48 protein-coding genes and 1 riboswitch (2 of these 49 only partly in view) are annotated in these 57,671 nt (G+C 55.5%); of the genes, 26 read left to right on the forward strand and 22 right to left on the reverse strand.

Features of this window, described 5'->3' with window-relative positions; translation table 11 throughout:
* Both carB and ACOTYN_RS00565 read left to right on the forward strand, forming a co-directional pair.
* Positions 1-1,012: the final stretch of a carbamoyl-phosphate synthase large subunit gene (gene carB, locus ACOTYN_RS00560; protein ID WP_014882499.1), read on the forward strand. 2,213 nt of this gene lie to the left of the window's left edge; only the last 1,012 of its 3,225 coding nucleotides appear in the window; its start codon lies beyond the left edge, outside the window; its stop codon occupies positions 1,010-1,012.
* Between the two features lie 138 nt (positions 1,013-1,150).
* Positions 1,151-1,384, forward strand: a complete 234-nt coding sequence (locus tag ACOTYN_RS00565) for a YgdI/YgdR family lipoprotein (protein WP_014882500.1) — start codon at positions 1,151-1,153, stop codon at positions 1,382-1,384.
* A 47-nt stretch (positions 1,385-1,431) separates the two neighbouring features.
* Here ACOTYN_RS00565 and ACOTYN_RS00570 read toward each other — a convergent pair whose 3' ends face one another.
* A complete protein-coding gene (locus tag ACOTYN_RS00570) occupies positions 1,432-4,353 on the reverse strand; it encodes an autotransporter outer membrane beta-barrel domain-containing protein (protein ID WP_332956144.1) in 2,922 nt (973 codons plus the stop codon).
* A 376-nt stretch (positions 4,354-4,729) separates the two neighbouring features.
* Between ACOTYN_RS00570 and kefF the strand changes: the two genes are divergently transcribed.
* From kefF to folA, 3 genes are all read left to right on the forward strand, one after another.
* Complete coding sequence (kefF, locus tag ACOTYN_RS00575) at positions 4,730-5,260, forward strand: glutathione-regulated potassium-efflux system oxidoreductase KefF (RefSeq protein WP_014882502.1); 531 nt, start codon at positions 4,730-4,732, stop codon at positions 5,258-5,260.
* Entirely contained in the window at positions 5,253-7,118 is a 1,866-nt protein-coding gene (gene kefC, locus ACOTYN_RS00580) for a glutathione-regulated potassium-efflux system protein KefC (protein ID WP_032637522.1), read from the forward strand. The genes kefF and kefC overlap by 8 nt, the downstream gene beginning before the upstream one ends.
* 114 nt (positions 7,119-7,232) lie before the next feature.
* The gene (gene folA / locus ACOTYN_RS00585; RefSeq protein WP_006173915.1) at positions 7,233-7,712 is read left to right on the forward strand and encodes a type 3 dihydrofolate reductase; all 480 of its coding nucleotides are present in this window, start codon (positions 7,233-7,235) and stop codon (positions 7,710-7,712) included.
* Between the two features lie 34 nt (positions 7,713-7,746).
* Here folA and apaH read toward each other — a convergent pair whose 3' ends face one another.
* The 6 genes from apaH to lptD are packed head-to-tail and all read right to left on the reverse strand — an operon-like array spanning position 7,747 to position 14,476.
* Entirely contained in the window at positions 7,747-8,595 is an 849-nt protein-coding gene (gene apaH, locus ACOTYN_RS00590) for a bis(5'-nucleosyl)-tetraphosphatase (symmetrical) ApaH (protein ID WP_014882504.1), read from the reverse strand.
* Positions 8,596-8,599: 4 nt separating this feature from the next.
* Positions 8,600-8,977 carry a Co2+/Mg2+ efflux protein ApaG gene (gene apaG / locus ACOTYN_RS00595; RefSeq protein ID WP_014882505.1) on the reverse strand — a complete coding sequence of 126 codons (378 nt, stop codon included), beginning with the start codon at positions 8,975-8,977 and terminating at the stop codon, positions 8,600-8,602.
* Positions 8,978-8,980: 3 nt separating this feature from the next.
* The gene (rsmA, locus tag ACOTYN_RS00600) at positions 8,981-9,802 is read right to left on the reverse strand and encodes a 16S rRNA (adenine(1518)-N(6)/adenine(1519)-N(6))-dimethyltransferase RsmA (RefSeq protein ID WP_008502020.1); all 822 of its coding nucleotides are present in this window, start codon (positions 9,800-9,802) and stop codon (positions 8,981-8,983) included.
* Positions 9,799-10,785: a 4-hydroxythreonine-4-phosphate dehydrogenase PdxA gene (gene pdxA / locus ACOTYN_RS00605; RefSeq protein ID WP_014882506.1), complete on the reverse strand. Its 987-nt coding sequence runs from the start codon at positions 10,783-10,785 to the stop codon at positions 9,799-9,801. Before pdxA ends, rsmA begins: the two co-directional genes overlap by 4 nt.
* Positions 10,785-12,071, reverse strand: coding sequence for a peptidylprolyl isomerase SurA (gene surA, locus ACOTYN_RS00610; RefSeq protein ID WP_014882507.1), 1,287 nt, complete (start codon positions 12,069-12,071; stop codon positions 10,785-10,787). Before surA ends, pdxA begins: the two co-directional genes overlap by 1 nt.
* A 53-nt stretch (positions 12,072-12,124) precedes the next feature.
* Positions 12,125-14,476: an LPS assembly protein LptD gene (gene lptD, locus ACOTYN_RS00615; RefSeq protein ID WP_332956141.1), complete on the reverse strand. Its 2,352-nt coding sequence runs from the start codon at positions 14,474-14,476 to the stop codon at positions 12,125-12,127.
* A gap of 239 nt (positions 14,477-14,715) precedes the next feature.
* Between lptD and djlA the strand changes: the two genes are divergently transcribed.
* Entirely contained in the window at positions 14,716-15,531 is an 816-nt protein-coding gene (gene djlA / locus ACOTYN_RS00620) for a co-chaperone DjlA (RefSeq protein ID WP_014882509.1), read from the forward strand.
* Positions 15,532-15,561: 30 nt separating this feature from the next.
* On the opposite strand, the gene rluA is transcribed toward djlA, so the two are convergent.
* The 6 genes from rluA to araB all read right to left on the reverse strand — a co-directional run bounded on the left by rluA (position 15,562) and on the right by araB (position 25,709).
* A complete protein-coding gene (rluA, locus tag ACOTYN_RS00625) occupies positions 15,562-16,221 on the reverse strand; it encodes a bifunctional tRNA pseudouridine(32) synthase/23S rRNA pseudouridine(746) synthase RluA (protein ID WP_071922597.1) in 660 nt (219 codons plus the stop codon).
* A 13-nt stretch (positions 16,222-16,234) separates the two neighbouring features.
* Positions 16,235-19,141 (reverse strand): RNA polymerase-associated protein RapA, encoded by a 2,907-nt coding sequence (rapA, locus tag ACOTYN_RS00630; RefSeq protein ID WP_014882511.1) that lies wholly within the window; start codon positions 19,139-19,141, stop codon positions 16,235-16,237.
* Between the two features lie 129 nt (positions 19,142-19,270).
* Complete coding sequence (gene polB / locus ACOTYN_RS00635) at positions 19,271-21,628, reverse strand: DNA polymerase II (protein WP_332956139.1); 2,358 nt, start codon at positions 21,626-21,628, stop codon at positions 19,271-19,273.
* A 115-nt stretch (positions 21,629-21,743) separates the two neighbouring features.
* Positions 21,744-22,439 carry an L-ribulose-5-phosphate 4-epimerase gene (gene araD / locus ACOTYN_RS00640; RefSeq protein WP_047344034.1) on the reverse strand — a complete coding sequence of 232 codons (696 nt, stop codon included), beginning with the start codon at positions 22,437-22,439 and terminating at the stop codon, positions 21,744-21,746.
* Between the two features lie 47 nt (positions 22,440-22,486).
* On the reverse strand, positions 22,487-23,989 hold the full coding sequence (araA, locus tag ACOTYN_RS00645; protein ID WP_014882514.1) for an L-arabinose isomerase: 1,503 nt from the start codon (positions 23,987-23,989) through the stop codon (positions 22,487-22,489).
* A gap of 10 nt (positions 23,990-23,999) precedes the next feature.
* Positions 24,000-25,709, reverse strand: coding sequence for a ribulokinase (gene araB / locus ACOTYN_RS00650; protein ID WP_023332071.1), 1,710 nt, complete (start codon positions 25,707-25,709; stop codon positions 24,000-24,002).
* A 337-nt stretch (positions 25,710-26,046) separates the two neighbouring features.
* On the opposite strand from araB, the gene araC reads away from it, so the two are divergent.
* Together araC and ACOTYN_RS00660 are read left to right on the forward strand one after the other, a co-directional pair.
* Positions 26,047-26,892 carry an arabinose operon transcriptional regulator AraC gene (gene araC, locus ACOTYN_RS00655; protein WP_014882516.1) on the forward strand — a complete coding sequence of 282 codons (846 nt, stop codon included), beginning with the start codon at positions 26,047-26,049 and terminating at the stop codon, positions 26,890-26,892.
* A 128-nt stretch (positions 26,893-27,020) separates the two neighbouring features.
* Complete coding sequence (locus ACOTYN_RS00660; RefSeq protein WP_071922596.1) at positions 27,021-27,788, forward strand: DedA family protein; 768 nt, start codon at positions 27,021-27,023, stop codon at positions 27,786-27,788.
* 42 nt (positions 27,789-27,830) lie between these two features.
* Here the strand turns inward: ACOTYN_RS00660 and thiQ are convergent, their stop codons facing one another.
* From thiQ to sgrR, 4 genes are all read right to left on the reverse strand, one after another.
* Positions 27,831-28,532 carry a thiamine ABC transporter ATP-binding protein ThiQ gene (gene thiQ / locus ACOTYN_RS00665; protein ID WP_048995997.1) on the reverse strand — a complete coding sequence of 234 codons (702 nt, stop codon included), beginning with the start codon at positions 28,530-28,532 and terminating at the stop codon, positions 27,831-27,833.
* Positions 28,516-30,126 carry a thiamine/thiamine pyrophosphate ABC transporter permease ThiP gene (gene thiP, locus ACOTYN_RS00670; RefSeq protein WP_071922595.1) on the reverse strand — a complete coding sequence of 537 codons (1,611 nt, stop codon included), beginning with the start codon at positions 30,124-30,126 and terminating at the stop codon, positions 28,516-28,518. Before thiP ends, thiQ begins: the two co-directional genes overlap by 17 nt.
* Positions 30,102-31,085, reverse strand: a complete 984-nt coding sequence (gene thiB, locus ACOTYN_RS00675) for a thiamine ABC transporter substrate binding subunit (RefSeq protein ID WP_071922594.1) — start codon at positions 31,083-31,085, stop codon at positions 30,102-30,104. The genes thiP and thiB overlap by 25 nt, the downstream gene beginning before the upstream one ends.
* A gap of 31 nt (positions 31,086-31,116) precedes the next feature.
* A riboswitch (TPP riboswitch) is annotated at positions 31,117-31,217 on the reverse strand.
* Between the two features lie 36 nt (positions 31,218-31,253).
* Entirely contained in the window at positions 31,254-32,909 is a 1,656-nt protein-coding gene (sgrR, locus tag ACOTYN_RS00680; RefSeq protein ID WP_045269089.1) for an HTH-type transcriptional regulator SgrR, read from the reverse strand.
* 88 nt (positions 32,910-32,997) lie between these two features.
* On the opposite strand from sgrR, the gene sgrT reads away from it, so the two are divergent.
* From sgrT to ACOTYN_RS00695, 3 genes are all read left to right on the forward strand, one after another.
* Positions 32,998-33,150, forward strand: a complete 153-nt coding sequence (sgrT, locus tag ACOTYN_RS00685) for a glucose uptake inhibitor SgrT (RefSeq protein ID WP_014882529.1) — start codon at positions 32,998-33,000, stop codon at positions 33,148-33,150.
* A 120-nt stretch (positions 33,151-33,270) separates the two neighbouring features.
* Entirely contained in the window at positions 33,271-34,449 is a 1,179-nt protein-coding gene (locus tag ACOTYN_RS00690) for a sugar efflux transporter (RefSeq protein ID WP_045134566.1), read from the forward strand.
* A gap of 217 nt (positions 34,450-34,666) precedes the next feature.
* Positions 34,667-34,819: a Hok/Gef family protein gene (locus ACOTYN_RS00695; protein WP_010427008.1), complete on the forward strand. Its 153-nt coding sequence runs from the start codon at positions 34,667-34,669 to the stop codon at positions 34,817-34,819.
* A 92-nt stretch (positions 34,820-34,911) separates the two neighbouring features.
* Here the strand turns inward: ACOTYN_RS00695 and leuD are convergent, their stop codons facing one another.
* The 5 genes from leuD to leuL all read right to left on the reverse strand — a co-directional run bounded on the left by leuD (position 34,912) and on the right by leuL (position 39,771).
* A complete protein-coding gene (leuD, locus tag ACOTYN_RS00700) occupies positions 34,912-35,517 on the reverse strand; it encodes a 3-isopropylmalate dehydratase small subunit (RefSeq protein ID WP_014882531.1) in 606 nt (201 codons plus the stop codon).
* A gap of 10 nt (positions 35,518-35,527) precedes the next feature.
* On the reverse strand, positions 35,528-36,928 hold the full coding sequence (gene leuC / locus ACOTYN_RS00705; RefSeq protein WP_071922593.1) for a 3-isopropylmalate dehydratase large subunit: 1,401 nt from the start codon (positions 36,926-36,928) through the stop codon (positions 35,528-35,530).
* Between the two features lie 2 nt (positions 36,929-36,930).
* On the reverse strand, positions 36,931-38,022 hold the full coding sequence (gene leuB, locus ACOTYN_RS00710) for a 3-isopropylmalate dehydrogenase (protein WP_014882533.1): 1,092 nt from the start codon (positions 38,020-38,022) through the stop codon (positions 36,931-36,933).
* On the reverse strand, positions 38,022-39,593 hold the full coding sequence (gene leuA, locus ACOTYN_RS00715; RefSeq protein WP_014882534.1) for a 2-isopropylmalate synthase: 1,572 nt from the start codon (positions 39,591-39,593) through the stop codon (positions 38,022-38,024). Before leuA ends, leuB begins: the two co-directional genes overlap by 1 nt.
* A 91-nt stretch (positions 39,594-39,684) precedes the next feature.
* Positions 39,685-39,771, reverse strand: coding sequence for a leu operon leader peptide (leuL, locus tag ACOTYN_RS00720; RefSeq protein ID WP_099458923.1), 87 nt, complete (start codon positions 39,769-39,771; stop codon positions 39,685-39,687).
* Positions 39,772-40,386: 615 nt separating this feature from the next.
* Between leuL and leuO the strand changes: the two genes are divergently transcribed.
* From leuO to murC, 15 genes are all read left to right on the forward strand, one after another.
* Entirely contained in the window at positions 40,387-41,331 is a 945-nt protein-coding gene (gene leuO / locus ACOTYN_RS00725) for a transcriptional regulator LeuO (RefSeq protein ID WP_032629721.1), read from the forward strand.
* Positions 41,332-41,710: 379 nt separating this feature from the next.
* On the forward strand, positions 41,711-43,435 hold the full coding sequence (gene ilvI / locus ACOTYN_RS00730; RefSeq protein WP_045281052.1) for an acetolactate synthase 3 large subunit: 1,725 nt from the start codon (positions 41,711-41,713) through the stop codon (positions 43,433-43,435).
* A gap of 1 nt (position 43,436) precedes the next feature.
* Entirely contained in the window at positions 43,437-43,928 is a 492-nt protein-coding gene (gene ilvN / locus ACOTYN_RS00735) for an acetolactate synthase small subunit (RefSeq protein WP_014882536.1), read from the forward strand.
* 179 nt (positions 43,929-44,107) lie between these two features.
* Entirely contained in the window at positions 44,108-45,115 is a 1,008-nt protein-coding gene (gene cra / locus ACOTYN_RS00740; RefSeq protein ID WP_014168621.1) for a catabolite repressor/activator, read from the forward strand.
* Positions 45,116-45,713: 598 nt separating this feature from the next.
* The gene (mraZ, locus tag ACOTYN_RS00745; RefSeq protein ID WP_014882537.1) at positions 45,714-46,172 is read left to right on the forward strand and encodes a division/cell wall cluster transcriptional repressor MraZ; all 459 of its coding nucleotides are present in this window, start codon (positions 45,714-45,716) and stop codon (positions 46,170-46,172) included.
* A gap of 2 nt (positions 46,173-46,174) precedes the next feature.
* Positions 46,175-47,116: a 16S rRNA (cytosine(1402)-N(4))-methyltransferase RsmH gene (gene rsmH / locus ACOTYN_RS00750; RefSeq protein WP_014882538.1), complete on the forward strand. Its 942-nt coding sequence runs from the start codon at positions 46,175-46,177 to the stop codon at positions 47,114-47,116.
* Complete coding sequence (gene ftsL / locus ACOTYN_RS00755; RefSeq protein ID WP_014068894.1) at positions 47,113-47,478, forward strand: cell division protein FtsL; 366 nt, start codon at positions 47,113-47,115, stop codon at positions 47,476-47,478. Before rsmH ends, ftsL begins: the two co-directional genes overlap by 4 nt.
* Positions 47,479-47,493: 15 nt before the next feature.
* Entirely contained in the window at positions 47,494-49,260 is a 1,767-nt protein-coding gene (locus tag ACOTYN_RS00760) for a peptidoglycan glycosyltransferase FtsI (protein WP_014882539.1), read from the forward strand.
* A complete protein-coding gene (murE, locus tag ACOTYN_RS00765) occupies positions 49,247-50,734 on the forward strand; it encodes a UDP-N-acetylmuramoyl-L-alanyl-D-glutamate--2,6-diaminopimelate ligase (protein ID WP_014882540.1) in 1,488 nt (495 codons plus the stop codon). Before ACOTYN_RS00760 ends, murE begins: the two co-directional genes overlap by 14 nt.
* Positions 50,731-52,089, forward strand: a complete 1,359-nt coding sequence (gene murF, locus ACOTYN_RS00770) for a UDP-N-acetylmuramoyl-tripeptide--D-alanyl-D-alanine ligase (RefSeq protein WP_071922592.1) — start codon at positions 50,731-50,733, stop codon at positions 52,087-52,089. The genes murE and murF overlap by 4 nt, the downstream gene beginning before the upstream one ends.
* Positions 52,083-53,165 carry a phospho-N-acetylmuramoyl-pentapeptide-transferase gene (gene mraY, locus ACOTYN_RS00775; RefSeq protein WP_008501985.1) on the forward strand — a complete coding sequence of 361 codons (1,083 nt, stop codon included), beginning with the start codon at positions 52,083-52,085 and terminating at the stop codon, positions 53,163-53,165. The genes murF and mraY overlap by 7 nt, the downstream gene beginning before the upstream one ends.
* A 2-nt stretch (positions 53,166-53,167) precedes the next feature.
* The gene (gene murD, locus ACOTYN_RS00780) at positions 53,168-54,484 is read left to right on the forward strand and encodes a UDP-N-acetylmuramoyl-L-alanine--D-glutamate ligase (RefSeq protein WP_047344026.1); all 1,317 of its coding nucleotides are present in this window, start codon (positions 53,168-53,170) and stop codon (positions 54,482-54,484) included.
* Entirely contained in the window at positions 54,484-55,728 is a 1,245-nt protein-coding gene (gene ftsW, locus ACOTYN_RS00785) for a cell division protein FtsW (protein ID WP_014882543.1), read from the forward strand. Before murD ends, ftsW begins: the two co-directional genes overlap by 1 nt.
* Positions 55,725-56,789 (forward strand): undecaprenyldiphospho-muramoylpentapeptide beta-N-acetylglucosaminyltransferase, encoded by a 1,065-nt coding sequence (murG, locus tag ACOTYN_RS00790; protein ID WP_014882544.1) that lies wholly within the window; start codon positions 55,725-55,727, stop codon positions 56,787-56,789. Before ftsW ends, murG begins: the two co-directional genes overlap by 4 nt.
* Before the next feature lie 56 nt (positions 56,790-56,845).
* Positions 56,846-57,671: the 5' portion of a UDP-N-acetylmuramate--L-alanine ligase gene (gene murC, locus ACOTYN_RS00795; protein WP_014882545.1), read on the forward strand. Its footprint extends 650 nt past the window's final position; only the first 826 of its 1,476 coding nucleotides appear in the window; its start codon is at positions 56,846-56,848; its stop codon lies beyond the right edge, outside the window.

The following is a 57,671-nucleotide window of genomic DNA, read 5'->3' on the forward strand; positions in this document are numbered from 1 at the left end:
CCAGACGGCGGTGAGCGTTTCTAACGATGCGCCAGTGCTGCTCGACCGCTTCCTCGACGACGCGGTGGAAGTGGACGTTGACGCCATCTGCGACGGCGAAATGGTGCTGATTGGCGGCATCATGGAGCATATCGAGCAGGCGGGCGTGCACTCAGGTGACTCAGCCTGTTCTCTGCCAGCCTACACCCTGAGCCAGGAAATTCAGGATGTGATGCGTCAGCAGGTGCAGAAGCTGGCCTTCGAGCTGCAGGTTCGCGGCCTGATGAACGTCCAGTTCGCGGTGAAAGACAACGAAGTCTACCTGATTGAAGTGAACCCGCGTGCGGCACGTACCGTCCCGTTCGTCTCCAAAGCCACCGGTATTCCGCTGGCGAAAGTGGCGGCGCGCGTGATGGCAGGCCAGACGCTGGCGCAGCAGGGCGTGACCAAAGAGATCATTCCGCCGTACTACTCGGTGAAAGAAGTGGTGCTGCCGTTCAACAAATTCCCGGGCGTTGACCCGCTGTTAGGGCCAGAAATGCGCTCTACCGGGGAAGTGATGGGCGTGGGCCGCACCTTCGCTGAAGCGTTCGCGAAAGCGCAGCTCGGCAGTAGCTCCACCATGAGAAAATCAGGCCGTGCGCTGCTCTCCGTTCGCGAAGGCGATAAAGAGCGTGTGGTTGACCTGGCGGCCAAGCTGCTGAAACAGGGCTTCGAGCTGGATGCAACTCACGGTACGGCGATTGTGCTGGGTGAAGCCGGTATCAACCCGCGCCTGGTGAACAAGGTGCATGAAGGTCGTCCGCACATTCAGGACCGTATCAAGAATGGCGAATACACCTACATCATCAACACCACCGCAGGTCGTCAGGCGATTGAAGACTCCAAGCTGATTCGCCGCAGCGCGCTGCAGTACAAAGTGCACTACGACACTACTCTGAACGGCGGTTTCGCAACAGCTATGGCGCTGAACGCGGATGCCACCGAGAAGGTGATTTCAGTGCAGGAAATGCACGCGCAGATTAACAAGTAAGAAAAATGCCCGGTGCCATTCGGTTGCCGGGCATTCTTCCCCTCTTCAGAACCTTCTGGTTTTCCATCCGCTTTCAGTCAGTTAGCCTAAAATGGTTAGGTCGATAACGAAATTCATCTGAGAGCAGGGGAAAACACCATGCAAAATAAATTACTGATCGCTTCCGTTCTGGCTGCCACTGCACTGTTTACCGTAGCAGGCTGTTCGTCTAACCAGGCAGTCAAAACCACCGATGGCAAAACCATCGTGACTGACGGGAAACCGCAGGTAGATGATGACACCGGACTGGTGTCGTACAAGAACGCCGAAACCGGTCAAACAGAGCAGATTAACCGTGACCAGGTGAAATCCATGGGCGAGCTGGATAACTAAAAAAAAAGCCGTGGCAAATGCCACGGCTTTTCGCTTTTGCTGGACGATTACCAGCGGTGGTTCAGCAGGATATGGCCGCCATAGGCAGCATAGCTGTTCTCACCCCATTCGCCGCTGGCGCGCAGCGAAAGCGTCGTGGTTTCGTTCAGGTTGCCGGTGACGCCCAGTTCTAACTGACCACGATCTTCCGGCGTATCGTTGCTCACGGTTTCATCATTAAACGCCAGATCGTTTTGGCCTGCCCCTTTCAGCCAGTTCACCGCAACGTACGGCTGCCAGGCTTTCACGTCCTTCTGCTCGAAGTAGCTGGACTTAACGCCCAGACGACCAAAGATGCTGTCGTTGTCCAGGGTCGTTACGCGTACGCCGTCGCGATCGGTATGATTTTCCTGATCGAGATAGCTGTAGATCACCTGCGCCTGCGGCTCGATCTTCCAGGTACGCGCGTTTTCTGACGGGATAACCCACGCGTGGCCAACTTCGACAGACGCAGCGAAGCCTTCGCTGTCGTAGTCTTCATCATTGCGGTTGCTGGTCACTTTATTGTTGTACCAGCTATAAGCGGCCCAGGTATCAATGTAGCTGCCCAGACGTAATTTCTGATCTTCCTGCCAGGTGGCATACACCCCAACATTGAAACCATCCACCTTGCCTTGAGCATCACGCACGTTGTGCTTCGCATCCGAATGCGTCTTCGCCTGGCCAGCACCGAACATGCCACCGGCACGCAGGATCCCATTGTCCATTGGCTTGCTCATGAAATCGCTGCCGACTTGCAGAACGGTCGTGGTGGTGTCGTAGCTGACTTTATCGCCACCCGCGTCGTTCTCGTGATAACGCCCCTTAACGTACATCCAGGTGTTCAGATCGTCTTCATTGCGGAAGGTGATTTGATCGCGATCGTCACGCTTGTGCAGGAACATACCCTGGGCAGCAAGGTAGTTGCCTAAGTAAGCGCCAACTTCAGGGGCCATAACTTCAGGGGCTGAGTTGCCACCGTTATCGCTATTACCACCGTTATCGCTATTACCGCCGTTATCCGTGTTGCCATCGGTATCGGTATTGCCACCGTTGTCGGTATTGTCGCCGTTGTCGGTATTGTCGCCGTTATCGGTATTACCACCGTTATCGGTATTGTCACCGTCGGTGTTTCCGCCGTCATCATTATCGTCTGCCGGCTCATCTGATGGCGTCGCCTTCGATTCCAGATACCAGTTGCCGTCGCCGTGCTGATACAGATTGTATTCATACGCCCCGGCAACAACCGGTGCTGCCAGCGTCAGTTGGGCTTCAGAACTGCCACCGACGCTCACAATTTCCATACCGTTTACCGTTTGAGCGCCCAGACCGCCCATATTACTAACATTAACCTGGGACTGACCGAAGCTGCTGCCCGTAATGGTGAGGTGGTCGGTTGGTGCGTTATCTTCGCCGAGGCTGCTGTTCATTACGATCTGGCTACCAGAAGAACCCGTGTAGTCGCCGTTTATTATGAAATTGTTGCCAACACTGTTATTGGCCGCGCCGAGTAGCAGCGTGCCACCGTTGGTAACGTTGCCGTTGACCGTATCGATACCTGAAACGCTCAGGGTCGTGTTACCCTGAATCGCATTCCATGCCGCCAGCGTACCGCCGGTCAGGATATCAATGTTGTTATTCACTTCACCTGCCGTGGCAAACGCTGCACCATTTTCAACGGTGACGGTGGCGTTACTGCCTTTCACGCCGAGCGTTGCACCACTGGCGATCAGCGTCGTACCGTTATGCAGAACGGTATTTCCCGTGTAGCTATTATTGCCGGAGAGCGTCAGGGTGTTTGAATCTGCTTTTTCGACATTACCGCTGCCGGTAATGCCGGTGGTGAATGTGGAGGAACTGCCCTGATTAAAAATAACGGTGCCGTTGTTGGTCAGGCCACCGCTCAGCGTGGCGGTGTTCTTGCCATCACCAAGCTGGAGAGAGGCATCTTTTGCAACGAGGGTATTACCGGCATTCGCGACGGCGCCTGACAGGACTAAATCACCGCTGTTGACCAGAAGGGAATCGCCGGAACCGATAATATCGATATTGCCTGAAAGCGCCCAGCTTTCGCCGTCCATTTCTAAAGAGGCGAAGCCATCGTCTTTAGATAAGCCAACAAAATTGCTATCTTCATTGCCGGTCCCTGCCAGCGTAATCGTATTTCCTGTTGAGATGCCAGAAACCACGTCACCCGTCAGTGAAGAGCCCGTATTAAGCACCAGCGTATTATTTTTGCTGCTGGCAAAGGTGATTGCTGTGCCACCACTCCCAATAGAGCCGCTGTTGGTAATATCGACTTTCGCAGTATCCGTTACATAGATGCCGTTTTGAGCGCCCTGCACGGTTCCGGTGTTGATAATTTTGGTGTTACCGTCGCTCAGGCGTATGCCATCATTTTCCGTGCCGATAAGGGTGCCTTCATTAGCTATGGCAATCCCGACATGGGCACTGATCGCTGTGTTACCTTTAATCGTCCCGGTGGCACCATTTGTAATATTTAAGGCTGAGGAGTCCTGGCTGACGTAAATACCATTTTCAAAACCGGATATAGTTCCGTTATTAACCAGATCCCCTTGCATGGACTGAATGTTAATCCCTGTAGAACCGGTCGAGGAAATTGTTGCACCTTCCTCATTGTTGACGGTGACGCGTTGTGCGGAGGTATTAATATTCAGGCCGTTACCAGAGGAAGCAGCAATATTTCCCTTATTGGTAATCGTTGTGACGTTGTATCCTGAAACAGAAACTGCATTCTCGCTTCCCGAGGACGAGATGGTGATATCTTGGTTAATAGCATATTCGGTATCGGTGGAGAATGTTTGTGGGACAGAAGTGGATTTATCAATCGTTGTAGCGAAGGCCACTACCGGTGTGAATATAAGTAAAGCAGGAAATATATTTCCCAGAGTTTTTGTGGTCTTGTTTAATTTGAATATTTTGTTGCGCATTTACACGTCCATTTGAAAAGAAGTGGCGCTAATTAATGACTTAAAATAGCGCTTCTGGGCTACTTAAAAGAATGATTCAACGATAAAAAGCGTAAAATTATTAATTTTTCAATGTGTTATGTATAGATCATTTTGCTAAAGAATAATTTTATATTTTCTTAATTGATCACTTGCTAATATGCTTTAGTGCTTAATTATTCATTTCAAATATCATCTGATAACAGTCATTTTTGTTGGTTTGAGGTCTGCTATACCCGCCAGGAAGGAGGGTTGCCAATAGTTGCGTTTTACCTTTACGCGGCCTGTTGACCCTTTCACCGGGCGGGTTAACTGTCTACACTCACTGCTACAAGAAGAGAAGAAGACAGGTCATTTGATGATACTCATAATTTACGCGCACCCTTATCCGCAGCACTCGCATGCGAATAAGCGGATGCTTGAGCAGGTAAGGACGCTTGATAACGTAGAGATACGTTCCCTCTATCAACTTTATCCCGATTTTAATATCGATATCGCTGCTGAACAGGATGCGCTCTCCCGTGCCGATCTGATTATCTGGCAGCATCCAATGCAGTGGTACAGCACGCCTCCGCTCCTGAAACTGTGGATTGATAAAGTCTTCTCCCACGGTTGGGCGTATGGCCACAATGGCAATGCGCTAAAAGGGAAAAGCCTGATGTGGGCGGTGACCACTGGCGGAGGAGAAAGCCACTTTGATATTGGTTCTTTCCCGGGGTTTGACGTGCTGGCCCAGCCGCTACAGGCCACTGCACTCTATTGTGGTTTGAACTGGATCCCACCTTTTGCGATGCACTGCACGTTTGTCTGCGACGATGAAACGCTGCAGGCGCAGGCTCGCCATTACAAACAACGCTTACTTGAGTGGCAGGAGACGCACCATGGATAGCCATACGCTGATACAGGCGCTGATTTATCTCGGCGCGGCGGCGCTGATTGTGCCCGTGGCGGTACGCCTGGGGCTGGGCTCGGTTCTCGGCTACCTGATTGCGGGCTGCGTCATTGGGCCGTGGGGTTTTCGTCTGGTTACGGATGCAGAGGCGATTCTCCATTTCGCTGAAATCGGTGTTGTGCTGATGCTGTTTGTGATTGGTCTGGAGCTCGATCCGCAGCGCCTGTGGAAACTTCGCGCCTCGGTATTTGGCGGCGGGGCATTACAGATGGTGGCCTGCGGCTTGCTGCTGGGCGGGTTCTGCATCCTGCTGGGAATGGACTGGAAAGTGGCTGAGCTCATCGGCATGACGCTGGCGCTCTCCTCGACGGCCATTGCCATGCAGGCGATGAACGAGCGAAACCTGACGGTCTCCCAGATGGGGCGCAGTGCGTTCTCGGTGCTGCTGTTCCAGGATATAGCGGCAATTCCGCTGGTGGCGATGATCCCGCTGCTGGCGGCAAGCGGATCCTCCACGACGCTGGGCGCGTTCGCGCTGTCGGCACTGAAAGTTGTAGGGGCGCTGGCACTGGTGGTCCTGCTGGGCCGCTACGTGACCCGTCCGCTGCTGCGTTTCGTCGCCCGCTCGGGTCTGCGCGAAGTGTTCAGCGCCGTGGCACTGTTCCTGGTCTTTGGTTTTGGTTTGCTGCTGGAAGAAGCCGGGCTGTCGATGGCGATGGGGGCATTCCTTGCGGGCGTTCTGCTGGCAAGCTCTGAATACCGGCACGCGCTGGAAAGCGATATTGAGCCGTTCAAAGGGTTGCTGCTGGGACTGTTTTTCATCGGCGTGGGGATGTCCGTCGACTTCGGCACGCTGGTCACACACCCGCTGCGGATTATCATCCTGCTGGTCGGTTTCCTGGTCATTAAAATGGCAATGCTGTGGCTGATTGCGCGGCCTTTAAATGTGCCGGGTAAACAGCGCAGCTGGTTTGCAGTACTGCTGGGGCAGGGGAGTGAATTTGCGTTCGTGGTCTTTGGCGCCGCGCAGATGGCAAACGTGCTGGATCCTGAGTGGGCAAAAGCGCTGACGCTGGCGGTCGCACTCTCGATGGCTGCAACGCCTGTTCTGCTGGTGGTGCTGACTCGCCTCGAAAAATCGGGTAGCGATCAGGAGCGCGAAGCCGATGAAATCGACGAGGAGCAGCCACGCGTGATCATCGCTGGTTTTGGTCGCTACGGACAGATCGTAGGGCGTTTGCTGCTGTCGAGTGGGGTGAAAATGGTCATCCTCGACCACGATCCCGACCATGTCGATACGCTGCGTAAATTTGATATGAAAGTGTTTTACGGTGATGCCACCCGTGTCGATCTGCTGGAATCCGCGGGGGCCGCAAAAGCGGAGGTGTTGATTAACGCCATTGACGATCCGGAGACCAGCATACAGATGGTGGAGCTGGTAAAAGAACATTTCCCGGCGCTGACGATCATTTCCCGCGCGCGCGATGTGGATCATTACATCCGGCTACGTCAGGCAGGCGTTGAGGCACCCGAGCGTGAAACATTCGAAGGTGCGCTGAAATCCGGGCGTATGGCGCTCGAGAATCTGGGGCTCGGGGCGTATGAAGCGCGCGAACGTGCGGATCTGTTCCGCCGCTTTAACACCGGGATGGTGGAAGAGATGGCGGCGATGGCAGGCAGCACGGCCACGGAGCGGGCTGCGGTGTTTAAACGCACCAGTGCGATGCTGACGGAAATCATCAATGAGGACCGCAATCATCTGTCGCTGATCCAGCGTCATGGCTGGCAGGGCACGGAAGAGGGCAAGCATACCGGCGATCCGGCTGACGAGCCCGAGAGTAAACCTTCAGTGTGAAGTGGCGTTGCCAGCAATATTAAAAAATTTCTGTATCTTTACTCTGCCGCCAGTCGACGAAAGATTAAGCTTTCCGTATAGTGGCGGCAATTTTTTGCATCCGGGAAATTTTCAATGATCAGTCTGATTGCAGCGCTGGCGGTAGACCGCGTTATCGGTATGGAAAATGCCATGCCGTGGAACCTGCCTGCCGATCTCGCATGGTTTAAACGTACGACGTTAAACAAGCCGGTAGTGATGGGCCGCCTGACCTGGGAGTCGATTGGTCGTCCATTGCCGGGCCGTAAGAATATCGTTATCAGTAGCCAGCCGGGTACTGACGATCGCGTCGAATGGGTTAAGTCCGTAGATGAAGCGATTGCTGCCTGCGGTGATGCCGAAGAGATCATGGTGATCGGCGGTGGTCGTGTTTATGAGCAGTTCCTGCCTAAAGCGCAGAAGCTGTATCTGACCCACATTGATGCGGAAGTGGAAGGGGATACCCATTTCCCGGATTACGATCCGGACGAGTGGGAATCCGTATTCAGTGAATTCCACGACGCCGATGCGCAGAACTCCCACAGCTACTGCTTCGAGATTCTGGAACGTCGTTAAGTTTTTCCCCCTCACCCTGGGTGAGGGGGATTCATCAGGAGGCGACGGCCTCACTCTCCCCTGAGTCCTGCTGTCGGTTGGATGGCTGCACGAAGTAAGCTTTATCTTCCCAGCGTAAGCAGGTTAACTCGCCTCCCCAGCAGCAGCCGGTATCCAGACCGTAGATACCCTCTGGCATGCCTTTGCCCTCCAGTGCCGCCCAGTGACCAAACGCTATGCTGTATTCGGTTGTTACCGGCCCCGGAATGGCAAACCACGGTTTGAGGGGGGCAGGTGCGCTTTCCGGCGTTTCCTTGGAATACATGTCCAACTGCCCGTTCGGGAAGCAGAATCGCATGCGGGTGAACGCATTGGTGATAAAGCGCAGGCGGGCCAGACCGCTGAGCTCTTCGCTCCAGTGGTTCGGCATATCGCCGTACATGGCATCCAGGAAGAAGGGATACGAGTCGCTCGCCAGTACCGCTTCTACGTCACGCGCACAGGTTTTTGCCGTCTCAAGATCCCATTGCGGGGTGATCCCGGCATGGGCCATGACCAGTTTTTTATCCTCGTCGACCTGCAACAAGGGCTGACGGCGCAGCCAGTTAATCAGATCGTCCGCGTCTGGCGCTTCCAGCAGCGGAGTGAGGCGATCTTTAGGCTTGTTGCGGCTGATCCCGGCAAACACGGCCAGCAGATGGAGATCGTGATTGCCCAGCACCATGCGCACGCTATCGCCCAGCGATTTGACGAAACGTAAAACCTCAAGCGAGCCCGGGCCGCGCGCGACTAAATCGCCCGTCAGCCAGAGGGTGTCCTGCCCTGGCGTAAAGTCGACCTGTTTTAACAATGCGATCAGTTCATCGTAGCAACCGTGAACGTCGCCAATCAGATATGTAGACATTAGATTAATGAATGAGTGTGGTTACGGCGAGACGGAACACAGGAATAGCAACGCGGAACACATTGCCATCGACGTCGACCATTTCGTAATGGCCTTGCATGGTACCCAGCGGTGTTTCAATCACCGCACCGCTGGTGTACTGGTACTCTTCGCCAGGGGCGATGTGGGGCTGTTCGCCCACGACACCTTCACCCTGAACTTCAATTTCGCGGCCATTGCCGTTGGTGATAAGCCAGTAGCGCCCGCGCAGCTGCACGGGCATCCGCCCCAGATTGCGAATGGTCACGGTGTAAGCAAAGACAAAACGCTCTTCATCGGGTGAGGATTGCGATTCAACATAGACGCTTTGTACATGGACACATACGCGGGGCGAATCAATCATGGCTTAACTCTCCTTCGGCGGCGCATTTTCGCTGATGTAATTAGCCAGCTTGCAGTACTGCTCTACGGAAATGTTCTCCGCACGCATTGCCGGGTCGATCCCCAGCTCGGCTAACACCTCAACGGTAAATGAATTGCTCAGGCTGTTACGGATCGTTTTACGGCGCTGGTTAAAGGCTTCTGTGGTAATGCGGCTGAGGACACGCAGATCTTTAACCGGATAGGGTTTCGTTTTATGTGGCACAAGGCGCACAACCGCTGAATCCACTTTCGGTGGTGGTGTGAACGCTGACGGCGGCACTTCGAGTACCGGGATCACGTTACAGTAATATTGTGCCATCACGCTTAAACGACCATACGCTTTACTGTTCGGCCCTGCAACCAGACGGTTAACCACCTCTTTTTGCAACATGAAGTGCATATCGGCAATGGCATCAGTATAGCTAAACAGGTGGAACATGAGCGGCGTGGAGATGTTGTACGGCAGGTTGCCGAAGACGCGCAGCGGCTGACCCATTTTCTCCGACAGTTCGCCAAAGTTCATGGTCATGGCGTCCTGCTGGTAGATGGTCAGCTTCGGTCCGAGGAACGGGTGCGTTTGCAGGCGTGCGGCAAGATCGCGGTCCAGTTCGATGACGGTCAGCTCGTCGAGGCGTTCGCCTACCGGCTCGGTCAGTGCAGCAAGGCCCGGACCGATTTCGACCATAGCCTGACCTTTTTGCGGATTAATAGCCGAAACAATGCTTTCGATCACGAACTGATCGTTGAGGAAGTTTTGCCCGAAGCGTTTTCGGGCTAAGTGGCCCTGATGGACTCGATTAGTCATTGAGTATTAACAATCATTTTGATGGCGAGATTAAGCGCCGTAATAAAACTGCCGACATCCGCTTTCCCCTGTCCTGCCAGATCCAGCGCAGTACCGTGGTCAACGGACGTTCGAATAAAGGGTAAACCGAGGGTGATATTCACCCCGCGGCCAAAGCCCTGGTATTTTAGCACGGGCAGGCCCTGATCGTGGTACATCGCGAGGACGGCGTCGGCATTATCCAGGTATTTCGGCTGAAAAAGCGTGTCCGCAGGGAGCGGCCCGCTAAGATTCATCCCTTTAGCGCGCATTTCTTCAAGCACCGGAATAATGGTGTCGATCTCTTCGGTGCCCATGTGTCCACCTTCTCCCGCATGCGGATTCAGGCCGCAAACCAGAACGTGTGGCTGTTTGATGCCGAATTTGGTTTGCAGGTCATGATGCAGGATCCCGATGATCTCCCGCAGCAGTGCCGGGGTGATGGCATCAGGAATGGCCTTAACAGGCAGATGGGTGGTCACGAGCGCAACGCGCATTGCCTCCGTCGCCAGCATCATCACTACTTTCGGGCTGTGCGAGCGCTCTTCAAAGAATTCCGTGTGCCCGGTAAAGGGGATACCCGCTTCGTTGATGACGCCCTTGTGCACGGGGCCGGTGATCAGGGCAGCAAATTCACCCTTCAGGCAACCGTCGCAGGCGCGCGCGAGGGTTTCCACGACGTAGTGGCCGTTTTCCGTGCTGAGCTGGCCTGGAATGACCGGTGTACGAAGAGGGACAGAAAGAACCGTGAGCGTACCGGCTTGCTGTGGTGCTGGCTGTTGGCCTTCAACGTAAGGAATAAGCGTTAAAGGCAGACCGAGCAGCTTCGCCCGGTCTTGTAACAGTGTTGCATCTGCGCAGACAACCAGTTCCACCGGCCAGCTTCGCTGGGCGAGCTGGACAACGAGGTCTGGCCCAATCCCGGCGGGTTCGCCGGGGGTGATCACAACACGATGCGGTTTCATTAGTTACTCAGAACTTTCACGTAAGCACTGGCGCGTTGTTCCTGCATCCAGGTTGCCGCTTCTTCAGAGAACTTACGGTTAAACAGCATACGGTAAGCGCGGTCTTTCTGCGCCGCATCCGTTTTATCCACGTTACGGGTGTCCATCAGCTCGATCAGATGCCAGCCAAATGAAGAGTGTACCGGAGCACTGATCTGGCCTTTGTTCAGCTTCATCAGCGCATCGCGGAAGGCAGGATCGTAAATATCTGCTGCAGCCCAGCCCAGATCGCCGCCCTGATTAGCAGAGCCTGGATCCTGAGAGAACTCCTTCGCGGCATTGGCAAACGAGGTTTTACCGCTCTTAATGTCTGCCGCAATCTGCTCCAGCTTCGCACGTGCCTGATCGTCAGTCATGATCGGTGACGGTTTGAGCAGAATATGGCGAGCGTGAACTTCAGTCACGGAAATGTTCTGGCTCTGACCACGCAGATCGTTCACTTTCAGAATGTGGAAGCCCACACCGGAACGGATTGGACCCACGATATCGCCTTTCTTCGCCGTACTCAGCGCCTGGGCAAAGATGGATGGCAGCTCCTGAATACGTCCCCAGCCCATCTGGCCGCCTTTCAGCGCCTGTTGGTCAGCGGAGTAGGTAATAGCCAGCTTGCCAAAGTCGCCGCCGTTACGCGCCTGTTCGACAATGGAACGTGCCTGACTTTCTGCTTCCGCAGCCTGATCGGAGGTTGGGTTCTCTGGCAGTGGGATCAGAATGTGGCTCAGGTTCAGCTCTGTGCTCGCATCGTTCTGGTTACCCACCTGTTTTGCCAGCGCGTCCACTTCCTGCGGCAGGATCGTGACGCGACGACGGACTTCATTGTTACGCACTTCCGAAATCAGCATCTCTTTACGGATCTGGTTGCGGTAGGTGGCGTAGCTGATGCCGTCATAGGCCAGACGACTGCGCATCTGATCCAGAGACATGTTGTTTTGCTTTGCGATGTTAGCGATGGCCTGATCGAGTTGCTCGTCAGTCACCTTCACGCCCATTTTCTGACCCATCTGCAGAACGATCTGATCCATGATCAGTCGTTCCAGGATCTGATGGCGCAGCGTGGCGTCATCCGGAAGTTGCTGACCTGCTTCGCCCGAATTGAGCTTCACAGATTTCATCAGCCCGTCAACGTCACTTTCGAGCACGACGCCGTTGTTAACAACAGCGGCGACCTTATCAACAACCTGGGGGGCCGCGAAGCTGGTATTCGCAACCATAGCGACACCGAGCAGCAGCGTTTTCCAGTTCTTCATACTTTTTCCATTTCAATTAACCGCAAAGCGGATTACGTTGTAAATCAAATACATTACAAGGAACTACGGTATGGCAGGATGTTCGAACGCAGCATCTGCTGGGTGCCCAGGCCGTAGTTGGAACTCAGGCCGCGCAGTTCGACATTAAAGCCAATCACGTTATCGTATTTGCTCTGATTGTTTTGAGTATCCCAGCCGTTAAGCTTACGTTCGTAGCCGACACGCAGCGCATAACAACAGGAGTTATATTGCAGACCCACCATCTGGTCAGCAGGTTTATTGGCGTTAGTGTCAAAGTAGTAAGCGCCTACGATTGACCAGCGATCGGCGATAGGCCAGCTTGCTGCGCCACCCACCTGCGAAATCCCATCTTTGTATTGGTCAGCATTGGCGTAGTTCGGCAATGTCGCCTGAATATATTCCGGACTGGCATAGCGGTACGTCAACTGCATCATACGGTCTTCATCACGACGGTATTCAATAGCTGCACTGCTCGTCGCGATATTGTCCAGTCGCGTATCGTACTGCAACCCACCGCGCAGACCCCAGCGATCGGTCATGCGCCAGTAGGTATCACCCGCCCACACCAGTGAACCCGTTTTGTTGTCTTTCTCCCAGTTAATGTCGTCATCACCCGTACGAGACTCGGTGAAATAGTAAATTTGACCAACAGAAACGTTAAAACGTTCAACGGCAGATTCATCATAAACGCGCGTTGTGACACCGGTCGTTAACTGGTTAGCGGAAGCAATTCGGTCGAGACCACCGTAGGTACGGTCGCGGAACAGGCCGCTATAGTCCGATTGCAGGAAAGAGGAGTCGTAGTTCTGAATCTTGCTCTGATCGCGATAAGGCACGTAAAGATACTGCATGCGTGGCTCAAGCGTCTGGGTATAGCCATCCGCCAGGAGTGCCATATCACGTTCGAAAATCAGTTTACCGTCCATCTTAAACTGGGGAAGCGTACGGTTTACTGATTCTTCAAGATCGGTACCATAGCGATTGTTGTACCAGTCCAGATTTTTCTGCTGATAGTGCGTCGCCATGAGCTTGGCTTCGGTATTCAGACTTGCCCAGTCATTTGACCAGGGCAGGTTGATGGTCGGCTCCAGGTGAATACGCGTGGCTTCCGGCATGTCAGAGTTGGTATTCACGAAATGTACCGCCTGGGCGTAGACGCGGGTGTCGAAAGGACCGACATCGTTCTGGTACCAGTTCACATCCAGTTGCGGTTCTGCGCCGTAAGTGCTTCGCGTTTGGGTACTAAAGACCTGGAACTGCTTGGTTGACACCGTGGCGTTAAAGTTTTGAATGGCATAGCCAACGCTGAATTTTTGCGTGGCATAACCATCGGTACTTGAACCGTACTTGGAGTCAAAGTCATTAAAGTAGTAAGGATCGCTGACCTTGGTATAGTCGACGTTAAAACGCCAGACCTGATCCATAACACCCGCATGGCGCCAGTAGTACAACCAGCGGTGCTTGTCGCCTTCGGTCGGGTGCTCATCCTGGAAGACTTTATCTGACGGCAGATAATCCAGCTCCATCAGACCCGCACCGGCCTGAGTCAGGTAGCGGAACTCGTTCTCCCACATGACGTTACCGCGCTTATGGATATAGTGCGGCGTGATCGTGGCGTCCATGTTGGGCGCGATGTTCCAGTAATACGGCAGGTAGAACTCAAAGTAGTTCGAGGTGCTGTATTTGGCATTGGGGATCAGGAAGCCCGAGCGACGCTTGTCACCCACGGGAAGCTGAAGATAAGGGCTGTAGAATACCGGTACCGGACCCAGCTTAAAGCGGGCGTTCCAGATCTCCGCGACCTGCTCTTCACGGTCGTGGATCACTTCGCTCCCGACCACGCTCCAGGTGTTTGACCCTGGCAGACAGGAGGTAAAGGAGCCATTTTCCAGGATCGTATAGCGGTTTTCACCGCGCTGTTTCATCAGGTCCGCTTTACCGCGTCCCTGGCGACCCACCATCTGGTAATCACCTTCCCAGACGTTAGTATCTTTCGTATTCAGGTTTGACCAGGCTTTCGGACCTTTCAGGATGACCTGATTGTCGTCATAGTGCACATTACCCAGCGCATCCACCGTTCGTACCGGCTCGGCCGCGCCTTCCGGCTGCTTCTGGTGCAACTGCACTTCATCTGCCTGCAGGCGGCTATTGCCCTGGTTAATATCCACATTGCCCGTAAACGTGGCGTTGTCAGGATAAGTACCCTTAGAACTGTCTGCAGTAATGGTTACCGGCAAGCTATTTGTATCACCCTGCACCAGTGGGCGATTATAACTTGGAACGCCAAGCATACACTGCGAGGCGAGATCGGCCGCCAGCCCCTGTTGACTGTACAGGGCGGTGCCAATCATTGTGGCCAGAAGGGTGGGGATACGTTTTTTCATACGTTGTATTTTATTGTTCCGTCATCAGTGGCTACGGCTTACAAACGCTCAGAGACTATCTTACTCATCAGCGCAGTACCAGCGTTAATCCTGCCCGTTTGCGTGCCAGAGTGTTAGGCTCGCTATCGAATGACGAGTATGATAAAGCAAATTATAGGCGATGTCCTTCAATTGACCGTGGCTTGAACACTGTGATGATGACGTTGCGTCGGCCAGGAATATGACTATCCGGGGAGTATATGCAGTATTGGGGTAAAATAATCGGCGTTGCGTTCGCCATCATCATGGGTGCCGGGTTCTGGGGAATCGTGCTTGGGCTCATTATCGGTCATATGTTTGATAAGGCGCGCAGCCGCAAAATGGCCTGGTTTGCGAATCAGCGCGAGCGCCAGTCACTCTTTTTCTCCACCACCTTTGAAGTCATGGGGCATTTAACCAAATCCAAAGGCCGCGTGACCGAAGCCGATATTCAAATCGCCAGCATCTTTATGGACCGCATGAATTTGCATGGTGAATCCCGTGTGGCCGCGCAGAATGCGTTTCGCATTGGGAAATCAGATAACTATCCGCTGCGTGAAAAAATGCGTCAGTTCCGCAGCATCTGCTTCGGACGTTTTGATTTAATTCGGATGTTTCTGGAAATTCAAATCCAGGCGGCGTTTGCTGACGGTTCACTGCACCCTAATGAACGTGATGTTCTGTACGTCATTGCAGAAGAGTTGGGCATCTCCCGAATGCAGTTCGACCAGTTCTTACGCATGATGCAGGGCGGCGCGCAGTTTGGCGGGGGGTATCACCAGCAGTCGTCCGGCGGTGCATGGCAGCAGGCGCAGCGTGGACCGACGCTGGACGATGCCTGCAACGTACTTGGCGTGAAACCCACTGACGATCAAACCACCATCAAACGCGCCTATCGCAAGCTGATGAGCGAGCATCACCCTGACAAACTGGTCGCGAAAGGCTTACCGCCGGAAATGATGGAGATGGCGAAGCAGAAAGCGCAGGAGATTCAGAAGGCTTACGAGCTGATTAAAGAGAAGAAAGGTTTCAAATAAAAAAGGGCCCGACACTGTCGGGCCCTTTTTTCAGAAGTCCACCGGGGCGTTAAACGTCATCGTGTTACCGAAGGCCGGATGGGTAATGGTCAGCGTCTGGGCGTGAAGCTGCAGACGCGGCGCTAACGCCAGCGCTTCCGGCGGCGCGTAAAACCGGTCGCCTAAAATCGGATGACCTAGCGCAAGCATATGCACGCGCAGCTGGTGTGAACGTCCGGTAATCGGCTTAAGGAGTATGCGCGCGGTGTTATTCGGTGCGTAATCCAGCACTTCATACTCGGTCTGCGCGGCCTTGCCGGTTTCATAGCAGACCTTCTGCTTAGGCCGGTTCGGCCAGTCGCAGATCAGCGGCAGATCGACCAACCCTTCTGCCTGTGCAGGATGTCCCCAGACGCGCGCCACGTACTGCTTCTTCGGCTCGCGCTCGCGGAACTGGCGCTTCAGCTCGCGCTCCGCCGCTTTATTGAGCGCCACCACAATCACGCCGCTGGTTGCCATATCCAGACGATGCACAGATTCCGCCTGTGGATGATCGCGCTGAATGCGCGTCATCACGCTGTCTTTGTGCTCATCCAGACGCCCCGGTACGGACAACAGGCCGCTCGGCTTGTTAACTACCATAATGTGTTCATCCTGATACAGGATGACCAGCCAGGGATCCATCGGCGGATTGTAGGGCTCCATTACCATTTTTTTGCTCTTCTTACTGATGCGTGACAACAATCAGACGCAATGCGTCCAGCCGCCAGCCCGCCTGATTCAGGCTTTCCATAATTTGCTGACGGTTGCTTTCAATGGCAGCCAGTTCATCGTCACGGATGTTCGGGTTCACCGCCTTCAGCGCTTCCAGACGGGACAGCTCCGCTGAGAGTTTCTCATCGGCCTCGGTGCGTGCAGCATCGATCAGCGCACGGGCCGCTTTCTCGATCTGGCTTTCGCCCAGCTGCAGAATGGCATGCACGTCCTGCTGTACCGCATTCACCAGCTTGCTGCCCGTATGGCGATTCACCGCGCTCAGCTGACGGTTGAAACTCTCGAATTCAACTTGCCCTGCCAGGTTGGTACCGTTTTTATCCAGCAGCAGACGCACAGGCGTTGGCGGCAGGAAGCGGGTCAGCTGGAGCTGTTTCGGTGCCTGGGCTTCCACAACGTAGATCAGTTCTACCAGCAGCGTACCCACCGGCAGTGCCTTGTTCTTGAGGAGTGAAATTGTGCTGCTACCGGTATCGCCGGAAAGGATCAGATCCAGTCCGTTACGGATCAGCGGGTGTTCCCAGGTGATGAACTGAGCATCTTCGCGGGACAGCGCCACATCACGCTCGAAGGTGATAGTACAACCATCTTCCGGCAGGCCCGGGAAATCCGGCACCAGCATGTGATCGGACGGGGTCAGGACAATCAGGTTCTCGCCGCGATCGTCCTGGTTAATACCGACGATGTCGAACAGGTTCATGGAGAAGCTGATCAGACTGGTGTCATCATCTTGTTCTTCAATGCTTTCAGCCAGCGCCTGCGCTTTCTCACCGCCGTTGGAGTGAATTTCCAGCAGGCGGTCGCGACCCTGCTCAAGCTGCGCTTTCAGCGCTTCATGCTTCTCGCGGCAGGATTTGATCAGATCGTCAAATCCGTCACTGTTTTCCGGTGCGGCCAGGTAGCCGATCAGATCGCTATGCACCTGATCGTAAATGGTGCGGCCCGTCGGGCAGGTATGCTCAAACGCATCCAGACCTTCGTGGAACCAGCGCACCAGCACGGACTGGGCAGTTTTTTCCAGATACGGCACGTGGATCTGAATATCATGCGCCTGGCCGATACGATCCAGACGACCGATACGCTGTTCCAGCAGATCCGGATTGAACGGCAGATCGAACATCACCAGATTACTGGCAAACTGGAAGTTACGGCCTTCAGAACCGATTTCCGAGCACAGCAGAACCTGTGCGCCACTGTCCTCTTCACCAAACCACGCCGCGGCGCGGTCACGTTCAACGATGGACATCCCTTCGTGGAACACGGCGGCGCGAATACCTTCACGCTCGCGCAGCACCTGCTCCAGCTGCAGCGCGGTAGCCGCTTTGGCGCAGATCACCAGCACCTTCTGGGAGCGGTGGGCGGTCAGGTAGCCCATCAGCCACTCCACGCGCGGGTCGAAGTTCCACCAGGTGCCGGTATCGCCTTCGAATTCCTGGTAAATTTGTTCCGGATAGAGCATGTCGCGGGCGCGCTCTTCCTGAGTTTTGCGCGCGCCCATAATGCCAGAGACTTTGATCGCCGTCTGATACTGGGTGGGCAGCGGCAGCTTGATGGTATGCAGCTCGCGTTTCGGGAACCCTTTCACGCCGTTACGGGTGTTGCGGAACAGCACGCGGCTGGTGCCGTGGCGGTCCATCAGCATGTCGATGAGCTCTTTACGCGCAGGCTCCGCGTTATCGCTATCGCTGTTCGCGGCCTGCAGAAGCGGTTCAATATCCTGCTCGCCAATCAGCTCGCTCAGGGTGTTGAGTTCCTCATTAGAAAGACGATTGCCTGCCAGCAGCATGGCCACGGCATCCGCGACCGGACGGTAGTTATTCTGTTCTTCCACGAACTGCCCGAAATCGTGGAAACGGTTTGGGTCGAGCAGGCGCAGACGTGCGAAGTGGCTTTCCAGACCCAGCTGTTCCGGCGTTGCGGTCAGCAGCAGGACGCCAGGGACGCGCTCCGCAAGCTGTTCGATAGCCATATACTCGCGGCTTGGCGCGTCTTCGCTCCAGACTAAATGGTGCGCTTCGTCAACGACCATAATGTCCCACTCGGCGTCGCACAGGTGCTCGAGACGCTGCTTGCTGCGGCGCACGAAGTCCAGGGAGCAAATGACCAACTGTTCGGTTTCAAACGGGTTGTCGGCGTCGTGCTGCGCTTCGGCATAGCGTTCGTCGTCAAACAGGGAGAAGCGCAGGTTAAAGCGGCGAAGCATCTCGACCAGCCACTGGTGCTGCAGGGTTTCAGGCACCACGATCAGCACGCGCTCGGCGGCACCGGAAAGCAGCTGTTGATGCAGGATCATACCCGCTTCAATGGTTTTACCCAGGCCCACTTCATCGGCCAGCAGTACGCGAGGGGCATGGCGACGGCCCACGTCGTGGGCGATATTCAGCTGGTGGGGGATCAGGCTGGTGCGCTGACCGCGCAGGCCGCTCCACGGCATACGGTACTGTTCACTCTGGAACTTGCGCGCGCGATAGCGCAGCGAGAAGCGATCCATACGGTCAATTTGCCCGGCAAACAGGCGGTCCTGCGGCTTACTGAAAACCAGTTTGCTGTCGAGCAGCACTTCACGCAGGATGACATTGGCTTCGTCCGTATCAAGACGCGTACCAATGTAAGCGAGCAGTCCATTCTCTTCTTTTACGTCTTCAATCTTGAGCTGCCAGCCGTCATGGCTGGTCACGGTGTCACCCGGATTGAACATCACGCGGGTTACAGGGGAGTCATTGCGAGCGTACAGGCGGTTTTCACCGGTGGCAGGGAAGAGGAGGGTTACCATACGCGCATCGACGGCAACGACGGTTCCTAATCCAAGTTCGCTTTCTGTATCGCTGATCCAGCGTTGACCAAGTGTAAAAGGCATAGTTGTTCGGCTCTAATCTTTAATTGCAGGCAATAGTTCGACCCCCGTCAAAAAAAGACGGTCATCGAAAAATGGGTCCGGGAATGGAAAGGGCGCTATGGTACTGGATGGCAGCCATTTCGTCACGTGTCAAAATAGGCCAAGTTGCCCTGTCACTAGTGTAGCAAAATCGTCGTCGATGAAGGGCAAAATTCCGTCGGCGACCGGCTGAAGCTGACGCGTCAGGTAGTGATCGTAATCGAGCGGTGAGTATTGATAATCCACCGGTTCCGGACCGTTAATTGTCCAGACGTATTTGATCGTCCCCCGGTTCTGATACTGCGGGGCGCGGCCGCGCTTCACGTTCTCTTCATCCGCCAGGCGCGCGGCGCGTACGTGGGGAGGCACATTACGTTGATACTCTGCCAGCGGGCGGCGCAGGCGTTTGCGGTAAACCAGTTGGTTATCCAGCTCACCCGCCATCAGGCTGGCGATGGTTTCGCGCACGTAATCCTGATAGGGCTCGTTGCGGAATACCCGCAGGTAAAGCGTTTGCTGGAACTGCTGCGCCAGCGGGGTCCAGTCGGTGCGAACCGTCTCCAGCCCTTTGAACACCATCCGCTGCGTGTCACCTTCCTGAATCAGCCCGGCGTAGCGCTTCTTGCTGCCCTGGTCGGTACCGCGAATGGTGGGCATTAAAAAGCGGGCGAAATGGGTTTCAAATTCCAGTTCTAACGTGCTGGTTAACCGCTCTTTTTGCAAACTTTCGCGCCACCAGGCGTTCACGAAGGCGACCAGTTCTTTGCCGATTCGCGCGGCGTCCTCTTCAGAATGGGCGGCTTTCAGCCAGACAAAGGTGGAGTCGGTATCGCCATAAATGACGTCATAGCCCCGGGATTCAATCAGCGCTTTGGTTTGACGCATGATTTCATGCCCGCGCATGGTGATGGATGACGCCAGTCTGGGGTCGAAAAAGCGGCAGGCGCTGGTGCCCAGCACGCCGTAAAAGGCATTCATAATGATTTTCAGCGCCTGCGAGAGGGGCTTATTGCCGTGACGCTTCGCCTCGTCGCGCCCGTGCCAGATGTTTCCCACAATTTCAGGCAGGCAGTGTTTTTCACGCGAGAAACGGGCGCCGAGAAAGCCTTCAGTGCTGTGCGCGTCGTCCGGCTGCGCCATCCCTTCCACCAGCCCCACCGGGTCAATCAGGTACGTGCGGATAATCGACGGATACAGGCTTTTATAATCCAGAACCAGCACCGAATCGTAAAGCCCTGGCCGGGAGTCCATCACATACCCGCCGGGGCTGGTCTGTGGCGGTACGTCCCCGAGGTTGGGGGCAACGTACCCTGCCCGGTGCATGCGGGGGAAATAGAGGTGGCTAAAGGCCGCTACCGAGCCGCCGTGCCTGTCGGCCGCGAGGCCGTTTACCGTCGCGCGCTCCAGCAGGAACGGCATGATCTCGGTTTTATGGAAAATCTGCGTAACCAGCTCGCAATCTTTCAGGTTATAGGTGGCGAGCGCCGGTTTATCTTCATTAAAGCGTCGGTCAATCTCATCCATTCTGTCCCAGGGGTTGTCAATGGATTTGCCCTCGCCAAGCAGCGCCTGCGCTACGGCTTCAAGAGAGAATGACGAGAAGTTCCAGAAGGCGGATTTCAGTGCCTCGATGCCGTCGATAATCAGGCGGCCATTGGCCTGGGCGAAGAAGACGCCATTCTTAAAGCCGTGCTCGCGCCACTCCAGCTCGCTGTTGCCGCGCCCGAGTATCAGCGGAATGCGATACCGCTCGGCATGTTTTTGCAGCACGCGCAGGTCGAACTGCACCACGTTCCAGCCGATCAGGACATCGGGATCGTAGTCGGCAAACCACTGGTTAAGCTTCTCCAGCAGCTGGGGTCGGCTATTGACATATTCAAGCCGGAAATCCAGCGTGGACGCATCGCCATTTGGCGGCCCAAGCATGTACACAACCCGATCGCCGCAGCCTTCCAGACCAATGCAGTACAGCTCGCCGTGGCGGGTGGTTTCAATGTCCAGGGAGACCCATTTTAGCGGCGGGCGATAGCCCGGGTTAGGCTTCAGACGAGCGTTAACGAGGCGACCGTTTTGCGCTGTGCCATCCACCCAGACGGGCGCGGTAATAAACCGTTCCATCAGGAAACGCTCGGGGGGACGGATATCCGCTTCGTAAAGCGTTACGCCCGCCTCGCGCAGCAGCTTTTCATAGCGCATCAGTTGACGATGGGCGCGACAGTAAAGGCCGTATACCGGCTGACGGTGGAAATCTTTCAGCTCAAGAGGGGTGATGCGCCAGCCGTTTTCGCCGCGCAGTAGTTGTTTGACTTTTTCGACGTGCGATTCAGGAATAAACGCCACGGACTCCTGCGGCGGCAGCGTTACGTGCAACGGGCCGCTGTCCGTCGCCAGCCAGAATTCAACCTCAGTGCCCTGAGGCGTATCCCGCCAGTGCCGGGTCAGTAAAAAGCCTTCTTGCGCCTGCGTCACACCGTTATCCCATAAACAAAACCAGGCTTGATTATAGCCTGGTCAAGGGGTGTTTGCTGGGGTTTTATACAGTGTCTGTTTTGCCGGATGGCGCTGCGCTTATCCGGCCTACAAGCTACTGCCCGTAATACGCTTTCGCGCCGTGCTTGCGCAGGTAATGCTTATCCAGCAGGGTTTGCTGCATATCCGGTAGCCGTGGCGCGAGCTGGCGACAGAAGATCCCCATATAGGCGACCTCTTCCAGCACGATGGCGTTATGTACCGCGTCTTCCGCGTTTTTACCCCAGGCGAAGGGACCATGGGAGTGCACCAGCACGCCAGGCATCTGCGCCGCGTCGATACCCTGTTTTTCGAAGGTTTCGACAATCACGTTGCCGGTTTCCCACTCGTACTCACCGTTGATTTCCGCCTCGGTCATTAAGCGCGTGCAGGGAATGGTGCCGTAAAAGTAATCCGCGTGGGTGGTACCCGTGGCCGGAATGGACTGGCCCGCCTGCGCCCAGATGGTGGCGTGACGCGAATGGGTATGCACGATGCCGCCGATGGTCGGGAATGACTGATACAGCAGACGGTGGGTAGGCGTATCGGAGGAGGGTTTTTTGTTGCCTTCCACCACTTCACCCGTTTCGATGCTGACCACCACCATATCGTCTGCCGTCATCACCGTGTAATCCACGCCAGAAGGCTTGATCACGAACACACCTTTTTCGCGGTCAACGGCACTGACGTTGCCCCAGGTCAGGGTCACCAGGTTATGTTTCGGCAGCGCCAGGTTGGCTTCGAGCACCTGTCGTTTGAGATCGTCTAACATTGTTGTCTCCCTGCCCGGTGAACACGGTGCCACCGGGCATTCCGTACTTAGCGTTTCGAACCGTAATAGACTTCGTTCCAGCGCAGCGCATCTTTGAACGCAGGCAGGCGGGTGTCGTTATCAATCACGGTCAGTTCGATATCGTGCAGCTCGGCGAACTGACGCATGTCATTCAGATCCAGCGCGTGGCTGAACACCGTGTGGTGCGCGCCACCGGCCAGGATCCAGGCTTCTGACGCGGTTGGCAGGTCTGGCTGTGCTTTCCACAGGGCGTTGGCGACCGGCAGTTTTGGCAGTGAATGCGGCGTTTCAACTGCATCGACGCAGTTCACCAGCAGGCGGAAACGATCGCCCAGGTCGATCAGACTGGCGTTGATGGCCGGGCCCGTGCGGGTGTTGAAGATCAGACGAGCCGGATCGGCTTTACCGCCAATGCCGAGGTACTGCACGTCAAGAATCGGTTTCTCTTCCACCGCAATAGACGGGCACACTTCCAGCATGTGCGAGCCGAGTACCAGGTCGTTGCCGTTTTCGAAGTGGTAGGTGTAATCCTCCATAAAGGAGGTGCCGCCCTGCAGACCGGTTGACATCACCTTCATGATGCGAAGCAGAGCGGCAGTTTTCCAGTCGCCTTCGCCTGCAAAGCCGTAGCCCTGCTGCATCAGACGCTGTACTGCCAGACCCGGGAGCTGTTTCAGGCCGTGGAGGTCTTCAAACGTTGTCGTAAAGGCGTGGAAGCCGCCCTGTTCCAGGAAGCGCTTCATGCCAAGCTCAATGCGCGCGGCATCCAGCACGTTCTGGCGCTTGTCGCCGTTGATTTGTGCCGCAGGCGTCAGGCGGTAACGGCTTTCGTACTCGTCTACCAGCGCGCTCACGTCGCCATCGCTGATTTCATTCACTACCTGCACCAGGTCGCCCACCGCCCAGGTATTGACGGAGAAACCGAACTTGATTTGTGCTGCGACTTTATCGCCATCGGTGACCGCCACTTCACGCATGTTGTCACCGAAACGCACCACTTTCAGATGGCGGGTATCTTGTTTCGATACCGCCTGACGCATCCACGAGCCGATACGGTTTTGCGCCTGGCTGTCCTGCCAGTGACCAGTCACGACGGCATGCTGCTGACGCATACGCGCGCCGATGAAGCCGAACTCGCGGCCGCCGTGCGCGGTCTGGTTCAGGTTCATGAAGTCCATATCGATGCTGTCCCACGGCAGGGAGGCGTTAAACTGGGTATGGAACTGCAGCAGCGGTTTGTTGAGGATAGACAGGCCGTTGATCCACATTTTGGCCGGTGAGAAGGTGTGCAGCCACACGACCAGACCGGCGCACTTGTCGTCGTAGTTCGCGTCGCGACAGATATGGGTGATCTCATCCGGCGTTGTACCCAGGGGTTTCAGCACCAGTTTGCATGGCAGTTTGGCTTCCGCGTTGAGGGCATTAACGACGTGCTCCGCATGTTTCGTCACCTGCTGCAGCGCTTCCGGCCCGTACAGGTGCTGGCTGCCAATCACAAACCACACTTCATAATTATTAAAAATGGTCATCATCGTGTCCTTAATGGGTCAGGGTTGCCGTCGTGTCCGCGGTGTGTTTTGACGGGGCGGCGACAGGGAGATAGTGAAGTTCGGCGCTTTTTGCCCATTGCTGGTAGCGCTGATAAAGCTGTTCAAAGCGTTGTGCCTGCTGGGCACGCGGCTGGAGTGTGTTTTCGACGGCGCTCGCCATATGCTGCTGCGCGGTGGGGATATCCGCGTGGACACCGGCTGCCACGGCGGCGAAAATCGCCGCGCCCAGCGCGCAGCATTGATCGGACGCGACAATCTGCAGCGGACGGTTCAGCACGTCGCAGCATGCCTGCATAATGACCGGATTTTTACGGGCGATGCCGCCCAGTGCCATCACGTTATTCACGTCGATACCCTGTTCGGTGAAGCACTCCATAATGGCGCGCGCGCCGAAGGCAGTGGCGGCAATCAGGCCACCGAACAGCGCAGGGGCGTCGGTCGCCAGGTTGAGATCGGTAATCACCCCTTTCAGTCGCTGGTTGGCAAACGGCGTGCGGCGGCCGTTAAACCAGTCCAGCACCACCGGCAGGTGATCGAGAGACGGATTTTTCGCCCAGGCTTCCGTGAGCTGTGGCAGAAGCTGTTTTTTGCTGTCGGCGATCTGGCTTTTCAGTTCAGGATGCGCAGCCGCGAGCTGATCCAGTGGCCAGCCCAGCACGCGGCCAAACCAGGCGTAGATATCGCCGAACGCGGATTGACCCGCTTCGAGACCGATGAAGTCCGGCACCACGCTGCCGTCAACCTGGCCGCAAATGCCTTTTACTGCGCGATCGCCAACGGTGGCTTTATCCGCCGTCAGAATGTCGCAGGTGGAGGTGCCGATAACTTTCACCAGCGTGTTAGGTTGTGCGCCCGCCCCCACTGCACCCATATGGCAGTCAAACGCGCCCCCGGAAATCGCCACGTTCTGCGGCAGGCCGAGGCGTTTTGCCCACTCTTCGCAGAGCGTGCCCACCGGAATATCGGCGGTGAAGGTGTCGGTAAACAGCGGGTAGGTCAGGTTTTTATTGATAATCGGGTCGAGTTCATCGAAGAAGGCTGCCGGAGGCAGACCGCCCCAGCTTTCATGCCACAGGGATTTATGCCCGGCGCTGCAGCGTCCGCGGCGAATATCCTGCGGACGGGTGGTGCCGGAGAGCAGGGCGGGAACCCAGTCGCACAGCTCAATCCATGACGCCGCAGCCTGCGCAACGGTCGCATCGGCACGGGTGACATGCAGGATTTTGGCCCAGAACCATTCGCTGGAGTAAATCCCGCCGATATAGCGTGAGTAGTCTGTTTTGCCAGGCTGATGGCAAAGACGGGTGATGGCTTCGGCCTCTTCCACGGCGGTATGGTCTTTCCACAGCACGAACATGGCGTTCGGGTTGTCGGCGAATTCCGGGCGCAGCGCCAGTACGCGGCCTTCGGCATCCACCGGGGCAGGCGTTGAGCCGGTGCTGTCGACGCCAATCCCAACGACATCGGCCCGCTGAGCATCCGTCAGCTCCGCCAGAACGGTTTTGACGGCCGCTTCCATCGACTCGATATAGTCACGCGGGTGGTGACGGAACTGGTTATTTGGCGCATCACAGTAGCGCCCCTCTTGCCAGCGCGGGTACCACTCAACGCTGGTTGCTATCTCCTGGCCAGTCGTACAGTCCACTGCCAGCGCGCGAACCGAGTCGCTGCCAAAATCGAGGCCAATTGCAATTGCCATGGTGTTGCTCCATCCGAAAAACAGGTATGGAAGAACATTAGAGACTGGGGACAAAAATCGTCAGGCAGGATCCGCTAATCTTATGGATTAAATTGCTGTTACAGCGGAAAGTGTGACGCCGTGCAAATATTCAATGTGGACATTTCTGCCGCACTTATAGACACTTTTGTTACTGCTTATCTGCCTCCTCTGGCGGAGAAATCAGGGGGAAAGGCTGAAACATGGCGGACGTAAAAGAGGCGTGATGCTTTCTGGATCTTTTCGCAGACCATTTTTAACCTGCTTTTAGTGATATGGACAATTGGTTTCCTTCAGGACCGTTGGGAGAACTGAATCTATGGCCGAAACGCAAAACGATCCCTTGTTGCCGGGATACTCGTTTAACGCGCACCTTGTGGCAGGGCTGACCCCTATCGAGGCTGAGGGATATCTCGATTTTTACGTCGACCGACCGCTCGGGATGAAAGGGTATATCCTCAACCTGACCGTGCGCGGAGAGGGGATCATCAAGAATGGCGACCAGCAGTTCGTCTGCCGCCCCGGCGATATCCTGCTGTTCCCGCCGGGGGAGATCCACCACTATGGCCGTCATCCGGATGCCAAAGAGTGGTATCACCAGTGGGTCTATTTCCGTCCGCGCGCCTACTGGCAGGAGTGGCTTACCTGGCCTGCTATTTTTGCGCACACCGGTTTTTATCGCCCGGATGAAGTGCATCTGGCGCAGTTCCGTGAGCTGTTCGCGCAGATTATTGACGCGGGGCAGGCTGGTGGTCGCTACGCTGAACTGCTGGCGATAAACCTGCTTGAACAACTGCTGCTGCGACGGATGGAGGCCATTAACGAGTCGCTTAATCCTCCGCTGGATAACCGCGTGCGCGACGCCTGCCAGTACATCAGCGACCATCTCGCCGACAGTCAGTTCGATATTGCCAGCGTCGCCCAGCATGTTTGTCTGTCGCCGTCACGGCTGTCACATCTGTTTCGCCAGCAGCTTGGCGTCAGCGTCCTGAGCTGGCGTGAGGATCAGCGTATCAGCCAGGCGAAACTGTTGCTCAGCACCACCCGGATGCCGATTGCCACCGTGGGGCGTAACGTTGGCTTTGAAGATCAGCTCTATTTTTCTCGCGTCTTTAAAAAATGCACCGGTGCCAGCCCGAGTGAATTCCGCGCGGGATGTGAATAAACGGTAAAAAAAGATAAACAAACAGGTGAACGCAGAAAGCTACCTGTAAACTATTCAGACAATTGTTGCCTTGACGCAGTGCGGGGCGCTAAGCAGAATCGCTGATTCGTTTTCTGACCGGAATAGTTATGCAGGCATTGCTGGAACACTTTATTACCCAGTCCGTTATGTATTCGCTCATCGCCGTGGCGCTGGTGGCCTTTCTGGAGTCGCTGGCGCTCGTGGGGTTAATCCTGCCCGGCACCGTGATGATGGCGGGTCTTGGCGCGCTGATTGGCAGCGGTGAGGTCAATTTCTGGCAGGCGTGGCTGGCCGGGATAATCGGCTGCCTGCTGGGCGACTGGATATCCTTCTGGCTGGGCTGGCGCTTTAAGAAGCCGCTGCACCGCTGGTCGTTCATGAAAAAGAACAAAGCGCTGCTGGATAAAACCGAGCATGCGCTGCATCAGCACAGCATGTTTACTATTCTCGTCGGCCGCTTTGTTGGACCCACGCGTCCTCTGGTGCCGATGGTTGCCGGAATGCTGGATCTGCCCGTTGCAAAGTTTGTGGTGCCGAACATCATCGGCTGCGTCTTCTGGCCGCCGTTCTACTTCCTGCCGGGGATCCTGGCCGGTGCGGCCATCGATATTCCTGACGGCATGCAAAGCGGTGAGTTTAAGTGGCTGTTGCTGGCAACGGCGGTGCTGCTGTGGCTGGCTGCGTGGCTGTGCTGGCGGTTGTGGCGCAGCGCGAAAGCCAGTGTCGATCGCCTGACACGCTATCTTCCGCGCACTCGTCTTTTGTGGCTGGCCCCCCTGATGCTGGGCATTGCGGTGGTGGCGCTGGTCGCGCTAATTCGCCATCCTCTGATGCCGGTGTACGGTGAAATCCTGTTGAAGGTGGTGAGCCGTTAATGTGTTTCCCTCTCCCTGTGGGAGAGGGCCAGAGTGATGGCATCAGACTGCGCTGATGCCCAGCAGCGACGACGCGGCAGCGTTACCCTTCAGAAGTTCTTCTGTCATCCCATCCCACACAATTCGTCCTTCGGCAATGACCACCGATCTGGGGGCAATCCGTGCGGCATCTTCGATGCTGTGAGAAACCATCAGCATCGTCAGCTGCTGGCGCTGACAGACGTCCTGCACAAGCGTCAGCATCTCCTGGCGCAGCGCCGGGTCGAGCGCAGAGAACGGTTCATCCAGCAGCAGTATCGGCTGTTCGCGGACCAGACAACGGGCAAGCGCCACGCGCTGACGCTGGCCGCCGGAAAGCTCGCCGGGCAGCCTGTCGAGAAATTCCGCGATCCCCATCTGGGCGGCAATGACCTCCAGCTTCTGGCGCTGGGGGACGTTCAGCTTGAGTCCCGGATGCATCCCCAGCGCGATGTTTTGCCGCACCGTCAGGTGGGTAAACAGGTTGTTTTCCTGAAACAGCATGGAGACAGGACGTTTTGCAGGCGGCGTATGGGTATGGTCCCGATTTTCAATGATTATCGATCCGCTTGCCGGCTGCAGAAACCCCGCAACCAAATTGAGCAGCGTGCTTTTTCCCGCACCGCTTGGGCCAAGCACCGCAATAATCTCTCCCTGACGCACGGAGAGCGTGAAGCGCATCGGCAGATGCTGGTAAAGCCAGGTTACATCAGTCAGTTTTAACATCACGCCCCGGAAGTTTTTCGATAACGGTAAAGAGTCCAAAGCACAGCAGAAGCAGCAGCAGCGCCGTGACGGCCCCGTCCTGGCTGCGGTAGGAGCCAATCTGCTGATAAAGCCAGAACGGCAGCGTGCGAAAATCGTCATTGCCGAAAAGGGCCACCACGCCAAAATCCCCGATGGAGAGTACGCAGGCGAAGGCCAGTGCCTGGGCGAGGGGGCGTTTCAGGGCGCGAAGTTCCACCACCTTTAACCGCCGCCAGCCGGTTATCCCAAGGGACTGACACAGGACGCTGTAGCGGCTGTTGACATCCCGCATAGGATTTTCCAGTACTTTCAGCGCGTAGGGGATGGCCATTAAGGCATTGGTAAAAATGACGATGCCGTCGGCGCTTTCCGGCAGGCCGACGGTGGTGTTGAACAGCAGAAAGAAGCCGGTCGCCAGCACAATGCCCGGCATCGACAGGATCAGCATGCCCGTCAGCTCCAGCGCTTGTCCGGCTTTACGGGCATGACGCGCGTAGAGCTCGCGGCTGCTCCAGAGCAACATCATGGTCAGGATCACGCATAGCGCTCCGGCTGCCAGCGCAATGCGTACCGAGGTCCACGTCGCTTGCCACAGCACGGGCTGTTGCAGTACTGACACCACATTCCTGTTCAGGCCATCAACGATAACGGCCAGCAGCGGTGGCAACAGAAGCAGGAGTGCCAGCACGATCAGGATAAAATCGGAGACGCGGCTGTGCAGGCTATCCTGCGGATCGCGCCAGCCCGAGAGGCTATTGCTTCCCGGGGGAATCGCTTTGCTCAGGCGCTGGCTCAGCAGCACCAGCACCAGACAGCACGCCATCTGCACGATCGCCAGAAGCGCGGCGCGGCCCGGATCGTAGTCGTAACTTAAGGCCTGATAAATCGCCAGCTCAATGGTGGTCGCCTGTGGCCCGCCGCCGAGAGAAAGCACGGTGGCGAAGCTGGCGAAGCAGAGCATAAAGATCAGCGCGGCAACCGGGGCAATCTGACGTCTTAACCAAGGCCATTCGACAAAGCGGAAAAACGACCATCCACGCATGCCAAGCTGAGCGGCAATCTGGCGTTGTTCGCCGGGAATATTCTCCAGTGCCTGCAAAAAGAGGCGCGTTGCCATCGGCATATTGAAAAACACGTGCGCCAGCAGAATGCCCTGCAGGCCGTATGGCGAGAAGGTCCATTCCAGACCAAGCCGGGCAAACAGCAACGCCAGCCAGCCCTGTCGACCGTAAACGCTCAGGATACCAAATACCGCGACCAGCACGGGCAGGATCAGCGTCATGGCGCACAGGCGCAGCAGGACTACTCTTCCGGGGAAACGCCGACGATACAGAGCCCGCGCAAGAAAAATAGCCGGGAGCGCTGACAGCAGGGCAGAAAGAAACGCCTGCCAGAAGGAGAAACGAATGACGTGCCAGAGATAGCTATCGCGCCAGAGCGCGAGCAGATCGCTCTCCGGCGCGTTAAACCACAACGCAAGGAATGCTCCCAGACTGACTACCACCATCAGCATGGCGGCGAGCAGTCCGGGAAGTAACCAGCCGGGAATTAACGGCTGACGGCGCGTTGCCATTCACTTACCCATGCTGCTCGCTGCGCGGCCACCTGCTGCGGCGTAAACTCCAGCGACGTTTGTGGTTTGGTTAACTGGTCGAAACCGGCTGGCAGTGCAACGTGGGTGACGGGATACATCCAGTTGCCCGCAGGAATGGCATTCTGGAACGCCGGAGAAACCATAAATTTCAGGAACTTCTCGGCGAGTTCCGGCTGTTTGCTGGCAGCGGTACGCGCGGCAACCTCCACCTGCAGATAATGCCCTTCGGCAAAATTCGCGGCGGCGTAGTTGTCTTTCTTCTCGGCGATAATGTGGTAAGCCGGCGAGGTGGTGTAGCTTAGCACCAGATCGCTTTCGCCTTTCAGGAACAGACCATACGCTTCACTCCAGCCTTTGGTCACAGTGACGGTTTTGGCGGCCAGCTTCTGCCACGCTTGCGGCGCGTTCTCCCCGTAGACCTTCTGCATCCAAAGCAGCAGTCCCAGGCCTGGCGTGCTGGTACGCGGATCTTCATAAATCACGCGCCATTTCTGGTCGCTCTCCACCAGCTCCTTCAGGCTCTTCGGCGGATTTTTCAGCTTGTTTTTGTCATAGACGAAAGCAAAGTAGCCGTAGTCGAACGGCACAAAGGTGTCGTTGTTCCAGCCGCCCGGCACGTTGACGGCCTCTGCCGCTACGCCGCTTTTGGCAAACAGTTTGGTGTGCGTGGCGGCTTCCAGCAGGTTGTTATCCAGCCCGAGCACCACGTCGGCTTTGCTGTTTTTCCCTTCCATACGCAGACGGTTAAGCAGCGACACGCCATCTTCCAGCGCCACGAATTTCAGCTCGCAATTACAGTCAGCTTCAAAGGCTTTTTTTATTACCGGGCCTGGGCCCCAGTCGGCAGAGAACGAGTCGTAGGTATAGACCGTCAGGACGGGGTTCGCGAACGCAGGCAGCGCAAACAGCGCCAGCAGAGGAAGAACTTTTTTTAACACTTTGCACCTCAGGGTTGAGTGGCAAAGGATTTTGAGCGACAGCCTCAAATCCCTTCGCCGGCGTTATCCGGATCAGGTTCGACGGGTATTATCTCAGCGCACATCTGTGATGCAGCACCCCGTTGAGAACGGCGCTATTGTAATGATTTGGTGAATATTACGAAAGCGTTATGGCTCCGGCGGCGCAAACCAGGCTGATTTGAAATCAAACCAGCCCAGGGTGTTCATCCGCAGACCGCGCATACTGCGTTGACCCTGGATCATCAGCCAGTGGTGTATCAGAGGTACAATCGCCTGTTCAGCCAGCAATTGCTGGCACCACACGGCAAGATTCATGTCGCCAGCGCGCCACTGGGCAGCGTCCTGCTGCCAGTCACGGTTGATACAGTGCTGGATCAGCGGGATCTCATACAGATGAGAAAAGAGCGAGAAATCGAGCGGCAGGGTGAAGTTGGCGCTGTTTAGCCAGATATCACTGACGATCTCCCCCCGGTGCCATTCGTCATAGTCCACTTCTCTGATCTCCAGCGTCACGCCTTCGGCTGCCAGCAGCCTGGCCATGATCCCGGCGATAAAACGATGCTCCACGTGCTCGCGGTAGTAGGTCAGGGTGATGGACTCCAGCCCGGCAGGTCTGTCGCAGTGCGCCGGGCGGGCGTGGTGCCAGCGCGGAAGCAGGCCGTACGCCGGGAACCAGTATGTCTGGTACTGCTCTTCCGCATGGTAGATCAGATTGGAGGGGGACAGCACGTGGCTGACCCACTGACGAACGGCCTGGTTTGCCCCGCGGTGGGTGCGGCTATCAAACAGCAGGTAGTAGCATCCCTCCTCCAGACGACTCTCCACCGCTTTTTCTCCCGTGGTGGGGCCTTCCAGCGTCAGCCCGCAGCTGAGATCTTCATTAAGATCCGGTAATACCCAGACGTTCACTTCGTCGATCAGTGCCCGATAGCCAAAGTAGTCATCAAACGCGCGAATTTTCAGCTGATTGTTGTTATTGCGGGACACGGAGTAGGGGCCGGTGCCAATCGGCAGGCTGGCGAAATTGTTCAGCGACTCCCACTCGGCGGGCAAAATCATCGACGGCACATAGCCCAGCAGCCAGGGAAGCCATTTGTCCTGCTGCGACAGCTCAATATCCAGCGTCCATGCCGTCGGGGAATGGACGCGGGAAATGTGTGAATAAAGCGGTAGCTTGCGGGCACGTTCCAGAGAGGCGATGACGTCGCGCATGTCCAGTTCGCGACCGTGGTGAAAGTGGATGCCGGGGCGTAAGAAGAAGCGCCAGTGGCACGGGGAAAGTTGCTGCCAGTGATGCGCGATATCCGCTTCCAGTTCCCCATTTTCCTCATTTATCCGCGTCAGGCCGCTGAAAATCTGCCGGGCCATGTGGGTTTCAGAACGCCGTAACGCCGTGCCGGGTAACAGATTTTTCATCGGACGGTAGTAGAGCACCCGCAGAATGTGGCGGCCCTGACGAAAGCTACGTCCAAGATGTGAGACCAGCATCTGGCGCACGGCGGCTTTGTCGCCCACCAGCTGCACCAGCTGGTCGATGCGATCCTGCTCCAGCAGATCCTCCGCGCGCTGCTGCTGCAACGCCAGACCGGTATAGAGAAAGGTCAAACGTGAGCGCTTCCCGCGTCCTGCCTCCGCTTCCCAGCTTAACCAGCCCTGCTGCTGCATGGTGTTAAGCAGCGTGCGCATATGACGGCGCGAACAGTTGAGCAGGTCAGCCAGCTCGTTGAGCGTGGTCTCCTGCGATTGCCCCTCGCAGCACTGCCAGAGGCGGATAAATTGTTGTTGCAGACGACCAGAAGGCATAAAAGGGGAACTCCTGACAAAAAACCAGCAATTTATTTATCCCTATATTAGGCCAATAATTCTCCCCGATGAAGTGAGGAGGTAAATTATGAAGAGGTCTACCGCACGTCAGTTTTATCAGCAGTACTTTTCAGCGACAAAAGGAGCGTCCTGGCTGGCCCGCCGGTGTGCAGAGCAGCGGCTGAAAATGTTAGAAGAACTGATGCAGTGGGACGTTACGAAACCGACCTCTTCCCGCTAACTCGCCTCGATCATGTGTGACTGAGTATTGGTGTTTATCACCCGCCAGCAAAATGTTTTTGCTGGCTTTTTTCGTTTATTCTTTCACCCAATTTCGATTCGCTTTCACAAGGACTTGCGTATGCTGTGGTTGATGACGATGGGGCGCCGCCTGAATGGCGTATATGCCGCTTTTATGCTGGTAGCCTTTATGATGGGCGTGGCGGGGGCGTTGCAGGCGCCGACGTTGAGCCTGTTCCTCAGCCGCGAGGTGGGGGCGCAGCCGTTTTGGGTCGGCCTGTTTTACACCGTTAACGCCATTGCCGGGATCCTGGTCAGCCTCGCGCTGGCGAAACGATCGGACAGCCAGGGCGATCGCCGCAAGCTGATCCTCTTTTGCTGCGCCATGGCCGTGGGCAACGCGCTACTCTTTGCGTTCAATCGCCATTACCTGACGCTCATTACCTGCGGCGTCCTGCTGGCGTCGCTGGCGAATACCGCCATGCCGCAGCTTTTCGCCCTGGCCCGAGAATACGCGGATAACTCCGCGCGGGAAGTGGTGATGTTCAGCTCGGTGATGCGTGCTCAGCTTTCACTGGCATGGGTCATCGGCCCGCCGCTGGCCTTCATGCTGGCATTGAACTACGGTTTTACCGCCATGTTCTCTATCGCCGCGGCGATTTTTGCCATCAGCCTGGCGCTGATTGCCTTCGTATTACCGTCTGTGGCGCGCGTCGAACAGACGACGGATAAACCGATTACGCAAGTGAGCGGCTGGCAGGACAAAAACGTCCGTATGTTGTTTATCGCCTCCACGCTGATGTGGACCTGCAATACCATGTACATCATTGATATGCCACTGTGGATCAGCAGCGATCTCGGCCTGCCGGACAAGCTCGCCGGGATCTTAATGGGAACGGCTGCCGGGCTGGAGATTCCGGCGATGATTCTTGCAGGGTATTACGTAAAGCGCTTCGGTAAACGCAAAATGATGGTGGTTGCGGTTGCCGCCGGGGTGTTGTTCTATCTTGGGCTGATCTTCTTCCATTCGCGCGAAGCACTGCTGGCGCTGCAGCTGTTCAATGCCATATTCATCGGGATCGTGGCCGGGATCGGCATGCTCTGGTTCCAGGACTTAATGCCGGGACGCGCTGGCTCGGCGACCACGCTTTTCACCAACAGCATTTCGACAGGCGTCATTCTGGCGGGGGTGATTCAGGGAGCGCTGGCGCAGAGCTACGGACATGCCTCGGTTTACTGGATGATTGCCGCGATTTCGGTCATCACGCTTGGGCTGACATGCCGGGTTAAGGATGTTTGATTCTGGAAGGCGGCTTCACGAAATGAAACGACTTTCTGACAGATGAAGGGAAGGCGCATAGAGTGCGTGGCGGGTGCTTGAGGCTGTTTGCCTCAGGCTTTCGCAAGAGGCAAACAGTGGAGAGTCCCACATCAATAAAACTGATGGGGAGACCAACTTCACAACACACATTGCGAGGTTAGTCTCTTCATTGCCGAAAAGCAATAAGGAGGCTGGAATGCCAAAACGTACTCTGTTGTTAGGTTTGTTTCTGATCTGTACGACGCTATTGATCTTCACCTGGATGGTGCGTGATTCGCTATGTGAATTGCATTTCAGACAGGAGAAAACAGAGCTGGCAGCAGTGTTGGCTTACGAAGCAAAACGTTAGCGGTATTGGCGGGGAAGGTTTCCCCGCCTCTCCAGAGTGGTTGAGCCTCAACGCACCCTTATCAATGGCCCGCTTTTCGCGGGCCATTGCCTTTAGCCCATAAACGCAGGCTGTTTTTTCTCGTACGCTGAGATGGCGTCTTCATGCTGGAGCGTCAGACCAATGCTGTCCAGACCGTTCAGCATGCAGTGACGGCGGAATGCATCAATGCTGAAGCTGTAGGTCTTCTCACCCGCTTTAACCACTTCCGCTTCCAGATCCACTTCAAACGCCATGCCCGGATTCGCCTTAACCAGCGCAAACAGCTCATCAACCTGTTCGTCACTCAGCGTCACGGGCAGCAGCTGGTTGTTGAAGCTGTTACCGTAGAAGATATCCGCGAAGCTCGGGGCGATAACCACCTTAAAGCCGTAATCGGTGAGCGCCCAGGGAGCATGTTCACGCGAAGAACCGCAGCCAAAGTTTTCCCGCGCCAGCAGAATGGACGCGCCTGTGTATTCCGGGAAGTTCAGAACAAATTCTGGATTAGGCACTTCGCCTTTATCATCCAGGAAACGCCAGTCGTTGAACAGGTGTGCACCAAAACCGGTGCGGGTCACTTTCTGCAAAAACTGCTTAGGAATGATGGCGTCAGTATCGACGTTAGCGGCATCCAGGGGGACAACCCGGCCTGTGTGTTGGGTAAATTTCTCTGCCATGATTGTCTCCTTATTTCAGGCTGCGAATGTCGGCGAAATGGCCGGTAACGGCTGCAGCGGCGGCCATTGCCGGGCTGACCAGATGGGTACGCCCACCGCGGCCCTGACGGCCTTCAAAGTTACGGTTGCTGGTGGAAGCACAACGTTCGCCTGGATTCAGACGGTCGTTGTTCATGGCCAGACACATGGAGCATCCCGGCAAACGCCACTCAAAACCTGCTTCGATAAAGATCTTATCCAGCCCTTCCGCTTCTGCCTGAGCCTTCACCGGACCGGAACCGGGAACCACCAGCGCCTGCACGCCCGGCGCAACTTTGCGGCCTTTAGCAATCTCTGCAGCAGCACGTAAATCTTCGATACGGGAGTTGGTACAGGATCCAATGAAGACTTTATCAATGGTCACGTCGGTCAACGGCACACCGGGCTTCAGTCCCATATAGGCCAGCGCTTTCTCCGCACTGGCACGCTCGACCGGATCGGCAAAGGAGGCCGGGTCAGGAATGCTGTCGTTAACGGAAATCACCTGACCCGGGTTGGTGCCCCAGGTCACCTGAGGCGCAATCTCTTCTGCCTGCAGCGTGACAATGGTGTCAAAGGTTGCCCCGTCGTCGGTTTTCAGGGTTTTCCAGTACGCGACCGCATCGTCAAAATCCTGGCCTTTTGGCGCGTGCAGACGACCTTTCACATAGTTGAAGGTCGTTTCGTCTGGTGCCACCAGGCCTGCTTTGGCGCCCATCTCAATGGCCATGTTGCACAGGGTCATACGACCTTCCATGCTCAGCGCCTGAATAGCGTCGCCGCAAAATTCCACTACGTGACCGGTACCGCCTGCGCTGCCGGTTTTGCCGATGATAGCCAGCACGATGTCTTTCGCCGTGATCCCCGGTGCGGCTTTACCTTTCACTTCAATCTTCATGGTTTTGGCGCGGCCCTGTTTCAGGGTCTGCGTCGCCAGAACGTGTTCCACTTCAGACGTACCGATACCAAACGCCAGCGCGCCAAACGCGCCGTGCGTTGCGGTATGAGAGTCACCGCAGACGATGGTCATGCCCGGCAGGGTAATCCCTTGCTCCGGCCCCATCACGTGGACGATGCCCTGATAAGGGTGGTTCAGATCGTACAACTCCACGCCAAATTCGTTGCAGTTCTTGATCAGTTCCTGCATCTGGATACGTGCCATCTCACCCGACGCATTGATGTCTTTGGTCTGAGTGGAAACGTTATGATCCATCGTCGCGAAGGTTTTTCCCGGCTGACGCACGGGACGCTTGTGCGCACGCAGGCCGTCAAATGCCTGCGGGGAGGTCACTTCGTGTACCAGATGACGGTCGATATACAGCAGTGGGGTTTCGTTTGGTGCTGCGTAGACAACGTGTGCATCAAACAACTTTTCATATAAGGTTTTGGCCATGATTACACCCCTTCAGCGACATAGCGGGCAATGATGTCGCCCATTTCATCAGTACTGACTGCTGCCGTGCCGCGTGCTAAATCACCGGTACGGACGCCTTCTTCTAACGCCCGGTTAATGGCGTTTTCAATTGCGGTTGCTGCATCACCTGCATCAAGGCTGTAGCGCAGCAGCAGAGCCAGGGAGAGGATCTGTGCAATCGGGTTGGCGATGTTTTTGCCTGCGATATCCGGTGCGGAGCCCCCGGCAGGTTCGTACAGCCCGAAGCCTTCTTCATTCAGGCTGGCGGATGGCAACATCCCCATGGAGCCGGTGATCATCGCGCACTCGTCAGACAGGATATCGCCGAACAGGTTAGAGCAGAGCAGCACGTCAAACTGGGAGGGATCCTTAATCAGCTGCATGGTCGCGTTATCAATGTACATATGCGACAGCTCAACGTCCGGATACTGCTTCGCGACTTCGCTGACGATCTCACGCCACAAAATGGACGACTGCAGCACGTTTGCTTTATCAATGGAGGTCACTTTATGACGGCGTTTACGCGCCGACTCAAAGGCGATATGGGCGATACGTTCAATTTCGAAACGGTGATATACCTCGGTATCGAATGCTTTTTCATGCTGGCCGCTGCCTTCGCGGCCCTTTGGCTGACCGAAGTAAATTCCGCCGGTCAGCTCGCGTACGCAGAGAATGTCGAAACCGTTGGCCGCGATATCCGCGCGCAGCGGGCAGAATTCTTCCAGCCCCTGATAGAGCTTCGCCGGACGCAGGTTGCTGAACAGCTTAAAGTGTTTACGCAGCGGCAGCAGCGCGCCGCGCTCTGGCTGCTCAGCCGGCGGCAGGTGTTCCCATTTTGGGCCACCGACGGAGCCAAACAGCACGGCGTCGGCATTTTCGCAGCCTTCGACGGTGGCTTTTGGCAGCGGTGTACCGTGGTTATCAATGGCAATACCGCCCACGTCGTAATGGCTGGTGGTGATTTTCATCGCAAAACGCGAGCGAACGGCTTCCAGTACTTTCAGCGCCTGTGCCATCACTTCCGGGCCAATACCGTCACCCGGCAACACAGCAATATGGTAATTCTTCGACATTACACGGTTTCCTTGTTGTTCTCTTTATTCTGAGCTTTGCGTTGCAACTCTTTTTCGACTTCAGCGGCGCGCCAGATGTTGTTCAGGACATGCACCATTGCTTTCGCGGAGGATTCGACAATATCCGTCGCCAGACCCACTCCGTGAAAACGGCGACCGTTGTAATTGACGACGATATCCACCTGGCCTAAAGCGTCTTTACCATGCCCTTTCGCCGTCAGGTCATATTTCACCAGCTCAACGTCGTATTCGGTGACGCGGTTGATTGCCTGATAGATGGCGTCGACAGGGCCGTTACCGTTTGCCGCTTCGGCTTTAATCTCGTCACCACAGGCCAGTTTGACCGAGGCGGTGGCGATGTCGCTGGAGCCGGACTGCACGTTGAAGTAATCCAGACGGAAGTGCTCTGGCTCTTCCTGCTGTTTGTTAATAAAAGCCAGCGCTTCCAGGTCATAGTCGAACACCTGACCTTTTTTGTCGGCCAGCTTCAGGAATGCGTCGTACAGCTGATCCATGTTGTAATCGCTGTCCTGATAACCCATCTCTTCCATACGGTGTTTCACCGCAGCGCGGCCGGAACGGGAGGTCAGGTTCAACTGCACCTGGTTCAGACCGATAGATTCCGGGGTCATGATTTCGTAGTTTTCGCGGTTTTTCAGTACGCCGTCCTGGTGGATACCAGAGGAATGCGCGAACGCACCCGTGCCGACAATCGCTTTGTTGGCCGGGATCGGCATGTTGCAAATCTGGCTGACGGTCTGGCTGGTGCGCCAGATTTCGTTGTGATTGATGCGGGTGTGCACGTTCATGATGTCTTTGCGCACTTTGATCGCCATGATCACTTCTTCCAGCGAACAGTTGCCCGCGCGTTCACCGATACCGTTCATCGCGCCTTCTACCTGACGCGCTCCGGCGTGGACGGCGGCGATGGCATTGCCCACCGCCAGCCCCAAATCATCGTGGGTGTGGACGGAGATAATTGCTTTATCAATATTCGGTACGCGGTCATACAGGCCGGTGATGATGTTAGAGAACTCAAACGGCATGGTGTAGCCGACGGTGTCCGGGATGTTGATGGTTTTCGCGCCCGCGTTGATGGCGGCTTCCACAACGCGCGCCAGGTCTTCGATTGGCGTACGGCCCGCGTCTTCGCAAGAGAATTCAACGTCATCGGTATAGTTACGTGCGCGCTTAACCATATACACCGCGCGTTCAATCACCTCATCCAGCGTGCTGCGCAATTTGGTTGCGATATGCATTGGCGAGGTAGCAATGAAGGTGTGAATACGGAAGGCTTCGGCCACTTTCAGCGACTCGGCCGCAACGTCGATGTCTTTCTCTACACAGCGTGCCAGGCCACAGACGCGGCTATTTTTAATGGTGCGCGCAATGGTCTGTACAGATTCGAAATCACCCGGAGAAGAGACCGGGAACCCCACCTCCATGACGTCGACGCCCATTCGCTCGAGAGCCAGCGCAATCTGCAGCTTCTCTTTTACACTCAGGCTTGCCTGTAATGCCTGTTCACCGTCACGTAAAGTAGTATCGAAAATAATGACTTGCTGGCTCATGGGTTAGGTCCTTGTCAGTCTTAGGGCGCCTTGCTACGAGCATAAAAAAACCCGCGCAGTGGCGCGGGTTTTTAGTCTTACTGGTGACGATTCAACGCTGAATTTCGCCCGCCAGTCTACCGCGCACAGAAGATGCGTTTAGTAGTAGTAGACCGGTGAAACGATGGGTGCGTGTCATGAATCGTGCTCCGTTAAATTCAATATACTTTTAGTGGTACTGGATACGGCTGTTCATGTCAACCCCTGACGGTAAAAACGGTTCCGACAGACTGAACAGACAGGTTATAGGCTTTAGCTTATTGTGCTGGATTTTGCTTTTCGGGCTATATGAATTGTCTAAAATTGGACTCAAAAAACATTTGCAGAAATAAGTACATTTAGCAGGTATTTTGAAATATGTATTTTTCGTCGTGGATGTTTTCTTTTTAAAGTATTTAATATCATTGATTTACCATTCACATAGGCATTCTTTCTCTCTGGCCGTGAATGAATGGGAATAACAGATTATTAACGTAAGTATACGCAAAGTCGATAACAGTTTAATTATACTTAAGTCATCCTTAACCAGATGACCATTGTGTATTGACTTGGTTTATGGTTTCATTCTAACTATAAAGTCAAATATATCTGTTATGCCGGTTTTTATTTGTGTGTTATCGCGTGATCTTTATATATTCCGATTTTTAAACAATTCTCTTTTGTTGGACGTATTGGCATGGTAAATCATATTTTTCGGGATTATTACAATGCGTCGGCGAAGGACGTGCTGTGTAGCGTGACAGTGGAGTCAGAAGTGTCAGAAAATAATATTAAACAACCTCAAGTTACAGATGGGATTAAACCCCAGCTACGCACGGTGGATCTTAATCTACTGACGGTGTTTGATGCTGTCATGCAGGAGCAGAATATCACCCGGGCGGCGCAAGCGTTGGGGATGTCACAACCTGCCGTGAGTAATGCCGTTGCCAGGCTTAAGGTGATGTTCAACGACGAATTATTCGTTCGCTACGGACGAGGGATTCAGCCTACTGCGCGGGCATTCCAGCTCTTCGGCTCTATTCGCCAGGCTCTGCAACTGGTGCAAAATGAGCTGCCGGGCTCGGGTTTTGAACCACTAAGCAGTGAACGCGTATTCCATCTCTGCGTCTGCAGTCCGTTAGATAATTATCTGACATCTATTATTTATAATAAGGTTGAAGAGATTGCGCCAAATATTAATCTGGTGTTCAAATCATCCTTAAATCAAAACACAGAACACCAGTTACGTTACCAGGAAACCGAATTTGTTCTGGGATACGAAGAGTTTCGTCGCCCTGAATTTTCGTGCGTGCCGTTGTTTAAAGATGAAATGGTATTGGTTGCCAGTAAAAAACATCCACGATTGAATGCTCCGCTACGTGAAAGTGATGTTTATAGCGAACAACATGCCGTGGTTGCGCTCGACAGATATGCCTCATTTAGTCTGCCGTGGTACGACACAGCAGATAAACAGGCGAGCGTGGCATATCAAGGAATGGCAATGGTCAGCGTATTAAACGTCGTTTCCCAGACGCAGCTGGTGGCTATTGCACCGCGTTGGCTGGCGGAAGAGTTCTCTGACGCGTTAAATCTGCAAATTTTGCCTCTGCCGCTTAAGCTTAATAGCCGTACCTGTTATCTCTCCTGGCATGAAGCTGCAGGGCGGGACAAAGGGCATCAGTGGATGGAAGAATTACTTATCAGCATCTGCCGCCGTTAATTAGGTCAGGATAAATTGCATCTTTGCATGTGGTTTATCCTGGTTTTGTTTTGTTAACTGCTATTTTATTCTGTTCTGAATCTTTTCTGGCGGTTGCCAGACCTGTAAAAATAGATGATTTCCTGAATCATCGCGCTTTTCAACGATGATTTATCATCTCCTCCTCTAATTTCAGATGAATTAACCATATCCTCTGGCAATGTCTGTTTTTTCTGCTTTAACCGCCTCTTCGCTCTCCGGGTTTGCTAATTGCCTGCCTCATAACGAGCGGTTAAGGTAAGTATCACTCAGCTAATAGAAGACGGGTTCATCCCGATCGCAAGACGGTGCAGAAATGAATTCGGCGGTCCGTCTATAACAAAATGCCTGGAGGCAAAGCATGGAGATGTTGTCTGGCGCGGAAATGGTCGTCCGATCGCTTATCGATCAGGGCGTGAAACAAGTGTTCGGCTATCCTGGCGGTGCGGTCCTTGATATTTATGATGCACTGCATACGGTAGGCGGCATTGACCATATCCTTGTTCGTCATGAACAGGCGGCGGTGCATATGGCTGATGGCCTGGCGCGTGCGACGGGGGAAGTGGGCGTGGTGTTAGTCACGTCGGGACCCGGTGCGACAAACGCTATTACCGGCATTGCGACCGCGTACATGGACTCTATTCCGCTGGTGATCCTCTCCGGGCAGGTGGCAACCTCACTGATTGGCTACGACGCATTTCAGGAGTGCGACATGGTCGGGATATCGCGTCCCGTTGTGAAGCACAGCTTCCTGGTCAAGCAAACCGAAGACATTCCTGGCGTGCTGAAAAAAGCATTCTGGCTGGCGGCAAGCGGACGTCCAGGACCGGTGGTGGTCGATCTGCCTAAAGATATCCTGAATCCGGCAAACAAGCTGCCTTATGTCTGGCCGGAATCGGTAAGCATGCGTTCTTACAACCCCACCACGCAGGGCCACAAAGGCCAGATCAAACGTGCGCTGCAGACGCTACTGACCGCTAAAAAACCGGTGGTCTATGTCGGCGGTGGGGCAATCAATTCTGCGTGTGAGCCACAGCTTCGTGAACTGATCGAAAAGCTCAATCTTCCTGTTGCGTCGTCGCTGATGGGACTCGGGGCGTTTCCCGCCACCCACCGTCAGGCGCTGGGCATGCTGGGTATGCACGGTACCTATGAAGCCAACATGACGATGCATCATTCCGATGTGATCTTTGCCGTCGGCGTGCGCTTTGACGATCGTACGACCAACAATCTGGCGAAGTATTGCCCGAACGCCACGGTGTTGCACATTGATATCGACCCCACGTCGATTTCAAAAACGGTGTCAGCTGATGTGCCTATCGTCGGCGATGCCCGGCAGGTACTGGAGCAAATGCTGGATCTGCTGACCCAGGAGAGCACGACTCAACCGCTGGATGAGATCCGCGACTGGTGGCTGCAAATTGAGCAGTGGCGCGCGCGCCAGTGTCTGAAATATGACACTCAAAGTGAGCATATTAAGCCTCAGGCCGTGATTGAAGCGGTCTGGCGACTGACGAAAGGCGACGCCTATGTCACTTCAGACGTGGGTCAGCATCAAATGTTCGCCGCCCTCTATTATCCCTTTGATAAACCGCGTCACTGGATCAATTCAGGGGGTTTAGGAACGATGGGCTTTGGTTTGCCTGCCGCGCTGGGCGTGAAGCTGGCACTGCCAAATGAAACCGTCGTCTGCGTGACCGGGGACGGCAGTATCCAGATGAACATTCAGGAACTTTCTACCGCGCTGCAATATGAGTTGCCGGTACTGGTGCTTAACCTCAACAACGGCTATCTCGGTATGGTGAAGCAGTGGCAGGATATGATCTACTCTGGCCGTCACTCTCAGTCATACATGCAGTCGCTGCCGGATTTTGTTCGTCTTGCTGAAGCTTATGGCCACGTGGGGATGCGGGTGACCGATCCCGCTTTGCTGGAATCGTCGCTCGCACAAGCGCTTGAGCAGGTTAAAAACAACCGCCTCGTCTTTATGGATGTCATCGTTGATGGGACCGAGCACGTTTATCCGATGCATATTCGCGGCGGTGGTATGGATGAAATGTGGTTAAGCAAAACGGAGAGAACCTGATATGCGCCGGATATTATCTGTATTGCTGGAAAACGAGTCTGGCGCACTGTCGCGCGTCATTGGGCTTTTCGCGCAGCGCGGCTATAACATAGAAAGCCTGACCGTTGCCCCCACGGACGACCCGACGCTGTCGCGTATGACGATTCAGACCGTTGGTGATGCCAAAGTGCTTGAACAGATTGAGAAACAGCTGCATAAACTGGTTGATGTCCTGCGCGTGAGCGAGCTGGGGCAGGGGGCTTACGTTGAGCGTGAGGTCATGCTGGTAAAAATTCAGGCCAGCGGCTACGGGCGTGAAGAGGTCAAACGCAATGCGGATATTTTCCGCGGGCAGATCATTGACGTCACGCCTTCTCTTTATACGGTTCAACTGGTCGGGACCAGTGACAAGCTGGACGCTTTTCTGGCGTCCGTGCGGGATGTAGCAAAAATTGTTGAAGTGGCCAGATCGGGCGTTGTGGGTCTGTCACGCGGCGAGAAAATCATGCGTTAGTTGTCAAAAAGGTTCGCCTCTTTCTGCCCGGTCACCAAAGCCGGGCTTTTTTTTGCGTAATCAGCCAATAACGCAGATAAAAGCGGTTGCCGCGAAGGCTTTTCTGCGTTTAGATGTTAAAAGATTTAACCATAACCTTGACAGGGCCATGGACTCTTTTCTTTTTTTAAGGGGCAATTGTGAAACTGGATGAAATCGCCCGGCTAGCCGGCGTGTCACGAACAACGGCCAGCTATGTGATTAACGGTAAAGCAAAGCAGTACCGTGTCAGCGATAAAACCGTTGAAAAAGTTATGGCGGTGGTTCGTGAGCATAACTACCATCCGAATGCTGTCGCTGCCGGCCTGCGCGCCGGGCGCACCCGATCGATTGGTCTGGTGATCCCCGATCTGGAAAATACCAGCTATACCCGTATCGCCAACTATCTTGAGCGTCAGGCTCGCCAGCGCGGCTACCAGTTGCTGATTGCCTGTTCTGAAGATCAGCCTGACAACGAGATGCGCTGCATTGAACATCTGCTCCAGCGCCAGGTGGATGCCATCATTGTATCGACCTCCTTACCGCCAGAGCATCCTTTCTACCAGCGCTGGGCGAACGATCCTTTCCCTATCGTTGCGCTGGATCGTGCTCTCGATCGCGAGCATTTCACCAGCGTAGTGGGTGCCGACCAGGATGATGCGGAAATGCTTGCTGCGGAGCTGAGAACCTTCCCTGCTGAAACGGTACTCTATCTTGGCGCGTTGCCTGAACTTTCAGTGAGCTTCCTGCGTGAACAGGGGTTCCGAACCGCCTGGAAAGACGATCCGCGTGAAGTTCACTATCTCTACGCCAATAGCTATGAACGTGAAGCCGCTGCGCAGCTCTTTGAGAAATGGCTGGAAACGCACCCGATGCCCCAGGCGCTGTTCACGACATCCTTTGCACTCTTGCAGGGGGTGATGGATGTGACCCTGCGCCGTGAAGGTAAGCTTCCCTCCGACCTGGCTATTGCCACTTTCGGGGATAACGAGCTGCTCGACTTCCTGCAGTGTCCGGTGCTGGCCGTGGCACAGCGTCACCGTGATGTGGCTGAACGCGTACTGGAGATTGTTCTGGCGAGCCTGGATGAGCCGAGAAAACCGAAGCCGGGTCTGACACGTATCAAACGTAATCTCTATCATCGCGGAATTCTTAGCCGCCATAAATGAAATGACGGGGCGGTGAAAATGGCCCCTTATTGCGGGAATAATTCGCTGAGTTAATTCCCGCAATGAAATTAGGATAATTCCTGCAGGATCATAATCTCCTCATTTTCTTAATTCATTTTGGCTTTTAAACTGCCCTTTAAGGAGCCTGAAAGCAATTTTAAACCGCTATCTTTGTATTATTTTGTTACAAACCGGCTTCGGTCGATGAATATTCAGACGTTTTTCCTGGACCCTGACCAGCCAGCGTGGCAACGGCCGCCTTAACCACGCGTCTGAATGAATCTGGCGCTGTTATCCCCTGAGAATCTGTCATAAAATGCTGCCCGCGTCGCAAACTGACACTTTATATTTATCTGCGATGATATTGAGTGAGCTTTAACGCTAGTGTGCATATTCGGTTTTTTTCTTACAAATATTCATAACGTTAATTTTGCCTCGCCAGTTGTTCAGTTATTAGTCAGGTCTGTTTATCTCTGTAAATAGAGGGCTTTCGGGTCCTTATAGGGAGAGTCCTGGCTTGACAAGCTTTTCCCTCGCTCCGTAAACTCCTTTAGGTGGGAATTTGTGGGTTAAAGTGGTGAGGAGGGGTGAGACTGGCATGTTCCGTGGAGCTACGTTAGTCAATCTCGACAGCAAAGGGCGTTTATCGGTGCCAACCCGATACCGCGACCAGCTGATTGAGAACGCTTCGGGTCAAATGGTTTGCACCATTGACATCAACTCCCCCTGCCTGCTGCTTTACCCCTTACCCGAATGGGAAATTATTGAGCAAAAGCTGTCGCGACTGTCGAGCATGAACCCGCAAGAGCGCCGCGTACAGCGGCTGTTATTGGGACATGCCAGTGAGTGTCAGATGGATAGCGCCGGGCGATTACTGATTGCGCCTGTGCTGCGGCAACATGCCGGTCTGACTAAAGAAGTGATGCTGGTCGGGCAGTTCAACAAGTTTGAACTGTGGGATGAAACGACCTGGTATCAACAGGTCAAGGAAGATATCGACGCTGAGCAGTCCGATTCCGCAACTTTATCGGAACGGCTGCAGGACTTGTCTCTATAAATATGATGGAAAATTATAAACACAAAACGGTGTTACTGGATGAGGCCGTGAACGGCCTGAATATTCGTCCGGATGGCATCTACATTGATGGTACGTTTGGTCGCGGTGGTCACTCGCGTTTGATTCTCTCCCAGCTTGGAGAGGAAGGACGTCTGCTGGCAATTGATCGCGATCCGCAGGCGATTGCCGTTGCACAGACCATCAATGACCCTCGCTTTTCCATCGTGCATGGACCTTTCTCTGCGCTCGCCGATTACGTTGCCGAGCGCGGCCTGACGGGCAAGATCGACGGGATTCTTCTCGATCTTGGCGTCTCTTCACCACAGCTTGATGATGCTGAACGCGGTTTCTCCTTTATGCGTGATGGTCCGCTGGATATGCGTATGGACCCGACGCGCGGCCAGTCTGCTGCCGAATGGCTGCAGACCGCTGACGAAGCGGATATTGCATGGGTGATCAAAACCTTTGGCGAAGAACGTTTTGGCAAGCGCATTGCGCGCGCCATCGTTGAGCGCAACCGCGTTGAGCCCATGACCCGTACCAAAGAGCTGGCCGAAGTGATCGCGGCGGCGACGCCGGTGAAGGATAAGCACAAACATCCCGCGACCCGTACCTTCCAGGCGGTGCGCATCTGGGTAAACAGTGAACTGGAGGAAATAGAGCTGGCGCTAAAAAGCTCGCTCGACGTACTGGCCCCAGGTGGGCGGTTATCCATCATCAGCTTCCATTCGCTGGAAGACCGCATTGTGAAGCGCTTTATGCGTGAGCAAAGCCGCGGTCCTCAGGTTCCTGCGGGGTTGCCGATGACGGAAGAACAACTCAGGAAGCTGGGTGGTCGTCAGTTGCGAGCATTAGGCAAGTTGATGCCGGGCGAAGAAGAGGTGGCAGAGAATCCACGCGCCCGTAGTTCAGTGCTGCGAGTTGCAGAGAGGACGAACGCATGATCAGCAGAGTGACAGAAACCCTAAGCAAAGTTAAGGGATCGTTAGGAAGCAACGAGCGCCATGCCTTGCCTGGCGTGATCGGCGACGATCTTTTGCGGTTCGGGAAACTGCCACTCTGCCTGTTCATTTGCATCATTGTTACGGCAGTCACGGTGGTCACCACAGCCCACCATACACGTTTATTGACTGCGCAACGCGAGCAGATGGTACTGGAACGCGATGCGCTGGATATTGAATGGCGAAATCTGATCCTTGAAGAAAACGCGCTCGGCGATCACAGCCGGGTTGAACGGATCGCAACGGAAAAGCTGCAACTGCAGCATGTTGATCCTTCCCAGGAAAATATCGTAGTACAAAAATAAGGGAAAACGCGACGCATGAAAGCAGCGGCAAAAACGCTAAAACCAAAACGTCAGGAAGAACAGGCCAACTTTGTCAGTTGGCGTTTTGCGTTGCTTTGCGGCTGCATTTTACTGGCGCTGGGTTTCCTGCTGGGACGTGTGGCGTGGTTGCAAATCATCGCCCCTGACATGCTGGTACGTCAGGGTGATATGCGCTCTCTACGTGTGCAGGAAGTGTCGACATCACGTGGGATGATCACTGACCGTTCTGGTCGCCCGCTGGCCGTGAGTGTGCCGGTAAAAGCGATTTGGGCCGACCCGAAAGAGCTGCACGACGCTGGTGGCATTACGCTGGACAACCGCTGGAAAGCGCTGTCAGATGCCCTGAAAATGCCGCTGGATCAGCTGGCTTCCCGCGTTAACGCCAACCCGAAAGGGCGTTTTATCTATCTGGCGCGTCAGGTTAACCCTGACATGGCGGACTACATTCGTAAACTGAAGCTGCCGGGCATTCATCTGCGTGAGGAATCCCGTCGTTATTATCCGTCCGGCGAAGTAACCGCTCACCTCATCGGCTTCACTAACGTCGACAGCCAGGGGATTGAGGGCGTTGAAAAAAGCTTCGATAAGTGGCTCACCGGCCAGCCGGGCGAGCGCATTGTGCGTAAAGACCGCTATGGGCGCGTCATCGAAGATATTTCCTCTACGGACAGCCAGGCGGCACACAACCTGGCACTGAGTATCGACGAGCGCTTGCAGGCGCTGGTTTATCGCGAGCTGAACAACGCCGTAGCGTTCAACAAAGCGGAGTCTGGCAGTGCCGTGCTGGTTGATGTCAGCACCGGCGAAGTGCTGGCGATGGCTAACAGTCCGTCCTACAACCCGAATAACTTTACCGGTACCGCAAAAGATGCGATGCGTAACCGGGCAATTACCGACGTGTTCGAACCTGGCTCCACGGTGAAACCGATGGTGGTGATGACGGCGCTTCAGCGCGGCATCGTCAATGAAAACACGGTTCTGAACACGATCCCTTACCGTATCAACGGCCACGAGATTAAAGACGTGGCGCGCTACAGCGAATTGACCCTGACCGGGGTGTTACAGAAGTCGAGTAACGTCGGTGTTTCAAAGCTGGCGTTAGCGATGCCGTCCTCAGCGTTAGTAGAGACTTACTCACGTTTTGGACTGGGAAAGGCGACCAATTTGGGGTTGGTCGGAGAACGCAGTGGCTTATATCCTCAAAAACAACGGTGGTCTGACATAGAGAGGGCCACCTTCTCTTTCGGCTATGGGCTAATGGTAACGCCGTTACAGTTAGCGCGAGTCTACGCAACGATTGGCAGCTATGGCGTCTATCGCCCGCTGTCGATTACCAAAGTTGATCCACCGGTTCCGGGCGAGCGTATCTTCCCGGAATCCATCGTTCGTACCGTTGTGCACATGATGGAAAGCGTGGCGCTGCCCGGCGGCGGCGGCGTGAAGGCGGCGATCAAAGGCTATCGCATTGCCATTAAAACCGGTACAGCGAAAAAGGTGGGGCCAGACGGCCGCTACATCAACAAATACATTGCCTATACCGCAGGCGTAGCGCCTGCAAGCAATCCGCGTTTTGCGCTGGTGGTCGTCATAAACGATCCACAGGCGGGTAAATACTACGGCGGCGCCGTCTCCGCGCCTGTGTTCGGAGCTATCATGGGCGGCGTGTTACGTACCATGAACATTGAACCGGATGCGCTGGCGACGGGCGAAAAAAGTGAATTTGTAATTAATCAAGGCGAGGGTACAGGTGGCAGATCGTAATTTGCGCGACCTTCTCGCTCCGTGGGTGCCAAATGCACCGGAGCGAGCACTGCGAGAGATGGTACTGGACAGCCGCGTTGCGGCTTCTGGCGATCTTTTTGTGGCGGTGGTCGGTCATCAGGCGGACGGGCGTCGTTATATCCCGCAGGCGATTGCGCAAGGTGTTGCTGCCATTATTGCTGAGGCCAAAGATGAGGCAACCGACGGTGAGATCCGTGAAATGCACGGTGTGCCGGTTATCTATCTCAGCCAGTTGAATGAACGTCTTTCTGCTCTGGCAGGACGTTTTTATCACGAACCTTCCGACCAGCTGCGTCTGGTTGGCGTGACGGGCACGAACGGAAAAACCACCACCACGCAGCTGATGGCGCAATGGGCCCAGTTGCTGGGTGAAACCGGCGCGGTAATGGGCACCGTGGGTAACGGCCTGCTGGGCAAAGTTAGCCCAACGGAAAACACCACCGGCTCGGCAGTTGACGTACAGCATGTTCTTGCCGGTCTGGCAGGGCAGGGGGCAACCTTTGCCGCGATGGAAGTTTCTTCGCACGGTCTGGTACAGCATCGCGTTGCGGCGCTGAAGTTTGCCGCCTCTGTGTTTACCAACCTGAGTCGCGATCATCTTGATTATCACGGTGATATGGAGCATTACGAGGCCGCGAAATGGCTGCTGTTCTCGACTCACCATTACGGACAAGCCATCATCAACGCCGATGATGAAGTCGGTCGCCGCTGGCTTGCGAAGCTGCCAGACGCGGTTGCGGTGTCGATGGAAGACCATATCAATCCCAACTGCCACGGCCGCTGGCTGAAGGCCGTTGACGTTAACTATCACGACAGCGGGGCGACGATCCGCTTTGCCTCTTCATGGGGCGAAGGTGAAATTGAAAGTCGCCTGATGGGCGCATTTAACGTCAGCAATCTGCTGCTGGCACTGGCGACGCTGCTGGCGCTGGGCTACCCAATGGCTGAACTGCTGAAGACCTCCGCACGTCTGCAGCCTGTTTGCGGTCGTATGGAAGTGTTTAGCGCACCGGGCAAACCGACCGTGGTTGTCGATTATGCCCACACGCCGGATGCGCTGGAAAAAGCGCTGGAAGCGGCCCGCCTGCACTGTACCGGTAAACTGTGGTGCGTCTTTGGCTGCGGCGGCGATCGCGATAAAGGCAAACGTCCACTGATGGGCGCCATTGCGGAACAGTTCGCGGATATTCCGGTAGTAACCGATGACAACCCGCGTACGGAAGAGCCGCGCGCCATCATCAACGACATTCTGGCGGGCATGCTGGACGCCGGTCGCGCCCGCGTGGTGGAGGGCCGTGCGGAAGCCGTGACCAACACCATCATGCAGGCCAAAGAAAATGATGTGGTTCTGCTGGCAGGTAAAGGCCACGAAGATTATCAGATTGTTGGCAATCGTCGTCTGGACTACTCCGACCGCGTAACGGCAGCGCGTCTGCTGGGAGTCGTCGCATGATTAGCATCACCTTAAGCCGGGCCGCTGCGGTACTGCACGGCGAACTGTTGGGTCCAGATCTGACCATTGACGCGGTAACCACCGACACCCGCAAAGTGACCGCGGGTTGTCTGTTTGTGGCGCTGAAAGGCGAGCGTTTTGACGCGCATGATTTTGCCGGGCAGGCTAAAGAAAACGGCGCAGGCGCGCTGCTGGTCAGCCGTAAACTCGATATCGAACTGCCGCAAATTGTAGTGAAAGATACGCGTCTCGCCTTCGGTGAACTGGCCGCCTGGGTTCGTCAGCAGGTGCCAGCTCGCGTTGTCGCGCTAACCGGATCATCAGGCAAAACGTCAGTGAAAGAGATGACGGCGGCGATCCTCAGCCAGTGCGGCAATACACTTTATACCGCGGGCAACCTCAATAATGACATCGGCGTGCCGATGACATTACTTCGCCTGACCAACGAGCACGAATTTGCGGTGATCGAGTTAGGGGCAAACCACCAGGGGGAAATCGCCTGGACCGTGAGCCTGACGCGCCCGGAAGCGGCGCTGGTGAATAACCTGGCGGCGGCACATCTGGAAGGCTTTGGCTCGCTGGAAGGCGTGGCGAAAGCTAAAGGCGAGATCTACACCGGTCTGCCCGCTGACGGTATTGCCATTCTCAATGCCGACAACAACGACTGGCTGAACTGGCAGAACATCATCGGTTCGCGTAAAACCTGGCGCTTCTCGCCGAATGCGGCCAACAGTGATTTTACCGCGACCAATATTCATGTGACGTCGCACGGTACAGAGTTCACGCTCACGACCCCAACGGGTGACGTAGACGTGCTGTTACCGCTGCCGGGTCGCCATAACATCGCCAATGCGCTTGCGGCTGCGGCGTTGTCGACGGCCGTGGGCGCGTCGCATGAGGCGATTAAAACCGGGCTGGCAACGTTAAAAGCCGTGCCGGGACGCCTGTTCCCGATCCCGCTTACGGAAAACAAGCTGCTGCTGGATGACTCTTATAACGCGAACGTTGGCTCAATGACGGCGGCGGTGCAGGTGTTATCTGAAATGCCGGGCTACCGCGTCATGGTGGTCGGCGATATGGCCGAGCTGGGCGACGAAAGCGAAGCCTGTCATATCCAGGTCGGGGAAGCGGCGAAAGCGTCAGGGCTGGACTGTGTGCTGAGCGCAGGAAAACTGAGCGAGGCGATTAGCCGTGCCAGCGGCGTTGGCGAACATTTTGCCGATAAAGCTGCGTTGATTGAGCGCCTGAAGGCGTTGATTACAGAAAAACAAATTGTGACTGTGTTAGTGAAAGGTTCACGTAGTGCCGCCATGGAAGAGGTTGTGCACGCATTACAGGAGAACGGGACATGCTAGTTTGGCTGGCCGAACATTTGGTCAAATATTATTCAGGCTTTAACGTCTTTTCCTATCTGACGTTTCGTGCCATCGTCAGCCTGCTGACTGCGCTGTTCATCTCATTGTGGATGGGCCCGCGCATGATTGCCCGTCTGCAAAAACTCTCTTTCGGCCAGGTGGTGCGTAACGACGGTCCTGAGTCGCACTTCAGTAAACGCGGTACGCCGACCATGGGCGGGATTATGATCCTGACTGCAATCGTTGTCTCCGTGCTGCTGTGGGCGTATCCGTCTAACCCATACGTCTGGTGCGTGCTTACCGTGCTGGTGGGCTATGGGATCATTGGTTTTGTGGATGATTACCGCAAAGTCGTTCGCAAAGATACTAAAGGCCTGATTGCCCGCTGGAAGTACTTCTGGATGTCGGTGATCGCGCTTGGTGTGGCCTTCGCGCTCTATCTGGCAGGAAAAGACACGCCCGCGACCGAGCTGGTGGTGCCGTTCTTTAAAGACGTCATGCCGCAGTTGGGGCTGTTCTATATCCTGCTGGCCTACTTTGTGATCGTCGGAACCGGCAACGCCGTCAACCTGACCGATGGCCTGGATGGTCTGGCCATTATGCCAACCGTCTTTGTGGCGGCCGGTTTTGCACTGGTGGCGTGGGCGACCGGTAACATGAACTTTGCTAACTACCTGCACATCCCTTATCTGCGACACGCGGGTGAGCTGGTGATCGTCTGTACGGCGATTGTCGGCGCGGGGCTGGGCTTCCTGTGGTTCAACACCTATCCGGCGCAGGTCTTTATGGGCGACGTCGGTTCTCTGGCGCTGGGCGGCGCACTGGGCATCATCGCCGTGCTGCTGCGTCAGGAGTTCCTGCTGGTGATCATGGGCGGTGTGTTTGTGGTCGAGACCCTGTCGGTGATTTTGCAGGTCGGCTCCTTCAAGCTGCGCGGTCAGCGCATCTTCCGTATGGCGCCGATTCACCACCACTATGAACTGAAAGGCTGGCCGGAGCCGCGCGTGATTGTGCGCTTCTGGATTATTTCGCTGATGCTGGTGCTGATTGGCCTGGCAACGCTGAAGGTACGTTAATCATGGCAGATTACCAGGGTAAAAAAGTCGTTATCATCGGGTTGGGCCTTACCGGCCTTTCCTGCGTGGACTTTTTCCTTGCGCGTGGCGTGACGCCGCGCGTGATGGATACGCGTGTCTCTCCGCCGGGTCTGGACAAGCTGCCGGAACAGGTTGAACGCCACCTTGGTGGTCTGAATGATGACTGGCTGCTGGCCGCCGATCTGATTGTCGCCAGCCCGGGGATGGCGCTGGCGCACCCTTCACTCAGCGCTGCGGCTGATGCGGGGGTGGAGATTGTCGGTGATATCGAGCTGTTCTGCCGTGAAGTGCAGGCGCCCGTTATTGCGATTACCGGTTCTAATGGTAAAAGCACCGTCACCACTCTGGTGGGCGAAATGGCGAAAGCCGCAGGCATGAACGTCGGCGTGGGCGGTAATATCGGTCTGCCCGCACTGATGCTGCTGGACAAAGGCTGCGAGCTGTATGTCCTTGAGCTTTCCAGCTTCCAGCTGGAAACCACCTCCAGCCTGCGCGCAGCTGCCGCGACGATCCTTAACGTGACCGAAGATCATATGGACAGGTATCCATTTGGTCTTCAGCAGTACCGCGCCGCCAAGCTGCGCGTGTATGAAAATGCCAAAGTCTGCGTGGTTAACGCCGATGATGCGCTGACCATGCCGGTGCGCGGCGCGGACGATCGCTGCATTAGCTTCGGTATCACCATGGGGGATTATCATCTGAACCGTCAGTTGGGTGAAACCTGGCTGCGCGTGAAAGGTGAGAAAGTGCTGAACGTGAAAGAGATGAAGCTCTCCGGCCAGCATAACTACACAAATGCTCTGGCAGCACTGGCGCTGGCGGATGCTGTTGGCCTGCCGCGCTCTTCCAGCCTGAAAGCGTTAACCACGTTTTCCGGTCTGGCGCACCGTTTCCAGCTGGCGCTGGAGCACAACGGCGTGCGCTGGATTAACGACTCCAAAGCCACCAACGTGGGAAGTACGGAGGCCGCGCTGAACGGTCTGCATGTTGACGGTACCCTGCATCTGCTGTTGGGCGGTGACGGCAAATCCGCTGATTTCTCCTCCCTGAAGCCGTACCTTTCAGGCGATAACATCCGCCTGTACTGTTTCGGTCGTGACGGCAGCGAGCTGGCTCAATTACGCCCGGAGATTGCCGAGCAAACTGAAACGATGGAACAGGCGATGCGGCTGATCGCCCCGCGCGTGAAGCCGGGGGATATGGTGCTGCTCTCTCCAGCGTGCGCGAGTCTCGATCAGTTTAAGAATTTCGAACAGCGTGGCGATATCTTTACTCGCCTGGCGAAGGAGTTAGGCTGATGCGTTTATCTCTCCCTCGCCTGAAAATGCCGCGCCTGCCAGGATTTGGAATTCTGGTGTGGCTGTTTGCGGCACTGAAAGGCTGGGTGATGGCTTCGCGGGAAAAAGACTCCGATAGCCTGATTATGTACGACCGCACCCTGTTCTGGCTTACGCTGGGGCTGGCGGCGATCGGCTTTATCATGGTGACCTCGGCCTCGATGCCCGTCGGACAGCGTCTGGCTAACGATCCTTTCCTGTTCGCCAAGCGTGACGGGCTGTACATCATTCTGGCGTTCTGTCTGGCGCTGGTGACGCTTCGTCTGCCGATGGCGTTCTGGCAGCGGCACAGTACGGCGATGCTGATTGCGTCAATTATCATGCTGCTGATCGTACTGGTTGTCGGGAGCTCCGTTAACGGGGCATCGCGCTGGATTGCGTTTGGCCCGCTGCGTATTCAGCCGGCGGAATTCACCAAGCTTTCGCTGTTTTGCTACCTGGCGAACTACCTGGTGCGTAAGGTCGACGAAGTGCGTAATAACCTTCGCGGCTTCTTAAAACCGATGGGCGTGATTCTGGTGCTCGCGATCCTGCTGCTGGCGCAGCCTGACCTCGGTACCGTGGTGGTGCTGTTTGTCACGACGCTGGCGATGCTGTTCCTGGCAGGGGCCAAGCTGTGGCAGTTCATCGCCATCATCGGAATGGGGATTTCAGCGGTAGTGCTGCTGATCCTCGCCGAGCCTTACCGTATCCGCCGTGTGACCTCGTTCTGGAACCCATGGGAAGATCCGTTCGGCAGTGGTTATCAGCTGACGCAGTCGCTGATGGCGTTTGGTCGCGGTGAGGTTTGGGGGCAAGGGCTGGGTAACTCGGTCCAGAAACTGGAGTATTTACCGGAAGCGCACACTGACTTCATCTTCTCCATTATTGGGGAAGAACTGGGTTATATCGGTGTGGTATTGGCGCTATTAATGGTATTCTTCGTCGCTTTCCGCGCCATGTCGATTGGCCGAAAAGCGCTGGAGATCGATCACCGCTTCTCAGGTTTCTTAGCCTGTTCAATTGGGATCTGGTTTAGCTTCCAGGCACTGGTTAACGTCGGCGCCGCAGCGGGTATGCTGCCGACCAAAGGTCTGACGTTGCCGTTGATCAGTTATGGTGGTTCGAGCCTGTTGATCATGTCGACGGCCATTATGTTTTTGTTACGCATAGATTATGAGACGCGTCTGGAGAAAGCCCAGGCGTTTACACGAGGTTCACGATGAATCAACCGAAGCGGTTAATGGTGATGGCAGGCGGTACCGGCGGACATGTGTTCCCGGGGCTGGCGGTTGCGCACCATTTAATGGAGCAGGGCTGGCAGGTACGCTGGCTGGGAACCGCAGACCGCATGGAAGCCGACCTGGTACCGAAGCACGGTATTGAGATCGACTTTATTCGTATTTCCGGCCTTCGTGGCAAAGGTCTTAAGGCGCTGCTGCTGTCTCCGGTGCGTATTTTTAACGCCTGGCGTCAGGCACGCACCATCATGAAGCGTTTTAAGCCTGATGTGGTACTGGGCATGGGTGGCTACGTCTCTGGCCCAGGCGGGTTGGCTGCGTGGTCACTAGGTATTCCCGTCGTACTGCATGAGCAGAACGGTATTGCCGGTCTGACCAACAAGTGGCTGGCGAAAATCGCCACCAAAGTTATGCAGGCGTTTCCCGGTGCGTTCCCGAAAGCGGACGTGGTGGGTAACCCGGTGCGTGTGGATGTGCTGGCGCTGCCGCTGCCGGACACCCGCCTGACGGGGCGTGAAGGACCGGTACGCGTTCTGGTTGTGGGCGGCTCTCAAGGGGCACGCATTTTAAACCAGACGATGCCGCAGGTGGCTGCAAAGCTGGGTGATGCCGTGACAATCTGGCACCAAAGCGGGAAAGGCGCGCAACAGACCGTTGAGCAGGCTTACGCCGCTGAAGGCCAGCCGCAGCACAAAGTGACCGAATTTATTGACGATATGGCTGCAGCCTATGCCTGGGCCGATGTCGTGGTTTGCCGCTCTGGCGCACTGACGGTAAGCGAAATTGCTGCCGCCGGTTTGCCCGCGGTGTTTGTCCCGTTCCAGCATAAAGACCGACAGCAGTACTGGAATGCGCTGCCGCTTGAGAAAGCCGGTGCGGCGAAGATATTTGAACAGCCACAATTTACCGCCGACGCGGTCGCCACTACCCTGGCGGGCTGGAACAGAGATGCATTGCTGGAGATGGCACAACGCGCGCGCGCGGTGGCAATCCCGGATGCGACTGAACGGGTGGCAAAAGAAGTGAGCCTGGCAGCCCAGGCTTAACCCTCGCAGCGCGTGTTGCGCTGCACGAATTTTAAGTAGTCGATGGCGTTTAGAGAATGAATACACAACAACTGGCAAAACTGCGTTCAATCGTGCCCGAGATGCGTCGCGTCCGGCACATTCACTTTGTTGGCATCGGTGGTGCTGGCATGGGCGGTATTGCCGAAGTGTTAGCTAACGAAGGTTATCAGATCAGCGGGTCTGACCTGGCGCCAAACCCTGTTACGCAGCAACTGGCGTCGCTTGGGGCGACTATCTATTTCAACCATCGCCCTGAAAACGTGCGCGATGCAAGCGTGGTGGTGGTATCGAGCGCTATCTCCTCTGACAACCCGGAAATCGTTGCCGCGCATGAAGCGCGCATTCCGGTGATCCGCCGTGCTGAAATGTTGGCGGAACTGATGCGTTTTCGTCACGGCATCGCGATTGCCGGGACCCACGGTAAAACCACGACCACTGCGATGGTTTCCAGTATTTATGCCGAAGCGGGTCTCGACCCGACGTTCGTCAATGGCGGTCTGGTCAAAGCCGCAGGCGTGCACGCGCGTCTGGGTCACAGCCGTTACCTGATTGCGGAAGCAGATGAGAGCGATGCGTCGTTCCTGCATCTGCAGCCGATGGTGGCGATTGTCACCAATATCGAAGCCGACCATATGGATACCTACCAGGGCGACTTTGAGAATTTAAAGCAGACCTTTATCAACTTCCTGCACAACCTGCCGTTTTATGGCCGCGCGGTGATGTGTGTGGATGACCCGGTCATCCGCGAACTGCTGCCGCGTGTGGGGCGTCAAATCACCACTTATGGCTTCAGTGAGGATGCTGACGTTCGCGTGGAAGAGTACAAACAGGTTGGTGCGCAGGGGCATTTCACGCTGGCGC

Source organism: Enterobacter cloacae complex sp. IR5458 (genome assembly GCF_049238025.1).
Lineage (GTDB): Bacteria > Pseudomonadota > Gammaproteobacteria > Enterobacterales > Enterobacteriaceae > Enterobacter > Enterobacter kobei.

What these genes read in the sequence shown, in the direction of transcription:
- ACOTYN_RS00565 (WP_014882500.1), top strand. Translation starts at nt 1,151, where the DNA reads ATGCAAAATAAATTACTGATCGCTTCCGTTCTGGCTGCCACTGCACTG.
- ACOTYN_RS00570 (WP_332956144.1), bottom strand. Translation starts at nt 4,353, where the DNA reads ATGCGCAACAAAATATTCAAATTAAACAAGACCACAAAAACTCTGGGA.
- kefF (WP_014882502.1), top strand. Translation starts at nt 4,730, where the DNA reads ATGATACTCATAATTTACGCGCACCCTTATCCGCAGCACTCGCATGCG.
- kefC (WP_032637522.1), top strand. Translation starts at nt 5,253, where the DNA reads ATGGATAGCCATACGCTGATACAGGCGCTGATTTATCTCGGCGCGGCG.
- folA (WP_006173915.1), top strand. Translation starts at nt 7,233, where the DNA reads ATGATCAGTCTGATTGCAGCGCTGGCGGTAGACCGCGTTATCGGTATG.
- apaH (WP_014882504.1), bottom strand. Translation starts at nt 8,595, where the DNA reads ATGTCTACATATCTGATTGGCGACGTTCACGGTTGCTACGATGAACTG.
- apaG (WP_014882505.1), bottom strand. Translation starts at nt 8,977, where the DNA reads ATGATTGATTCGCCCCGCGTATGTGTCCATGTACAAAGCGTCTATGTT.
- rsmA (WP_008502020.1), bottom strand. Translation starts at nt 9,802, where the DNA reads ATGACTAATCGAGTCCATCAGGGCCACTTAGCCCGAAAACGCTTCGGG.
- pdxA (WP_014882506.1), bottom strand. Translation starts at nt 10,785, where the DNA reads ATGAAACCGCATCGTGTTGTGATCACCCCCGGCGAACCCGCCGGGATT.
- surA (WP_014882507.1), bottom strand. Translation starts at nt 12,071, where the DNA reads ATGAAGAACTGGAAAACGCTGCTGCTCGGTGTCGCTATGGTTGCGAAT.
- lptD (WP_332956141.1), bottom strand. Translation starts at nt 14,476, where the DNA reads ATGAAAAAACGTATCCCCACCCTTCTGGCCACAATGATTGGCACCGCC.
- djlA (WP_014882509.1), top strand. Translation starts at nt 14,716, where the DNA reads ATGCAGTATTGGGGTAAAATAATCGGCGTTGCGTTCGCCATCATCATG.
- rluA (WP_071922597.1), bottom strand. Translation starts at nt 16,221, where the DNA reads ATGGTAATGGAGCCCTACAATCCGCCGATGGATCCCTGGCTGGTCATC.
- rapA (WP_014882511.1), bottom strand. Translation starts at nt 19,141, where the DNA reads ATGCCTTTTACACTTGGTCAACGCTGGATCAGCGATACAGAAAGCGAA.
- araD (WP_047344034.1), bottom strand. Translation starts at nt 22,439, where the DNA reads ATGTTAGACGATCTCAAACGACAGGTGCTCGAAGCCAACCTGGCGCTG.
- araA (WP_014882514.1), bottom strand. Translation starts at nt 23,989, where the DNA reads ATGACCATTTTTAATAATTATGAAGTGTGGTTTGTGATTGGCAGCCAG.
- araB (WP_023332071.1), bottom strand. Translation starts at nt 25,709, where the DNA reads ATGGCAATTGCAATTGGCCTCGATTTTGGCAGCGACTCGGTTCGCGCG.
- araC (WP_014882516.1), top strand. Translation starts at nt 26,047, where the DNA reads ATGGCCGAAACGCAAAACGATCCCTTGTTGCCGGGATACTCGTTTAAC.
- ACOTYN_RS00660 (WP_071922596.1), top strand. Translation starts at nt 27,021, where the DNA reads ATGCAGGCATTGCTGGAACACTTTATTACCCAGTCCGTTATGTATTCG.
- thiQ (WP_048995997.1), bottom strand. Translation starts at nt 28,532, where the DNA reads ATGTTAAAACTGACTGATGTAACCTGGCTTTACCAGCATCTGCCGATG.
- thiP (WP_071922595.1), bottom strand. Translation starts at nt 30,126, where the DNA reads ATGGCAACGCGCCGTCAGCCGTTAATTCCCGGCTGGTTACTTCCCGGA.
- sgrR (WP_045269089.1), bottom strand. Translation starts at nt 32,909, where the DNA reads ATGCCTTCTGGTCGTCTGCAACAACAATTTATCCGCCTCTGGCAGTGC.
- sgrT (WP_014882529.1), top strand. Translation starts at nt 32,998, where the DNA reads ATGAAGAGGTCTACCGCACGTCAGTTTTATCAGCAGTACTTTTCAGCG.
- ACOTYN_RS00690 (WP_045134566.1), top strand. Translation starts at nt 33,271, where the DNA reads ATGCTGTGGTTGATGACGATGGGGCGCCGCCTGAATGGCGTATATGCC.
- ACOTYN_RS00695 (WP_010427008.1), top strand. Translation starts at nt 34,667, where the DNA reads ATGCCAAAACGTACTCTGTTGTTAGGTTTGTTTCTGATCTGTACGACG.
- leuD (WP_014882531.1), bottom strand. Translation starts at nt 35,517, where the DNA reads ATGGCAGAGAAATTTACCCAACACACAGGCCGGGTTGTCCCCCTGGAT.
- leuC (WP_071922593.1), bottom strand. Translation starts at nt 36,928, where the DNA reads ATGGCCAAAACCTTATATGAAAAGTTGTTTGATGCACACGTTGTCTAC.
- leuB (WP_014882533.1), bottom strand. Translation starts at nt 38,022, where the DNA reads ATGTCGAAGAATTACCATATTGCTGTGTTGCCGGGTGACGGTATTGGC.
- leuA (WP_014882534.1), bottom strand. Translation starts at nt 39,593, where the DNA reads ATGAGCCAGCAAGTCATTATTTTCGATACTACTTTACGTGACGGTGAA.
- leuL (WP_099458923.1), bottom strand. Translation starts at nt 39,771, where the DNA reads ATGACACGCACCCATCGTTTCACCGGTCTACTACTACTAAACGCATCT.
- ilvI (WP_045281052.1), top strand. Translation starts at nt 41,711, where the DNA reads ATGGAGATGTTGTCTGGCGCGGAAATGGTCGTCCGATCGCTTATCGAT.
- ilvN (WP_014882536.1), top strand. Translation starts at nt 43,437, where the DNA reads ATGCGCCGGATATTATCTGTATTGCTGGAAAACGAGTCTGGCGCACTG.
- mraZ (WP_014882537.1), top strand. Translation starts at nt 45,714, where the DNA reads ATGTTCCGTGGAGCTACGTTAGTCAATCTCGACAGCAAAGGGCGTTTA.
- rsmH (WP_014882538.1), top strand. Translation starts at nt 46,175, where the DNA reads ATGATGGAAAATTATAAACACAAAACGGTGTTACTGGATGAGGCCGTG.
- ftsL (WP_014068894.1), top strand. Translation starts at nt 47,113, where the DNA reads ATGATCAGCAGAGTGACAGAAACCCTAAGCAAAGTTAAGGGATCGTTA.
- ACOTYN_RS00760 (WP_014882539.1), top strand. Translation starts at nt 47,494, where the DNA reads ATGAAAGCAGCGGCAAAAACGCTAAAACCAAAACGTCAGGAAGAACAG.
- murF (WP_071922592.1), top strand. Translation starts at nt 50,731, where the DNA reads ATGATTAGCATCACCTTAAGCCGGGCCGCTGCGGTACTGCACGGCGAA.
- mraY (WP_008501985.1), top strand. Translation starts at nt 52,083, where the DNA reads ATGCTAGTTTGGCTGGCCGAACATTTGGTCAAATATTATTCAGGCTTT.
- murD (WP_047344026.1), top strand. Translation starts at nt 53,168, where the DNA reads ATGGCAGATTACCAGGGTAAAAAAGTCGTTATCATCGGGTTGGGCCTT.
- ftsW (WP_014882543.1), top strand. Translation starts at nt 54,484, where the DNA reads ATGCGTTTATCTCTCCCTCGCCTGAAAATGCCGCGCCTGCCAGGATTT.
- murG (WP_014882544.1), top strand. Translation starts at nt 55,725, where the DNA reads ATGAATCAACCGAAGCGGTTAATGGTGATGGCAGGCGGTACCGGCGGA.